At 33.8% G+C, this 57,671-nt stretch carries 40 protein-coding genes and 6 pseudogenes (2 of these 46 only partly in view); 10 read left to right on the plus strand and 36 right to left on the minus strand.

Going from position 1 to position 57,671, the window contains the following annotated elements:
- The 7 genes in view from pyrB to MKY00_RS28565 are tightly spaced (each overlapping or abutting the next) and all read right to left on the minus strand, a layout consistent with a single transcriptional unit that may run on beyond the window.
- Positions 1 to 140: the 5' end (the start) of an aspartate carbamoyltransferase gene (gene pyrB, locus MKY00_RS28535; RefSeq protein ID WP_000083389.1), read on the minus strand. The gene continues 757 nt to the left of window position 1, outside the view; only the first 140 of its 897 coding nucleotides appear in the window; it begins with the start codon at positions 138 to 140; its stop codon lies beyond the left edge, outside the window.
- Complete coding sequence (locus MKY00_RS28540; RefSeq protein WP_000625643.1) at positions 137 to 706, minus strand: thiamine pyrophosphate-dependent enzyme; 570 nt, start codon at positions 704 to 706, stop codon at positions 137 to 139. Before MKY00_RS28540 ends, pyrB begins: the two co-directional genes overlap by 4 nt.
- Entirely contained in the window at positions 707 to 1,216 is a 510-nt protein-coding gene (locus MKY00_RS28545; RefSeq protein WP_001233203.1) for a hypothetical protein, read from the minus strand.
- Complete coding sequence (locus MKY00_RS28550; RefSeq protein ID WP_000922288.1) at positions 1,209 to 2,006, minus strand: TauD/TfdA family dioxygenase; 798 nt, start codon at positions 2,004 to 2,006, stop codon at positions 1,209 to 1,211. Before MKY00_RS28550 ends, MKY00_RS28545 begins: the two co-directional genes overlap by 8 nt.
- Positions 2,000 to 3,232 (minus strand): MFS transporter, encoded by a 1,233-nt coding sequence (locus MKY00_RS28555; protein ID WP_001092096.1) that lies wholly within the window; start codon positions 3,230 to 3,232, stop codon positions 2,000 to 2,002. The genes MKY00_RS28550 and MKY00_RS28555 overlap by 7 nt, the downstream gene beginning before the upstream one ends.
- Positions 3,229 to 4,494 carry an ATP-grasp domain-containing protein gene (locus tag MKY00_RS28560; RefSeq protein WP_001060995.1) on the minus strand — a complete coding sequence of 422 codons (1,266 nt, stop codon included), beginning with the start codon at positions 4,492 to 4,494 and terminating at the stop codon, positions 3,229 to 3,231. Before MKY00_RS28560 ends, MKY00_RS28555 begins: the two co-directional genes overlap by 4 nt.
- Positions 4,487 to 5,371, minus strand: a complete 885-nt coding sequence (locus MKY00_RS28565; protein ID WP_000571606.1) for an isocitrate lyase/phosphoenolpyruvate mutase family protein — start codon at positions 5,369 to 5,371, stop codon at positions 4,487 to 4,489. The genes MKY00_RS28560 and MKY00_RS28565 overlap by 8 nt, the downstream gene beginning before the upstream one ends.
- 389 nt (positions 5,372 to 5,760) lie before the next feature.
- Here MKY00_RS28565 and MKY00_RS28570 point away from each other — a divergent pair.
- Positions 5,761 to 6,634 (plus strand): annotated as a pseudogene (locus tag MKY00_RS28570) (IS4 family transposase); the annotation flags it as partial.
- A 139-nt stretch (positions 6,635 to 6,773) separates the two neighbouring features.
- A pseudogene (locus tag MKY00_RS28575) lies at positions 6,774 to 7,460 on the plus strand (IS3 family transposase); the annotation flags it as partial.
- Between the two features lie 53 nt (positions 7,461 to 7,513).
- On the opposite strand, the gene MKY00_RS28580 reads toward MKY00_RS28575, so the two are convergent.
- The 6 genes from MKY00_RS28580 to MKY00_RS28605 form a co-directional block, all read right to left on the minus strand.
- The gene (locus tag MKY00_RS28580) at positions 7,514 to 7,837 is read right to left on the minus strand and encodes a JAB domain-containing protein (RefSeq protein ID WP_000518042.1); all 324 of its coding nucleotides are present in this window, start codon (positions 7,835 to 7,837) and stop codon (positions 7,514 to 7,516) included.
- Between the two features lie 58 nt (positions 7,838 to 7,895).
- Positions 7,896 to 8,279 (minus strand): hypothetical protein, encoded by a 384-nt coding sequence (locus MKY00_RS28585; protein ID WP_001103657.1) that lies wholly within the window; start codon positions 8,277 to 8,279, stop codon positions 7,896 to 7,898.
- 529 nt (positions 8,280 to 8,808) lie between these two features.
- Positions 8,809 to 9,309, minus strand: coding sequence for a S1 RNA-binding domain-containing protein (locus MKY00_RS28590; protein ID WP_000937006.1), 501 nt, complete (start codon positions 9,307 to 9,309; stop codon positions 8,809 to 8,811).
- A gap of 250 nt (positions 9,310 to 9,559) precedes the next feature.
- Positions 9,560 to 9,826: a hypothetical protein gene (locus tag MKY00_RS28595; protein WP_002170375.1), complete on the minus strand. Its 267-nt coding sequence runs from the start codon at positions 9,824 to 9,826 to the stop codon at positions 9,560 to 9,562.
- Positions 9,827 to 9,928: 102 nt separating this feature from the next.
- Entirely contained in the window at positions 9,929 to 10,912 is a 984-nt protein-coding gene (locus tag MKY00_RS28600) for a hypothetical protein (RefSeq protein ID WP_001275784.1), read from the minus strand.
- Positions 10,912 to 11,781: a hypothetical protein gene (locus MKY00_RS28605; RefSeq protein WP_000377604.1), complete on the minus strand. Its 870-nt coding sequence runs from the start codon at positions 11,779 to 11,781 to the stop codon at positions 10,912 to 10,914. Before MKY00_RS28605 ends, MKY00_RS28600 begins: the two co-directional genes overlap by 1 nt.
- Positions 11,782 to 12,376: 595 nt before the next feature.
- Here MKY00_RS28605 and MKY00_RS28610 point away from each other — a divergent pair.
- Positions 12,377 to 12,664 carry a hypothetical protein gene (locus MKY00_RS28610; protein WP_002170374.1) on the plus strand — a complete coding sequence of 96 codons (288 nt, stop codon included), beginning with the start codon at positions 12,377 to 12,379 and terminating at the stop codon, positions 12,662 to 12,664.
- 385 nt (positions 12,665 to 13,049) lie between these two features.
- On the opposite strand, the gene MKY00_RS28615 is transcribed toward MKY00_RS28610, so the two are convergent.
- The 5 genes from MKY00_RS28615 to MKY00_RS28635 all read right to left on the minus strand — a co-directional run bounded on the left by MKY00_RS28615 (position 13,050) and on the right by MKY00_RS28635 (position 19,642).
- Positions 13,050 to 13,640, minus strand: coding sequence for a TetR/AcrR family transcriptional regulator (locus MKY00_RS28615; protein WP_000074750.1), 591 nt, complete (start codon positions 13,638 to 13,640; stop codon positions 13,050 to 13,052).
- A gap of 76 nt (positions 13,641 to 13,716) precedes the next feature.
- Positions 13,717 to 14,760 (minus strand): alpha/beta fold hydrolase, encoded by a 1,044-nt coding sequence (locus MKY00_RS28620; protein ID WP_000084204.1) that lies wholly within the window; start codon positions 14,758 to 14,760, stop codon positions 13,717 to 13,719.
- A 630-nt stretch (positions 14,761 to 15,390) separates the two neighbouring features.
- Positions 15,391 to 15,987, minus strand: coding sequence for a hypothetical protein (locus MKY00_RS28625; RefSeq protein WP_000753850.1), 597 nt, complete (start codon positions 15,985 to 15,987; stop codon positions 15,391 to 15,393).
- Positions 15,988 to 15,997: 10 nt separating this feature from the next.
- Positions 15,998 to 17,209, minus strand: coding sequence for a bifunctional lytic transglycosylase/C40 family peptidase (locus tag MKY00_RS28630; protein ID WP_062821228.1), 1,212 nt, complete (start codon positions 17,207 to 17,209; stop codon positions 15,998 to 16,000).
- Between the two features lie 27 nt (positions 17,210 to 17,236).
- Positions 17,237 to 19,642: a CD3337/EF1877 family mobilome membrane protein gene (locus tag MKY00_RS28635; RefSeq protein ID WP_341035512.1), complete on the minus strand. Its 2,406-nt coding sequence runs from the start codon at positions 19,640 to 19,642 to the stop codon at positions 17,237 to 17,239.
- A 207-nt stretch (positions 19,643 to 19,849) separates the two neighbouring features.
- On the opposite strand from MKY00_RS28635, the gene tnpB reads away from it, so the two are divergent.
- A complete protein-coding gene (gene tnpB / locus MKY00_RS28640; protein ID WP_000973323.1) occupies positions 19,850 to 20,971 on the plus strand; it encodes an IS200/IS605 family element RNA-guided endonuclease TnpB in 1,122 nt (373 codons plus the stop codon).
- Positions 20,972 to 21,056: 85 nt separating this feature from the next.
- Here the strand turns inward: tnpB and MKY00_RS28645 are convergent, their stop codons facing one another.
- From MKY00_RS28645 to MKY00_RS28680, 8 genes and pseudogenes are all read right to left on the minus strand, one after another.
- Positions 21,057 to 21,539: a hypothetical protein gene (locus tag MKY00_RS28645; protein WP_000920905.1), complete on the minus strand. Its 483-nt coding sequence runs from the start codon at positions 21,537 to 21,539 to the stop codon at positions 21,057 to 21,059.
- Position 21,540: 1 nt separating this feature from the next.
- Positions 21,541 to 22,560 (minus strand): annotated as a pseudogene (locus tag MKY00_RS28650) (ATP-binding protein); the annotation flags it as partial.
- 116 nt (positions 22,561 to 22,676) lie between these two features.
- Positions 22,677 to 24,509, minus strand: a complete 1,833-nt coding sequence (gene ltrA / locus MKY00_RS28655; RefSeq protein WP_016117798.1) for a group II intron reverse transcriptase/maturase — start codon at positions 24,507 to 24,509, stop codon at positions 22,677 to 22,679.
- Positions 24,510 to 25,242: 733 nt separating this feature from the next.
- Positions 25,243 to 26,760, minus strand: a pseudogene (locus MKY00_RS28660) (ATP-binding protein); the annotation flags it as partial.
- A 59-nt stretch (positions 26,761 to 26,819) separates the two neighbouring features.
- On the minus strand, positions 26,820 to 27,224 hold the full coding sequence (locus MKY00_RS28665; RefSeq protein WP_000192353.1) for a TcpE family conjugal transfer membrane protein: 405 nt from the start codon (positions 27,222 to 27,224) through the stop codon (positions 26,820 to 26,822).
- Positions 27,225 to 27,263: 39 nt separating this feature from the next.
- Positions 27,264 to 27,554: a hypothetical protein gene (locus MKY00_RS28670; protein WP_000421394.1), complete on the minus strand. Its 291-nt coding sequence runs from the start codon at positions 27,552 to 27,554 to the stop codon at positions 27,264 to 27,266.
- A 2-nt stretch (positions 27,555 to 27,556) separates the two neighbouring features.
- On the minus strand, positions 27,557 to 28,663 hold the full coding sequence (locus MKY00_RS28675; RefSeq protein ID WP_000239389.1) for a conjugal transfer protein: 1,107 nt from the start codon (positions 28,661 to 28,663) through the stop codon (positions 27,557 to 27,559).
- A 992-nt stretch (positions 28,664 to 29,655) separates the two neighbouring features.
- Positions 29,656 to 31,365: a hypothetical protein gene (locus MKY00_RS28680; protein WP_001118186.1), complete on the minus strand. Its 1,710-nt coding sequence runs from the start codon at positions 31,363 to 31,365 to the stop codon at positions 29,656 to 29,658.
- 1,354 nt (positions 31,366 to 32,719) lie between these two features.
- Between MKY00_RS28680 and MKY00_RS28685 the strand changes: the two genes are divergently transcribed.
- The gene (locus MKY00_RS28685; protein ID WP_000442644.1) at positions 32,720 to 34,417 is read left to right on the plus strand and encodes a helix-turn-helix domain-containing protein; all 1,698 of its coding nucleotides are present in this window, start codon (positions 32,720 to 32,722) and stop codon (positions 34,415 to 34,417) included.
- Between the two features lie 199 nt (positions 34,418 to 34,616).
- Here the strand turns inward: MKY00_RS28685 and MKY00_RS28690 are convergent, their stop codons facing one another.
- The 3 genes from MKY00_RS28690 to MKY00_RS28700 all read right to left on the minus strand — a co-directional run bounded on the left by MKY00_RS28690 (position 34,617) and on the right by MKY00_RS28700 (position 38,660).
- Complete coding sequence (locus MKY00_RS28690; RefSeq protein WP_000829615.1) at positions 34,617 to 35,954, minus strand: hypothetical protein; 1,338 nt, start codon at positions 35,952 to 35,954, stop codon at positions 34,617 to 34,619.
- 43 nt (positions 35,955 to 35,997) lie between these two features.
- Positions 35,998 to 37,692: a hypothetical protein gene (locus MKY00_RS28695; protein WP_000413214.1), complete on the minus strand. Its 1,695-nt coding sequence runs from the start codon at positions 37,690 to 37,692 to the stop codon at positions 35,998 to 36,000.
- Positions 37,693 to 38,180: 488 nt separating this feature from the next.
- Positions 38,181 to 38,660: a CPBP family intramembrane glutamic endopeptidase gene (locus MKY00_RS28700; protein WP_000890575.1), complete on the minus strand. Its 480-nt coding sequence runs from the start codon at positions 38,658 to 38,660 to the stop codon at positions 38,181 to 38,183.
- 1,043 nt (positions 38,661 to 39,703) lie between these two features.
- On the opposite strand from MKY00_RS28700, the gene MKY00_RS28705 reads away from it, so the two are divergent.
- Positions 39,704 to 41,413 carry a hypothetical protein gene (locus MKY00_RS28705; protein WP_000520256.1) on the plus strand — a complete coding sequence of 570 codons (1,710 nt, stop codon included), beginning with the start codon at positions 39,704 to 39,706 and terminating at the stop codon, positions 41,411 to 41,413.
- 1,124 nt (positions 41,414 to 42,537) lie between these two features.
- On the plus strand, positions 42,538 to 43,512 hold the full coding sequence (locus MKY00_RS28710) for a tyrosine-type recombinase/integrase (RefSeq protein WP_002037656.1): 975 nt from the start codon (positions 42,538 to 42,540) through the stop codon (positions 43,510 to 43,512).
- Positions 43,513 to 44,078: 566 nt separating this feature from the next.
- On the opposite strand, the pseudogene MKY00_RS28715 reads toward MKY00_RS28710, so the two are convergent.
- The 4 genes and pseudogenes from MKY00_RS28715 to MKY00_RS28730 form a co-directional block, all read right to left on the minus strand.
- Positions 44,079 to 45,479 (minus strand): annotated as a pseudogene (locus MKY00_RS28715) (TraM recognition domain-containing protein); the annotation flags it as partial.
- A 100-nt stretch (positions 45,480 to 45,579) separates the two neighbouring features.
- Entirely contained in the window at positions 45,580 to 47,397 is a 1,818-nt protein-coding gene (locus MKY00_RS28720; protein ID WP_001245661.1) for a reverse transcriptase/maturase family protein, read from the minus strand.
- Between the two features lie 622 nt (positions 47,398 to 48,019).
- Positions 48,020 to 49,699, minus strand: a pseudogene (locus tag MKY00_RS28725) (type IV secretory system conjugative DNA transfer family protein); the annotation flags it as partial.
- A complete protein-coding gene (locus MKY00_RS28730) occupies positions 49,671 to 51,221 on the minus strand; it encodes a replication-relaxation family protein (RefSeq protein ID WP_016117800.1) in 1,551 nt (516 codons plus the stop codon). The gene MKY00_RS28730 and the pseudogene MKY00_RS28725, both read right to left, overlap by 29 nt.
- A gap of 538 nt (positions 51,222 to 51,759) precedes the next feature.
- Here MKY00_RS28730 and MKY00_RS28735 point away from each other — a divergent pair.
- From MKY00_RS28735 to MKY00_RS28745, 3 genes are all read left to right on the plus strand, one after another.
- Positions 51,760 to 52,446, plus strand: coding sequence for a hypothetical protein (locus tag MKY00_RS28735; RefSeq protein ID WP_002170371.1), 687 nt, complete (start codon positions 51,760 to 51,762; stop codon positions 52,444 to 52,446).
- A 563-nt stretch (positions 52,447 to 53,009) separates the two neighbouring features.
- Positions 53,010 to 53,420, plus strand: a complete 411-nt coding sequence (locus MKY00_RS28740) for a hypothetical protein (protein WP_001006724.1) — start codon at positions 53,010 to 53,012, stop codon at positions 53,418 to 53,420.
- A gap of 23 nt (positions 53,421 to 53,443) precedes the next feature.
- Positions 53,444 to 54,892: a cell division protein FtsZ gene (locus tag MKY00_RS28745; RefSeq protein WP_001097019.1), complete on the plus strand. Its 1,449-nt coding sequence runs from the start codon at positions 53,444 to 53,446 to the stop codon at positions 54,890 to 54,892.
- A 25-nt stretch (positions 54,893 to 54,917) separates the two neighbouring features.
- On the opposite strand, the gene MKY00_RS28750 is transcribed toward MKY00_RS28745, so the two are convergent.
- The 3 genes from MKY00_RS28750 to MKY00_RS28760 form a co-directional block, all read right to left on the minus strand.
- Positions 54,918 to 55,667, minus strand: a complete 750-nt coding sequence (locus tag MKY00_RS28750; protein WP_000572426.1) for a terminase gpP N-terminus-related DNA-binding protein — start codon at positions 55,665 to 55,667, stop codon at positions 54,918 to 54,920.
- A gap of 427 nt (positions 55,668 to 56,094) precedes the next feature.
- Positions 56,095 to 57,279 (minus strand): DNA polymerase III subunit beta, encoded by a 1,185-nt coding sequence (gene dnaN / locus MKY00_RS28755; RefSeq protein ID WP_000546761.1) that lies wholly within the window; start codon positions 57,277 to 57,279, stop codon positions 56,095 to 56,097.
- 184 nt (positions 57,280 to 57,463) lie between these two features.
- Positions 57,464 to 57,671, minus strand: the 3' portion of a protein-coding gene (locus MKY00_RS28760; RefSeq protein WP_000474017.1) for a hypothetical protein. It continues 632 nt past the right edge of the window; the window shows 208 of its 840 coding nt (coding positions 633-840); its start codon lies beyond the right edge, outside the window; it ends in the stop codon at positions 57,464 to 57,466.

Below are 57,671 nucleotides of genomic sequence, written 5' to 3' on the forward strand. Positions count from 1 at the left end.
AATAAACCCACAATCTGTCCTTTAAGGCTTAGGTTCGATCGGTTATTTTTTTTGTAATGTTCCGCTTTCTCAAATATCCATTGAATATCTGATTCTGAAAGATCATCCATCGACAATAGATGACGAATCGATTGACTCATAAATTTTCTCCTCCTGTTAATCGTTCTCTGTATGCGGTTGCATATACAGCACTATTAATCTCAATTCGTTCGGGAGTTGTTTGGTCTTCAATTTCACATATGTAAACAAGCGTAGGAACAACGACTTTCGTTGAATCAAGCCATTCTTTAAAGCTAGAAATAGATTTGAACTCAAAACTTTCCTCATACCCAAACGACTTCGCTACATAGTTCACATCAGGCTGAAGATTCAAAATTTTCTGACCTCCAGTGCTATTATAGACACCATTCCACGAAACAACATGTAGAATCGGTAGTCCAAGTCCCCCAATTACATGTGGTGAAGAGTAACCCATTAAGTGGTTCCCATCTCCCTCAAGTATTACTACATTCTTTTGGCCACCTGTAACAAGACCTGCCCCAACACTGCTAGCCAATCCCATACCACCCTGAAGAGGTAATATACTCCCCATCTGTCCTAACCTCATTGCCTCACGGCTCAAGAACCCATTTCCTACTACGAGCAAGCCTTCTACTCTTTCTATATATTCCAACAACGCTCTAACAGTATCACTTCTACTAATCATTTAAATATCACTCCCCGGGGGTACCAACAGGACTCGATGTCCTTGAGCTTTCTGAGTTAAAAATGTTTTCAAACTATGAATATCTGCCTTATCCCACACAGCCCATGATACGCCTAATGCATTTAGATAATCAATTGTGCGACTACCAGTTACAAGGTGATGGGATAGCTTGTCTGATCCAGTCCCAGCCCAACCAACTATTAATGTCAAATACTCGCCAATGTCTAAAGCCAAAGAGGTGAGTGCATCGGCACATGTAAATAAACCTGCATTTTTCATGAATACAATAGGTTTAGATTCTGCTAAACTAATACCCGTAGCAAAAGCAACTGCAACATCTTCTCTTGGTACATTTAAAACTGGAATTACCAATTCCAAAGGGCCTAAGAAGTTTTTTAAGATTGAATCAGGTACACCCACAGCATAATCATAGCCGGATGATATGATTAAATCAGCCAATGTTCCACTCTGTGTTTGACCGATTTTATCAGTTGTATCTACCTTACGCATCGATGTGCACCGAGTGGATGGTTCGCTCAGAAACATGTATCTCTTCTCCCTTCCTCGTCCAAAGTGGAAACGACCGTCGAGCATGAGCAACGGAGGTATTATCAAGAAAAATCAGCTCATTTTTCTCAAGCATAAACTCGATTGCCACATGATTCAGGGCCCAATCAAATCGCTTAAAAGCCTCTAGAAATGGTTTACCGACCTCGCTACGGTAAACGTCATCACGTATCCCCTCCCAATACCGAAGACAAATCTTGCCTTTGTTATCTCTATGAAGGATTGGTCGGGCATCACTATTAGAAGATCTAGAAATAGGTACGCTAGACAGTTCAGCAATGTCAGAATTCAGTTTATTCGGAAACACCTGATCATATAATTCATATACATCCGCAAGCCGGGCTATGCGTGACTCCCCTCTATTACCAATCGGTCCAAAACTAGGTTCGCTGACAAGTAACATCATAAACAAGGTACACGGATTATCACTTGCGGACCGAGCAGTATGAAGAGGAACCTCTGATGTCGTCTGAGTAGGGCGCGGTGCTTTCCCTATGAGATCTTCCAGAGGACGTACATCGCCAAGGACAGCAAAAGGACCCTCACGGTTTACCACACTGTTCCCATAGGAGGGCTTAATTGATATAGGTCCAAATTTTTTTCCAAACTCGATTAACTCTTCCGGACCAGTAGGAAGATCTACAATAATACAAACACCTATATCTTGAACCGTTTGAATAGCTCTTGAATAGTCTTCTGGACCAATTTTTGGAATATCTTCGTATTTTAACATTTATTTATATCCTCCTTTATATATTTTGAAGTACCGAGATTCGCTACAAAAGAAATAACTCCGGCTAATAACATTAAGACTCCTAGTCCTACCCATCCAGCTGTGCCACCATTTAGGCAAGCTCCAGTAACTACAATGGGTGACAATACTCTGCCTAGGCCTTTTGCCATGCTAAACATCCCTTGATATTCACCAGTTCCAGAATGAGGAGCCAAGAGGAAGCTTAATTCGTAACTAACTGCAGAAAACCAAAGCTCCCCAAAACTATAAAATATCAAACCTGTTATAATAAAGACCAGTGCAATATTTTGCTCGACATTCGGCATAAGCCCTATTAATACGAAAGAAATTAGTAAGAATGTGGCGCTGCTAAGAAAAGCGGCGTTAATTCTTCTGTAAGAACTACTCACCCATCGTGACACTAATACTTGAAGGCCGACTACCATTATCGTATTTAAAGGTATAACCAAACCAAGGGTCCACCGGGGAACCATTGTGTGGTTAATAAGCCATAGTGGCAGGGCGAGGGGCAAGACTGAGTACTGCTGCATAAAGACAACAACTAAAAAAGAAAAGGCAAGATAACGCCTGTCCCGAAGAACTCCTAGCGCCTTTTGGGCTTTTTTCTTATGAATAACCCCAGTCTTTGGAAGTTTATAAACCATACCAGCACAGACAATAAATGTTAATACATTAATTACTATGAGTAACAAATACCCTTGTTGGTTATGTATGGTTATCACAATTCCTGCTAGCGCCCCTCCAAAGGTTATGCCAAGATTGTTTACTGATCGAAGCCCTGCTCGGAAGTGGGTCGAGTTGTCTCCACCTAATTCTCGGACAAGTGCCCCTCTTGCTGAACTACTTGCAACAGAAGCGAGAGATGTAATAGAAATTAAGATTACAAACATATAATAGTTACTTATTATTAGTAACGCAGCCATTGAAAGGGCTTCAATCACCAAAGTAACCAGATATGTTTCTCTTGCACCCTTACGATCTGAAAGCATTCCCACTGGGATCCCGGACAATAACCCTACAGCGCCACCGATGGAGAGTCCAACCCCTGTTTGTATAGCACTAAATCCTTGATAATTTACAAAATATAAGACTGCACTTGAGACGTAGAGACCAGTGCCAAAGTTATTTATGAAAGTCAACCAAAACATTAATTTTTGAGCATAACCCTGAGGAGAAATCCAAAATTTTTCGATTATGGTATTCATGATCTCTCCGAGTTAGGCGATGCTGTCTGCACTTGATCCTGAAACCAGCTAGCCAATTTTCTAAGACGTATTTCAACTTCTTCTTCGTCTTTACCTTGTACTAGAGCTTTCCCAGCTTTAATATTAGATGCCTCTGCACTGTTCTTCATTATCTGACCAACTTTAATGTTTACAGAGGCTTTCACACAACCTTCCATATTCATAACCTCTTCTTCACTTGGTACGTAAATTATCCTCCCTTCAGGCGAAGGAAGATGGACAAATCCGACAGTCCCCACGGTTTCTTTCAGATTCACCCTCGTATTATAACCCAGGCAGGATTTAGCCCACTCAAATGCCAGATTTACGCCGAAAAGATGGTTGACCTCTTCAAAAATCATTCCACCACCTATTCTTCCGCCACATTCGCTAAAAACAAGGCCAGATGGGGTATCGAAAGCCTCTAGATGAAATATTCCGTTAGTATGGCCAAGTGCTGTAAGTGCATCAGTCACCAATGCTCTACCCCGTTCATACAGCAGATGATTCTGCTTAGGCGGGTGCACAATTGAACCTACTAGACCTCCATTTTGGATTTCTATTACGTTTGTTAAGTATCTTGAAATGCTTAACATCTTAACTTCTCCATCACGAATTACGCCATCAAGGTGCAACTCAGAACCACTAACTAAGTCCTCGACTAACCACGGACCAATGTGCTTGAGGTTACGCAACTCACCCAGTTTGTTTATGCTGTCGACTCGAAAAGTGTCACGAGCACCGCCACCGGATAACGGCTTAATGATTACTGGTTTGTTAATTTTTTTGATATCAGTGATCAAATCCACAGTATAAAAGTCCGTGACGGGAATACCAGCTGATTTAATTAAGCGTTTTTGCACATACTTATCTCGAAGTGCCACTGCAACATCGGTCGACATGCCTTGACATTGTGTGAGCTCCTTTAGAATACTTGCTGTGACTAATGCTAATTCTCTCATACTACAAATAACCGAGAATTGTTCTAAATGAATCGATGCCCTGGTTAAACTTTCAATAACTTCTTCTGCACTATGTACATCAGCACAACTTAGGATTGTAGCGTTTTGATTGTGCTGGCGCGAACGCTCAATATGTTTTGCATTGATAACATTAACTACATCACATCCTAATTTAACCAGAGATTCCAAAGCCTCCTTATACCAACCAATTAGGAGAACTTTTACACCAGGTGAAGTTTCTCCTTTAACAAAAACTGCTTCAAAGTCATCAAGATTATTCATGTTCTAACCATTCCGGTAAACGCTGTATTTGAAATATATCTTGTACTGTCGCAATCTCGCTTTGTACAGATTCTGAACTACCGCTTACACATATCTTGGACAAGACTTCCTTTGACCCTGAAATCATAGCTCTCATTCCGTGGTTGGCAAAGATCATTAACTTTACACCAGCAGCGTTAGCTTCTTCGACAGTCAAGGAATAGTAGGTCGTTGGGACAACAACTACAGGCAATCGGTCTTGCCAGCATGATATAAAGTCAAGCACTTCGTCAGGTGTTTTGGCCTTAGAATGAATAAGAATAGCATCTGCACCTGCGTCAGCGTAAGCATGAGCTCTTTTCAGTGCTTCAGATACATCGCATCCTACTACAAGAGCTTCTGTGCGTGCTATGATCATAAAATCCTTGGTTGTTTGCGCTTCTTTTGCAACTTTTATCTTTCGGGCAAACGTATCAATCTGTTCAAGATGTTGACCAGCGCCAACGAAACTATTCATCTTTGGAAACTGTTTATCCTCAAAGCAAACAGCTGCAATTCCGGCCGCTTCAAACTGTTGAACGGCGTAAACTGCATTCAAATTATTCCCAAATCCTGTATCACAATCTGCTATAACAGGAATTGAGACAGCATCGTTCATTTGCTTTGCTGCCGTTAAATATTCTGACATGCTAAGCAGACTTGCATCCGGTAATGCGGCCGACGCTGAAATCTCGAAGCTGGAAGACCAAACGGCTTCAAAGCCGGATTCCTCTACCAAACGGGCACTTAAGCCATTATGTGCCCCTGCGGCCAAAATTGTTTTCCCCTTTCTTGCTATAGCATCACGAAGATAAGCACGTTTTTCTGCACTACTTTTTTTTACATTTAGTTCAATCATTGTTTTTCTCCTTTCTTGTTAAGCTGTTACAGAGGTGAGCATGTTTTTCTGTATGAATCCAATTCGCATAAAATTTACGAAATATACAAATATTACATGATTTACACCCGAAATTTATTATACTAATTACTCTATTCTAAATCAACAAATTTTATAGAATTATTTAAAAATTTAAATAAGCAGGTCGAAAAACGACGTCAATAATATCCTGACCGCTGAAAAACGCAAAAAAAAATTAAAAATATTTATAATATAGAATTACGTCAAGTGGCGCAACATAAGAGAATTGAATATAAGTGTTCCACCACATCGCTATCAAGATAATAAAAAGATATGCCCCCCTAAAACGCTATTCTTTCTTTAGGGTCATAGGAAAGGACGGCGTTTTCATGTCTGTTTCTGCGCCTGGTGAATTAAAACTATTTGTTCAAGAGATTCAAAGTTTTTTATCTCCAAATATCTTACGGAATCTTGCTAGAGATGTTGGTTTTGTACAACGAACCAGTAAGTACCAAGCAAAAGATTTAATAGCTTTATTTGTATGGGGGAGCCAAAATGTCTCTAAAATCTCTTTAACTCAATTATCTAGCTGTTTAGAAGCATCAACAGCAGTACTTATCAGTCCGGAAGGACTGAATCAACGATTTAATAAAGTGGCCGTCCAACTTTTATAACACCTACTAGCCAAACTATTAAGCAAAAAAATTGGCCGCATCTATGTCGATTCCTTCTCCAAACACTCCTGTTTTCAAGCGTATTCGTATTTTAGATTCAACTGTATTTCAACTCCCGGATGTAGATTCACCGATTTATCCAGTTGCAGGAGGATGCAGCCATACAGCCAGGATAAAAATTCAACTTGAATATGATTTGTTAAGTGGACAGTTCCTACATATTCATACAGTTTCAGATAAAGAACATGATTGCACTTACGGCTCTCTGTGTGCCCCAACTGTGACGGAGAATGATTTATGTATCCGATATTTAGGGTATTTTCATTTAAAGACCCTTCAATATATACAAGATAAAGAGTCCTACTATATCTCTCATATCAAGTCGAATACACTTATTTATCAAAAAAATCCTAACTCTAATTATTTTCAAGATGGAAGAATTAAGAAGGGTCCAGAGTATATACAGATAGATATGGAGACGGTAATGAACTCTCTTCAACCAGGACAAGCATGTGAAATAGCTGATGCTTATGCAGATATGATTGATAAAGTGCAAGCTCGTGTAATTGTTCATCGATTAACAAAACAATAGCAACAAAAAAGATTACAAGATCAAGCAGTAAAAGAAAGGAATGAAGTATTTTAAAATGTCCCCTATAGAATAGACACTTAAAAAAAGTCTATTCTATAGGGTATTTCTTGTATAATGAGAGAAAAATGCGAATCGGAGAAATTTCAAAATGACATTGGCTGGTCAATTTCAAGTTGTTTATAATTTGAAGCGTATTCGTAGGATTATGAAGAAATACGGGATTATTTGTCCTATTCGTAAAGCAAATCCTTACAAAAGAATGATGAAAACGACGAAAGAACATTTTGTGGTACCAAATCACTTAAATCGAGCATTCAGACAAGGAGTACCAGGAAAAGCCTTTCTTACAGATACCACATATCTGTTTTATGGTAAGAATCAGAAAGGATATTTATCTAACATTTTAGACAAGCCTACTAATGAAATTTTGGCTCATCACGTTTCAGAACGACTTACACTAGATTTCGCAATGGCGACTCTTCACTAACTCAAGAAGAATAAGAGAGTTTGATTCACTAAAGATGCCTATATCTATTCTGATCAAGGCGCTCATTACAAAATTCCTACTTATTAAAAATCACTCAAAAAATTAAAGCTTGGACAATCTATGTCAAGACGAGGGAACTGTTGGGATAATACCCCTCAAAAATCCTTTTTTGGACACCTTAAAGATGAAGCACACATAAAAACTTGTACCTCTTTTGCCCAGCTAAAACAAAAAATTAAAGCTTATATGAAATACTATAATCAGCATAGGTATCAGTGGAATTTAAAGAAGATGACTCCTGTTGAATACAGAAATCATCTTCTTACGGCTGTCTAACTTTTTTAAATGTCCTCTAAAAAGGGTACTGATTATTCAACGAACGTCTTTTTTTACTTGTAGTAGAACATACACGTTCCCCATTGATTATGAAAGCATACTATATTATTGAGTATGGCTGTTCTGAAAGTTGCACGGGGCGAAACTATTGAACTATTTATTGATCCTTGCGATACAATACTACAACCAATAACTTCATTCTTTGTATTTAAGTTAAATAACCCAAAAACTTTAAGTGGAATTTCATCCGCACACAACACAACTCTAGCAAGAATATTTAAATCATCTGGACTAGTAATTCTTTTTCTTTCAATATCATAAATCTTGTTACTTTCCTTAACCAGTTTTACTGATTGTATCATTATTCGCTTACCCATTATATTTCTCCCCCAAAAGAGCAATTTTTTATTTGCTGCGCACGTTAATATTTACAATTTATATTTGGACCTTTACTCCAAACGCTCTCAAAACATTAATGATATCTTTCGCCTTAAGATGAATTTTGGTATTTGGCTCACAAACACCTAATTCAAAAAGTGTAAATAGTGTATTATCTGCTACATCCTTAACTATGACTTGTTTAGACTTAAGATAGTTTTGAAAATGTTGTAGCTGATTTAATGTAAGAATTATAGGTACTTTTGAGACATTTGATTTTTCATCAACGAAGTATATTTTTAAAATCGTGTCTCCAACACTCAACTCCTCAGTTATTCGAAAATCATCTTTAGCTTTACACTTTTTTTCTTTTTCAAGATTTTCAAATACCCGATCTAAATGACTTAAAAGTACACTTTTTTCCTTAGAAACAACGTTCATATTAATTCCCCTCTCACTTTTTATAATTTGTAATTCTTTAAATCACAATTGATTATCCAAACATTGGATAGTACTTGTTTCTTCCCCCTATTCATTTTTCCTAATTCCATTCCCGAAACACAAAAAGCCTTTCAGGATTACATCGTTATTAGACATGCGAACAAAATGTACGCAATGCGTTAATAATGAGTAAACCCGAAAGGCTTAGATTAGTTATGGATTAGAAAAATATAAAAAAGATATGTTACCATTATATAGTAAATTGAATTTTCAAACAATAATTTTCAATAGAATCATTTAATCATAAGGTATCATTTTCATATTTTCCTTAATTGTCGACTTAACAATCAGATCTTGACCTACAATTAAACATGGATACTTTAATGAATTGCTCTTCATATATAGTTGATTCTTGTTCTTGAGTATAATTTTCGCATTATATACGGAGGCTTCTATACATTCAGCTTCTTCATTACGATTATTAAATGCGTCACTTGCATGGTCCGTTATGATTATTTTTCTTTTTTTGTTAAAGATAATCACGCGCTTTTTTTTCAATTTCTTCAACCAATTTAATTGAAAGGTCATAATTAAAATCGTCTATGACTGTACCCATGGCCATTACAAATGGTACAATTCCCTTTTTCTTAATAACATTATCAATTTTCTTCTCTGCATCCTTTGAAATAATACCAACCCTTTGTGCAATCATATCTTTAATTTCTTGTATATCTGTTTGATCTTGTGTTTTCCCCGTATATTTTTGTTCAATTTTTAAATGTAAGGTTGAGAATGCCAGACTATCCTGAGTAACATCTATTATTTTAACATCTTCAATTATATCTCCAATTTGCAAGTAATCTTCAATACGTTTAACATACATATTTTGAAACTTTGTAATATGCAATAAACCTTTCCCTTTATTTTCATCTTGAATTTGCACAAAAACTCCATATTTCACTACATTTTCAACCTTAACTGTAACTGTTGTATTTTTCTTATACAAATCAGTGTAAGCTTTCGGCAACAAAGTTGTTTCTTCTATATATATCTAGCGATGTTCTTATCTAGCGTACCCTTATTTGACACATATCCTCACTCCTTTATATAGACAAATAATAAAGTGTGTTAAAGATTATAAAGGTGTTATAACTGATTAACTAATTAAAACCTTGGATAATACCTTTATTATGACAAATCACTTTATTAAACAAATATATATATCAAATATCATTTTCTTCTACACTTCTTATTAATCCTTTAAAAGAATACCTACTAAACTAATAATGGGTAACTGTTACGATTTCTGTAAACTCCTCTTCACCATATATCAGAACTTTATAGTAATGATACTTCTTTCTGTAATACCCTACAGTAAACAACGCTGCTACTGTTAAAACTAAAAAAGAACCGTTAAGAGTTGCTGTAAACATATCTATAAAGCCTTTTATAAGTAGTGCATCTAAAGCCATTAAAACCATTACAGACACAATTAACTTATATTTGTATCTTACAAATAATTTTTGACATCGATTTGTATCGAACATTTTTAACAGCTCCATCTCCTTTATTACTCTGTACAGACCCTTACCCGCTTTGCTTTTAACTACAAAAAGCTGCTTCAGCATATTTACCTGAAGCAGCTCTTGTTATCTCAAAAATGGTAATGGTGCTTGCTGAATTCCGTTTTGAGTTGAGATATAAAAAGATTTTGCGAATCCCTCACTGTGAATGCATTCGTCTATTAAAAGCATTATTGGAATCTTTCGTAAGTCTAACATTAGCTCCTTTCTAACATGTTCTGCTAAAGCAAGATTAGATATTGATAATATAAAAATTCCTGGTAAACTCTTCGTATTTTCGAAATTCAATAAATTATTTGGTCCATTTTGAATTTGCTCTTCCCAAATTTTCAATCGTGATTTTAAATGTTGTGCATACCGCTGACCTTGTTGTACCCTTTCAAATATGAAGTTTTGATTTCCAATCGGAGTTTTAACTTCTCCAACAGCAATTGGATTATAACCAGTACCAGTACCAGTACCAGTACCTTGTAACTTCGGATACCAGCACCAGTTTTTTAATAATTGTTGGCCTATTGCAAACTCATATTTTATTTGATTCATAGTGACAAATCTTTGTACCCCCGCTACTCCAAGTTTTAACCACTGTTCTGGCTTCAAAGAATAGTTTGTGTTGCGATTATGGTAAGCCCACATCATTAAATGACCAGCAGTATTTAATGTAATTGGAGCAGAAGTTTTGGGTTGATCCGGAAATAGCCCAGATTTTATCTCCCATCGACTAACAAATCCATACAGTACCAGTTTTTTCAACGATTCTGAAACCTGTGACCTACTAATTTTAGATTCCACAAAATTTTTGATTTGTGCTTCAGTAATAGCTAATGAATCCCAAATAAGCTTTAGTATTAAATTATCTTTTTCATTTATAAAACCTGAATTAATCCTGTCATAAATACTACGTAAATCTGTGAGTGGTTTGAATTTATCTGGAAGAATTGGTCCCCCTTGCAAAGAGGGGTCATCCCAAAGTGATAAAGATTGGTCCCTATTAAGCCAATATTGAACCGCCTTTCCATTCTCTTGTACGGAAACCTGCGGCGCACTCATTAGTTATATAAAAACGCCGTTGGGTCGTTAACTTTTTTGCGTCCAAAAGGAAACTTGAAGATAACCCCCGACCCTCTCTCTTTTTCTACATCCACATGCACAATTCTCATACTAACTACTTCATCCAATACTGGCTGTTCGATTGTTTTAGGGACAATTCCTTTAATTGTGCAGCCTTGGTCCAATTCAACAAAAACTCCAAAACGCGGGTCAACATTTACTACCCTTCCAACGATTGTATCTCCTTCAGCTAATTCAGCTAATAACTGATAAGGGTTTTCCACTGCTGCTTTTCTAGAAACGTGGATTAATCGTTGCTCTGGATTAAATTGCAGAACCTTAACTGGGATGCGTTCACCAATAGGGGCATAACGATCCACAGCATTTTTATACACTCTTCCATAGTTTAGTTCATGTAATTTCATGAAGCATTCGGCACCATTGATGCGTAAGAATATAGTTGGAACCTGAGCATTCATATTGTATCCAGTTACTTCTGCTTCGTAGGTTGGCTCTTGCAGTCTTTCATCTTGCTCCAATTCTATTAACTCACGAATTAAAGCATCTGCCGATCTTCTACTTGCTTCTTTTACTGATACTTGAACTTTATTTACATCCAGTTCATCAGACATTTGAGTAATTACTACGTTAAAAATATTACCTGTGAATTGTGTAATACTTCTAAAAGAATAATCAGAGAAGTCCTCTTTTTTACAAATACCTATAATCTTACCGTTTTCAAGGGCAAATTCAGCATATTCAGTATCTGGATCGTCTTTATCATGTCTTTTAACCGTTCTCAATACTGCCTGAATTGGCTCTTTATATCTACGTAGTGCCTGTAGCTTTTCATAAGTTTTTGAATCCATAAAAATATCTCCTCTCCCTCGTTCAATATTTATAAAATTCAAAAATAATACTTCTACTTGAATTATTGGTACTTTTAACTGAGAAACTAAGTTTTTTAGAAATATTTTCTAAAATTTTTATTTGTTCTTTATACTAAGCCTGCTACTAACCTTATTTATTAGAATTATTGTTAAAATAGTTATATATTTAATGAATTAAATTCTTGCAAAAAAATATGTATATACTGAAAATGATTAACTATTTTTGCTTTGAATTTTGGTGCGAGGGGGAAAAAAGATGCATAAACTGCTTACCGGAATAAGAATATTAGAAAAAGAAACAGAAGAAGGATCTCTTTAATTCGTATTACCTTCCGATGCATTTCACAAATACGTAGGACTTTGGGGTTATCTAATCAGGCCCGGGGAATTTCATCAACCTGTTAAATGGATAAATACTTATAAAATGCATTCATTGGATTCTTATGTATTACTAGATAAATTTAACCCTAACGAATATGAATACATAATTTTTGAAGAGTTTGGTTGAGCTAAGCAGTTAGATCAAATATTGGCTTCTCATGGAATACATATAAATAATAGCTTTGAAGAATTTTTGACTTTAGAAGAAATACCCACAGATGCTGTAAAAGAAGTGAAAGATTGTTTAATTAAAAATGAGTGTATGAACGTTTATCCAGAGGATTTCCCTATTGTAGATGGGTCTGAATATGGATTCGCAGGTGAAAAGAAAAAATTCATTATTGAAAAAGAAGAGCATTATGATGATATTACTTTGTATGATCAAACTCATTACTTTTTTGATCAGTACATTGTAGAATCATACAAAAAAACAGTTAATGGGCAACAAACATACTTATACAAAACAAATTACGATGAGTGATATCAATTTTATACCTTAGATACAAGTGATAAGTGCTGGTTATTGAAAGAAGTCTTTCAATAAGAATTAGAAAGTCTGCCACTCTCTTCATACAAAAAAATATTAACCGAAAAAAGAGAGATTCCAAAAGAAGAGCTTAATAATGAATTAGAAATAAAGAAATTATTTGATCCTGATACAGAATGTGATTTTTATTACCCTGATATGGTTTTAAAATAAAGTTTGATCCAAAACACCTCACAAATCGTATTTTACAGTAAATGAGAAGAAATCCATTTTTAAAAAAGTTTGATCAAAATGGATTCCTCTTTAACATATTTAAGTTTCGGTTTTATAAAAAAGTTTGATCACTTTTCACCTTAGATATTAAAAACTTCTTTAGAAATTATTTCGCTAAAATACGCATTAACACTTCCACATCCGGCAACCCATACTCTTCCTCCTCCTGTTCCTGAGTGAGAAGACTGATGACGATGGTAAAATACCAGGTAAGCAGCTTCCGTGGTTCTCCTGAGGAAAACTCACCAGATTTTTGTCCTTTAATAAAGACTGGAACAAGCAAATCAGTTAGACCATTAGTAGGAATATTTTCAAAAATCCGGGTGACCTTTTCTGGAACGTCATCATCCTTACGAGCCCGTTCTATGAGCATAAAGGCGTATTTATTATTTTCATCAAGCATGTTTTCAGTTAAACTTTTAATTTGTTCAAAGGGTGTTCCAGGCAAATGCTGAACATGCTCTAGTTCCCTTCTCGCTTCTTCTATCAATTCTTGTATGAGTGTAATAAACAATTCTTTTTTTGATTTGAAATAGCGGTAAATTAGTCCTTCGCTAATACTAGCTTCCTTAGCAATCAAGCTCATTTTTGTTCCTGTGTACCCTCGGCGGGCAAACACTTTAAGTGCTGCTTGCTTTATCCCCTCCCTGCGTTCATCACGGATTTGATCAAGTTTCTGTCTGTTTAATGGAGACAATCATTCCAACCTCCGAATCTTTGAAAAATGTTATATTTATTGTACCATCAAACTGGTAAATTTATCATTTCTACTATTAGGAGATAGACGTGGGTGCTAGTGAACGCACTCTTCCAATCAACTCCTCAAGAAACTGATCGGCACGGGCAAAACAAGCAAGATGACCGGCGTTCTTGATTAGAACAAATTCCTTGTAGGGAGCTTCAATCTCTTCGTAATATGCTTTAGCCAGCTCAGTAGGTGTTAAAATGTCTTTATCTCCTTGAAAGATAAAGACTGGCACCTCAAACTGCAGTCCGATTTCTTTTAAGTCAAAAGCCATTAATTCATCAAATAGCTGGTCAAGGGAAAATTTCATGCCTTTAAAGATATCTATCATATCTTTAATTTTGTGTTCCGGGGATGAGAGCATTGAAGGCAAAATTAGATCCGTAATCATATTGGGAACATCCGTTATAGCTTTAACTCTCAATCGATTCATCATGTCGTAGTCTTTACGACTCCACTGGGATATATCCGGCCCCATTTTTTCAAGTAATTGAACACCCTTGGTATTACCTGCTGTACGAAGAGCATTGACTGTTAACTTGTATAAAAGATCTTGTCTTTGTGGATCTGAGGCATTCTGATCTGTGCCGACATAGGCATAAAAAAGATCTGGTCGAAGTTTTGCCATCATGATACCAATCAGGCTACCCACAGAGCTTCCAATGAGAATTACTTTTCGGTGACCGAGTTTATCACGTAAGTATTCCGCTACCTCTACCCCATCCTGCGCGCGACGATTAAAAGTGACAGTTCCGCTGCCTTCTTTACCGTTCTTTCCAAAAGTCTTTCCTGCTCCTCGCTGATCCCACTGAACGATAACAAAATGCTTCTCCCATGATCGCAACAGCGGACTGAAGATGGAATAGGTTGAAGCCGGACCACCATGAATCAATAACAAAACGGGGTTGTTCCGATTTTCTCCACGAATCGTGATCCACTGATCGATACCGCCAATTTTAACGTAATAACCTTCTATTATGCTGTTTGGTGTGTTGATTTGAAGTTCTTTGGCATTCTTGCTCTGATTACGCTTCCGCAAAACGATTTCCCTTAGGATATTTGTTTGGCTCATTTGAACATGCCCTCTTCCCTCTTTTAATGAGTGAGCGACTCACTCATTATCATATTGAGGTATTTTATGGGAATAGTCAATAATTAATTCCCATAAAAATATCTGATTAGATTTCTTTATAGATTCTTCATCACAGAAAATTTAATTCAACATCATCCTTGTATGTTAGTACCCTTACTCCATTAAATAGCCTCATTATTGAGCAAGAAAAATCCTTATAGCTCAGTTGAGATTTTATATTTTTAAATAAACTTCCTGCTTTTTAACTAACTTGTTAATCTTATCCCACAATCTAACCCTTTAATGGAACAACTTTATGTCACTTAAGAGTTCCTTAATCCTTCTTTTATTCATGTGTTTTTTTTGTTATAAAAACACCACTTCATATAAAAATATCCAAAAGAGTAAAGAGTCGTAATTTTTTTATAAACTTCGTGACTTTATTTCAAATACACGTTCAGAACAATCTATCAGATGTTATTTACATGATCGAAGAGATAAAGCACCCATACATTAGTAAATCAGGTCACGACGCTATTTTAAGTGTACAAAAGCCCAAAAAGGCCCCTCTCATTAAAAATGAAAAGAGGCACTTTTTCTAGTACTCTACATGTTAAGTATGTACTAATCTTACGGCATTTGATCCCTTAAATCAGCTAGTGGAATAACCTTGTCAACAAGCCATAACTTCTTATTTCCATCATAAATTAAATTGATTTGCATCAATGACATATTTTCAGACGATACACCATTGATAATCATTTTACTTTTAACCTTAGCAAGTACGTTGGCTTTGGTAGTATCTATGAAAGCATAGTATAATTCGCCACCAATGTACTCTGATTTAAAAGCTAACTTTTTCTTATCTTTTTCCTCTGCAGTACTTGAAGCAGGTGGATTTGGTGCACCAGGAGGTGTCAATTCCTTCTTCGCATTTGGAGTTATATACGCTTCAACGTTTGTAATATATGATTCTCCTTTACCAGTATCATATGTTCGAAATGCTTTCAAAAATCTCTCAGCTGCTTCCTTTACCTGTTGTTGGTTATTACTCTTTAAAGCTTGCAATTCTTTCTCCGTATCCTTATATTGTGATTCTACTTTTTGTATTTTCTTAGACAGCTTTGCCTTTTCATCTTTAAGTTGGGCATTATCTGCATTTATTTTAAAATTTAATCCTATGCTACCTATAAGCAATACGATTAATAAAATTGTCGTTTTTTTCATTTCACCCCTCCTATCTTGCCACCTTACCATAACCCGCAAAATGCTGCTGCCAATACGGTGTATTTAAATCTGCATAACCAATTGGATCTCCTGCATGGAACATACGATTGTTACCAACATAAATTCCAATATGTGAAATACCTGGTTTATACGTACCTTGGAAAAATATTAAATCACCTGGTTGTGGATCATTGGTTCGCTGTGTCATTTTAAATTGTGTTTCTGCAGTACCGACTAAATTAATACCTGCTTGCCCATATACCCACTGAATGAGTCCACTACAATCAAATGATGATTGTGGTGTTCTTCCTCCCCAAACGTAAGGCCACCCCTGATATTTAATGGCTTCATCCATTACCTTTTTAAATAATTCATCTCCGCCGGCTACTGCTCCACCACCACTACCACCTTGATAATATCTTAGTACATGCGGAACATAGTCTGGATCACCATAACACCAATTATTGGCTACTGCTTCTGCACTTCGCCAAGAAGCACATTTATAACCAGTTTTTGCTGTCTGTTCTGCTGAAAATGCTCTTGCATTCGCATGTGTATATCCACCGTTAGAAAGTGCATAGTTTGCATAACCAGTACCATAGTTATAACACTGTAGTGTAATATTTGGATCGCCGTTGGATTTTTTATGACAATCAGCAAAATGCATTAAACCATATTTAATACTTTCTTCTGGATCTGTAAAATACCCTGGACCATATCCTTGTGATTCCGAACTTTGCATTACATCCAATTGAGTCCCAGAACTTTCTTGTTGAATAAGAGCTAGTATTAATGGAGTCATTGCTTCAATTCCATGTTGTGCTGCATACTTTCTCACCAATGGCTCCCATCTCATTACTTCAGGGCTAACACTTGCAGTACCTGGTGTAAAAGGACCACCAATTCCCCCGGGACTAACTTCATCTTCACTCATACTCGCAGTTAATAAAAAAATCACAATGCCTAAACCTGCAACAACAGCCAAAATAACACCGGCTACTATTAATAATGGCTTTGCAACGGCTACTGTAGCTGCCTTCTGTGCTACTTTAACTGCTACTTTCTTACCTACTTGTGCAACTGCTTTACCCGCTATTTTGGATCCTTTTCCAGCCGCCTTTCCTAAAGAATGGCCTGCCTTTTTCAAGGCAGGCTTAGCATTCCCTAGTTCAGCTTCAGGATGATGTTCATTTTCAAAGTCGCGATTTGGTTCCGCACTCAATGTATAAACCCTCCCTCACGAGCTGAATTATTTTGGTTTTATAGTTTCTTTCGCTTTTACATTTTTTAAAGCTTCTTGTTGTGTTTGTGCTTTCGTTTCAACCTTTTTAATTGCAGCCCCTTCTTTTACCTGTTGTTGATTATTCACTTTAGGAACACTTTTAGTTTGTTGTGGATTAACCGGTTTTACTTCTACTTGTTTTTGTGGGGTACCTACATGTGAAGTAGTGACTGGTTTATTCTCACTCGGGTTCGGTTGCGATGGTGTTGTTCCCGCCTGTGGTGTTGTGATCGGTTTGCTCTCCACCGGATTCGCTGGTGTTGGTGTTGTTCCTGACTGTGGTGTTGTGATCGGTTTGCTCTCTAACGGATTCGCTGGTGTTGGTGTTGTTCCTGACTGTGGTGTTGTGATCGGTTTGCTCTCCAACGGATTCGCTGGTGTTGGTGTTGTTCCTGACTGTGGTGTTGTGATTGGTTTGCTCTCTAACGGATTCGCTGGCGATGGTGTTGTTCCTGACTGTGGTGTTGTAACTGGCTTTGTTTGACCTGTTGGTGTTTTAATTGTTGCTACTGGTTTTGCTTCCGCCTTTACATCATCTTGCTTATTCTCAAGTCCACCATTATTTTGATTTGCTACCGGTCTAACATGAGCTTTCACATCTTCTTCTTTATTATTTAGTTCCTCACTTGATTGCGCTACTGGTTTAACATCCGCTTTTACATCTTCTTCTTTATCTTTTATTTCTGCTTGTTGTATTTCAGGATTATTATCTTGTTGTTGCCCTCGTACTGCTAATTCCGGATTTTCTTTTGTTGCGGCTACTTCTTCCTTAACCCTTTCTTGCTCCTGATTTCCTTTTCTATCGCGAACACCTAAATTTTCTTCTTTTTTCATTTGATTAATATTCTTTTCTTTTTCTGCTTGCATTTGCTCTTTTTCCTTACGTTTTCCTTCTCCTACCTTTTCTTTTCTGTCTGCATAGTTTGCTTTCATCTGTTTAAATTTACTATAGCCTGATTTCCCCGCATTACTAGCCACTGCAGCACCAGTTGCTACACCTCTTCCAACTGTCTTAGATCCACGTTTAACATCACGATATTTCTGCCTAATATTACTCATAGCATCTGAAGCTTTTGCTACCCCTGCACTTGCTGGTACTGTAGTAATAGCATCGAAAATAGTTTTACGATATAACCAAACACCTAAGAATGAAAGTACTTGTAATGCGGCAACTACTAAATAACCATACTTATCTGTTGCGCTAAATAAGATTGAAGAAACCCAAAACATTAAAGTTATAAGAAAGCCAATTGCAACTTTCATAAGCAGCGTTCGGAACAATTCAGATAAAAATTTCTTAGCTGTCCCAGTCCATGCAGGTACTAAAGCCATCAATAACATTACTGGTGACATTAGCGCTACAATGATAAACATTAGTTGGTAGAACAACATCGCCATACTACATAAACCTAAGACAACCCATAAAGGTCCGTTGATTAAGAAAAGTAGTAATACTAAAGCTCCACGCTCAAAAGTAGCGTCTAACACCAGAATTTTATTATTTTCATCTTTCACTTCATGTTCTAAAAGTTTTTGCCTTTCATCTGCATTAGTTGTTGTTAACATTTTCTTAATTCTCTCATCACCGATTTTTTTCATATCCGTTGTACCAAACTGCAGTAATGTATACGGTTGTTTTATTAACAAGGTGTGTGTTAAATCAGTAATGGAGTCGACACCACTTAAATATCCTTCACTCGCTCCACTGATACTTTGAGTGGAATCAAGAACAGTTTTATTTACTTGTTCGGAGAAAGTGTTCAGTCCTTTGATAATATAACTTGAGTTTGCGAAAAAACCTAAAGTAAAAACTAAGATCCCTAATGCTTTTAACAACCCTCCTAGCATCTCTGACTGGCGTCGTTGTACAAAACCTACCCAGATAACCCAGCAGGCTAATAAAGCTAACATAAGTCCAATTAATTCACTATATATTCCATTACCCCAAGAACCATTGAATCCTGCTGCTTTAGATATTACATCGCCTAATTTATCTCCTACATCAGCTACAATATTGAGACTCATAGATTGGCCGACCATACTTGTAACAAAAGTACTAACTGCAAGATTAATGGTCCATCCAATACTTACAAGACTAAATAAAACAGCAACCATTTGTTCTTTTACTTTGTCTCCCCATTTCCAAAACTTAAGGGATTCACCAAATCCACCTTCTGGTGTATATATGTCAATTCCATAGCTACTTGGAGGGTATTCTTCATATTTCAATTTTTCTTTATTCTTTGGAATGATATCGTCTATAAGAGAAGGTCTGGGCTCTTCCTCTGCATATACTGGAGCAGCTTTAAAAAGTAAATTAAATGCTAAAAGCAAAGTACAAATTAATAACAATAGGGTAATAAAATTTTTCATTACATGTTACTCCCCCTTTTATCATTTTAGCCAAGAAGACTCCTTCCTCAAGGAACGAGAAGTGAGTAGGTAGGAGATGACTTGGCTTCGGACAAGGGATGGCAGAAAGCCATCTTAATCGTTCGACATACATAAATTGTTACTTCGCTACCTATCGAATGTATGTTTGTCGTATAATAGAACCATATCGAAATGGAGGTGAAATGAATGATGATCAATAAAACATATAAATTCCGTATCTATCCAAATAAATCACAAGCGGCACTAATCAATAAAACGATTGGTTGTTCTCGTTTTGTATTCAATCACTTCCTATCTTTATGGGATCATGCATATAAAGAAACAGGAAAAGGTTTGACATATGGTACATGCTCTGCCAAACTTCCTGCCTTGAAGAAAGAGTTTGTTTGGCTAAAAGAAGTGGATAGTATTGCGATTCAGTCGTCTGTTCGCAACCTTGCGGATGCTTATATACGCTTTTTCAAAAAACAAAACAGTGCCCCGCGTTTCAAATCTAAGAAGAACAACGTACAATCTTACACCACAAAACAAACAAATGAAAACATTGCCATTGTAGGGAACAAAATAAAGTTACCGAAACTAGGCCTTGTTCGATTTGCCAAAAGTCGTGAAGTAGAGGGACGTATTGTAAATGTGACCGTTAGACGGAACCCTTCTGGTAGATACTTTGTGTCATTGTTAATTGAAACAGAAGTGCAAGAACTTCCGAAAACAAACTCTTACATTGGAATGGATGTGGGACTAAAAGAGTTCGCCATTTTATCAAATGGAAAAACCTATAAAAACCCAAAGTTTTTTCGATCATTAGAAGAGAAGTTGGCAAAAGCACAGCGTGTTCTTTCTAGGAGAATGAAAGGATCTTCTCGATGGAATAAACAACGATTAAAAGTAGCTAGAATTTATGAATACATGACGAATGCTAGAAAAGATTACTTGGACAAAATCTCGACTGAAATCATCAAAAACCACGATGTTATCGGTATAGAGGATTTGCAAGTATCGGATATGTTAAAGAATCATAAGTTAGCAAAAGCAATTAGTGAGGTATCATGGTCACAATTTCGAACTATGTTGGAATATAAAGCAAAATGGTATGGCAAACAAGTCATTGTCGTATCCAAAACATTTCCTTCCAGCCAATTATGTTCATGTTGTGGGTATCAAAATAAAGACGTTAAAAATCTAAACCTACGTAAATGGGATTGCCCTTCTTGTCATACACATCATGATAGGGATATTAACGCAAGTATCAATCTAAAGAATGAAGCGATAAGGCTTCTAACCGCAAGGACTGCGGGGTTAGCCTAATAAATTAGCGTTCGATAGAACTCTTTACTTAGGAATCCCCCACTTCTAAACGAAGTGAAAGTGGGGGTAGTTCAAGGGAAACCTATTAATCTTTCGAACTAAACTCATTTGTCGGTTTAGTATTTGCTACTTCATCGATTTCATTTCGATAAGGGGCAGCATAACTCCGTACTTTAAAACCTTTATCTGTTCGAACCACCCTTATCCACTTTATTTCTTTATCAATATTTTTAGGGGGTTTTTTTGATATAAAGTTATACATAATCGTATCCTTATCGACTACATACTCTTTTACTTTATAATCTTTGTAAGACAAATTATTTTTAGGACCTTGATTTTTATCTAATATAGTATCTTTTTCTCCATCCACCACAAGCTTAAGTATTGTTTTATGATCCCTTTGTAAATCAGCTTTTACAAAATCTAGCATTATTTCTCTAGGAGTGTGCCCCTGTTTATCTTTTTCTTCTCCTACATTTGTTTCGCTATTTCCACATGCTGCGCTCAAAATTAGAGCGCCAGCACATAGGCTAGATAGCATTAATTTTTTTAGTTTAGTTTTTAGCATATTAACTCACTCCTACATTTATTTTTTCTCCCCCTTCTTCGACAAAGGTTGCATTAACTTCCTGCTTTTCATCATCATTTGACTTTCTATAATTCTTCCTCGCATTTGGTCTAGTATCAAATGCATCATATAAATCCTTAAACACTACATCCATTGTGACAACACCTGTTCTTCCTTGGATATCTTGGAATAAACATTGTCCTGTTTCTAAATTAGTAATAATTGCATGATTTTCTTCATTATCAGGTAATCCAAAGAAATCTAAGATTGAAGAAATCTCTTTACTGTCGGTATTACGGAATGAGAACTTCATACCGATATTATTCTTAAATGTCTCATCTCCAAGGTCACTTGCACTTTGAGTAGCAAAGTATACTGCTGAGTTTAAGGCACGACCCTCACAAACTAGCTTACGAGCTAACTCTCGCCCTTGAGAAGTTCCCATGATTGCCCATGCTTCATCTAATAGAACAATTTTGAATTTAGTAGGGTCCTTTTGAAAGAATTTTCTTGCAAAAGAAGATAGAGACATCAACATACTAACTGATAAATTTTCCTGTAATGTATAATCTTTTGGATCTTTTTGAATATCTGGCATGTCAAGATGCTGAATTTGTATGATATTTACTGCTGTATCAAGTTCAATATCTCTATTTGTTCCATCACCAAAGATTAAGTGTGCAAATGATAAATTCTCAAATGCTTGAATATGAGCAGCTAATTGTTGATCCACTTTATCATCACTATCTTCAAGGTATTGAGACACAGCTGTTAAGCACGGCTCTTCCATTCCTGCTACGAATTCTACAGCTGAAGCCAAGCGCGGGAATTTCTCCGAGTTATCAGGTTTAATACCTGTAATGAAAGTAAGAATTGTCATAGCTAACTCAATTGCATCTTTTCGGCTATGTTTATGAATGATAAATGGGTCTAGTTTCCCTTCATCTCGTCTATCAGTCCCTAGTGTAATTACATTTACCTTACCTTCTAAGCCGTGTAAATCTTCTGTCCAGTTCCCCCTCTATGATGATAGGTAAGGCTTTGATGTAATCTCCACCTTTTCCCCCACCTCACACCGTACGTGCTAGTTTCCTAGCATACGGCGTTCCATCGTTTCCAACTGACTTTAAAATCAAATTATGTTACTATCGGTTCATTTCCAGCTTTAGTTCTTAGCACATTCAGTTTATCCATTTGTTTCTTGTTAAGTTTAAAAGACCGAAGGTAATGTGTAATCTTATTAAGATTCGTCATGTGAATCAGTTTGTGTATAAACCAATCTACAATTACCAAGTTGTTGTACTTGTCATCCCCACCTTGTTTAATGGGAACAATGTGATGACAATGAACACGTTCAATACCAATTTCCTCACCAGTTACATAACACTTACCATATTGAGCAACGTATTTTGATATCCTATTATCGTTGTACTCAATACTTTTATTCTTCGAATAAGTCCTCATAACTTGGTTGAGAACATCCTTAGGTATTGCCTTAAGATTACTATGTACTTTATTACGCCCCGTTTCCGTATAGTTACAGATAACCTGCGAAAAATTCCACGGGTTTTTATGATGTATTCCTGTAACTGGTAAGAGTGGAGTGTTCTGTACAACGTAAATCTTAGTGTTAGGTTGTATTCCTTTGGTCTTCCTTTTAAAATTCACAGATGTTTCACAGAACTTCATGTGCTTCATATTGTTTCTAAGTCTGGTTCTTATGACTCTTCGCAGAGAGTAATTTACCTCCGTTAAATCCATGTAAATTGTAACCGCATATTTAAAGTAATTTTGTATACCAAGAAGGGTTGAATTAAATTGAGTAACTTTCTCTGAAGTGGGCTCCTTTTGAATTCCTTTGATTCGTTCTTTTAGTTGTCTTTTAGCTTTTGTAATAGCTTTGTCGGACATACTGGTTTTTGCAATATATCCAAATTTAGCTTTACCTTGTTTAACCACTTTGATTTTGAATCCAAGGAAAACTGACGAGTTTTTCTTGAGATTAACCACTTTGGACTTTTTGGGGTTAATTTCTAATCCCAAGCGGGATTTGAGAAAATCAACTGTCGCATGATAAAAGCGTTGTGCTTCATCATAAGTCCGACACATTATTTTGAAGTCATCCGCGTATCTCACTACATAACCACATTTTAGATTCGTGTACTTCCTAGCATATTGTCGAAACCCTAAATGCCGAGTAGAGATTCTGTGAGGTTTGTAGGTTTCCCATTGGCTACTTATCCACCAATCAAGTTCATTTAGAACAATGTTGGAAAGTAAAGGAGAAATAATTCCTCCTTGCGGAGTACCCTTATTGGGAATACCCTCTCCTTCTATCTCAGATTTAAGGATTTTTGAAATAACACATAGAAGTGATTTGTCTTTTATTCCCAAAGTCCACATTTGCCTTAATAGCTTTTTGTGGCATACATTATCAAAGAACCCCTTAATGTCAATATCAACACAGTAGTGTTGGTGACCTATGTTAATAAGACTTACAACTCTACTTAGTGCATGGTGTGTACTTCTGTTCGGTCTAAATCCATAACTATGGTTATGAAACTTAGCTTCACAAATAGGTTCCAATACTTGGAGGATAGATTGTTGTACTAATCTGTCCCAAATTGTTGGAATCCCCAGGGGTCGCTTCTTATCACTGCCCTCTTTTGGGATAAGGACTCTTTTAACTGCTTGTGGTTGATAGTTATTTAATCGTTTTCTAACTTCATGAATAATCTTTGTATCGTTTAGGTGCCAAATATCTTTAATGGTTAAATTGTCAACTCCAGCCGTGTTACTCCCCTTATTAGTTTTGATGTTGCGGTATGCTAATCTAATATTTTCTTCCGAACCGATAATATCAATTAATTTATAGAAATTGTTACCATTAAGGTTATTAGAATATAACTCATCATACTTTCTTTGCATGTCGTAATATTCACTGTGCCTTAGTTTAGTTTTCTTTAACATGGGCTGTAACCTCCCCTTATTTACTGGAGGTTTACATCTCTTTAGTCTTACTCGAAACCATGTCAACCATAAGTAACAGTCAGTTTTCAATCGACTAGTGGCTATCCCTCCACGTTCGTTACACGTTTCATAGGTACTGTGCCACCACTTTCACTGTCATAAACCTAGGTTATACAATTTACAATTGTTTTCCCTAGAACCACTTCATCGGAAGCAAGCCCTCAGTGTTGACAGCTTACCACGTTCCGTCATTCCTATCTGTGCATATACCGTTAGGTTTCTCCTATGAGCCTGCTACCTTGATATTGCCTGTAACAATATATGGACTTTCATAAAGGCGAGTTTTACTCATCCACAGTAGCGACACTAATTGTGTCAGTAAGCCTTTCGACTTACTTCCGATATAGACCCGTACCATCAGAGATTCGTCCGCACATACCATACTCTATTGGTTCATAGTGCATACTAACCATAGGTAATTTATAGACTTCCGGTTTATAGGTTACACCACCCACCTCTGAGTGACTTTCGTATCCTATAGGATTACGGTAACTCTCAACCGACTTCACCGAGCTTCATACAGTTCAGTTCTTACTAACTTCACTGCATGTCGGAGTATTAAAGGAAGTCCTTCAAGGCGTTACCCTATCATTTGACTTCTTGGAATGACAGTTCACTGTTGAACTGTAAGTTCGACAATGCCTAAGCTTTTCACTTAGGAACGTGTCGCACCACCTTTTGGATCGACTATCAGTGTTTGAGCTCCTCCAAGTACGGCTAGGTAAACAATTAAGTTCGTTCCAAATGATTTACCGGAACCAGTACTTCCTGTTACTGCAACTGAAAGTGCGCTTGTTTTTTGATTTGCAACGGTATTAGTTGCTGCAAGTGAGGGTGTCATATAAACTGCTTTATTTAAAATACCAGTTGTTCCAATATAAAACCCGATATTATCTCCTAAATCTTGTGTTGCACCAAACATACCGGCTGCTAGAACTCCAGGTTCCATAAAGTGTATATAATCATTTACATACCTTCTAGAACCAGGGATAAATTCATTAAACAGCAGGAACTGATCTCCATATGGTCTTACTAGTTCAATCATCATCTCTCTATAAATAGAAATGAGTGAATTGGTATTTCGACGCATTGTATCCAAATCTTCAGCACATATACAGAAAGATACTGATGTCTTAACTAGTGGCATACGTGTCTTTTGTATAAGGGCTTGTAATTCAGTAGCTTCTTGAACACCCTCATACACGTTTAGTCCAACAGTTTGTGAATTTTCCCTTGCATGTGCCTCTTGATCTTCTAAATCTTTTTTCTTTTTATTTAGTTTAGATAGTGCTTTGCGATGATTAATATTTTCTGTGCGTACACTCAGTTCAATTGGAAAATCGATATTTTGAATCATATACATCCACTCTTGGTCTGGAAACTCCATTGTATATGGAATCTTGGATGCTGATAAGAAACTCATATATGCTGGATAATCTAATCCATCAGAACCAATTTGGTTCATTTCTATATGTCTTCCTTTAACCTCTACTTCTGATTCCGTTAAACGTAATAGACTCTCTTGATTCGGAAAGATTGCAGAATCGTCATCAACTACTGGTGGTGTCCATCCTGCTGTAACTGGTGCTTCTAATGTACGATAGAAGTTTCGTAATACAATCCATTGTGTTTCATTTGTTTCTAAACTTCTTACTGCTAAATGTTTTCTTATTTTGTTTCTAAAGGCACTAGCTTCCCGCTTATACATCTCCAAATCAGTTTTTAATATTTTGGTATCACCAAGCAATCCAAACTGCTCTGCAGTGTTTTTAAAGGTATGAAATGCAGTGTAAAGCATTTCCTTAAGTCCCTCTTGTACGTGACGTACTTTTAATTTCACACCAATAAAGTAACGATACTCTACAGCATTTTTACCAAATTTTCTTTCTAACTCATGGACAACGTCGTCAGTATGATCTATTGCCAGCTCTTTTAATTCTCCACTGATTGTTTGTTTAAACTCATCGGCTTTCTCTTTAAAATTCTGATAAACAGGTATCATTAAGAGGTGTTTTTCTTCTTCGTAATTCCAAAATAATCCGAGTTGGCGCATAAACAACGTATTTTTATCATCGTCTCCTTTAAATTCATAAGGAATACCGTATGCCTCATAATACGCCCAGCAAGAACCATCTTGGTTAAAAATCAAATTATCATGAAAATATTTGACTGGAAATTCAACCTGATTCATTTGTGCCTCCTTAGAGAAGAATATGAGACTAAACTAATTCTTCCGTATAGATTAATTAATTACTTTTTCTTAATTGAATCATCCTTAAATCGAACTACTGTCTTATATTGATAGCTTCCAATATTGCCAGTTGTATCTTTATAACGACTCAACTTCTTTTTTTCAAATGTAAATACAAAGAATCGATATATAAATTTGTGTGGACTTTTTCCATCCAATTCTACATTTCCAAAGAAGTACGCTATACCACCAGGTAATATTAGATATTTGAAAAAGACGTTATTTCCTAGTGGTAAAATCTGTTCTAAGAATATTATTATTAATAGTGTTCCAACAAAAATCCCCAGCTGTCTGTAAGGTACAGGGAAAGGGAGTGTTATATCCCTTATCCCATATAAACTCTTAGGAATATCCCAAATAGAGTTGTAAGTCCTTACTTCCTTGCGAGTCGGTTTCTGAGTCACTTATACCAACTCCTTAAAATTTCTATTTTTTACAAATGATCATTTAAATAATAAATTATATAATTTTGTTCCAAGGTCTTTGAATACGTCTGGAGTGAATACAAACACAGATACAATCGCACATAGTACTAACCAACCAATTAGACCAGCCATTTGTCTTTTTACAAGTAAAACTATTACACCGATGATTGCTACAACTAAAAAAATGGGACCTAACTGAGCTACTAACCAGTTTTTTGCATTCACTCCAAAGTTAATGTTGCCTAAGACTGCTGCATCCGTAATAGCAGGTAATTGCTGAGCAACCATATCTAATCCCAAAAGCTCCATAATTATTTACCCTCCACTTTCTCTAATGTGTTTTCAAATTTCTTCATAGAGCTAATTGAAAACTTGTTATCTTTATTTACAAGATTTAAATCATATGTGTATGTGTACTCTAAGCTGCTATCATTGTCTTTTAACTTGGCATCAACTAAGACTCTGTATCCTTTATCCTTATCTTCATAAATTCGTAGATTTTCTAATTTGCTAAATGTCATAATACCTTTTAGTCCATTTGTTATATTACTTTTTTCAAAGTAGTAAGCAATTTCTTCTGGTGTTCCTTCTGTATATACCTTAAATACAGATTGTAAAAATTGTTCTACTTTTTTTATTTCTGCATCTGTATTAATTTCTCGTCCTTCTGATTTGAAAGTTGCTACTTTATAAGCTGCCTTTTCTCTCTCTCCATGAACGATTGTAGGATTGTTAGGGACTACCATTTTCCCTTTCTCCATTAAAATTGGAATTGAGAAGTATCTTGTTACTTCTTTTGGTTCTTTTGGTGTGTCTGGAGCTTGTGTCGTTCCAGGAGCAGGATTATTTACAGGTTCTAGTTTTTGAATGATTTTTAATGTAACTTCTGCTTCATTTCCCTTTTGTCGGACCTCTACTGCTTCCGATTTAACTAAAGTACTAGAAGCGTTTTTTAAAGTGTCTCTATTTAATCCACCTTGCTCATCAGATCCTTCAACTAGAAATTTCTCTAATCGTTTTCTTCGTTCTTCAGCTACATTCATATCAACTTTCCAATTAAAATAATTAGCAGCAAAATTATTCGCATATGCAATTAATTCTGCTTCAGACATTTTAATTTTTACAGGTTCCTCTTTCTTTTCCTGAACAGCTACTGCTCTAGGAGGACCGGCAAGTTGGATAAATGAAAGGGAGCTTCCTACAACCACAAATCCCATTACAAACCAAAATGTAACCTTCCCTACTTTTCTTCCTGTTATCGCTGGAACTTTCTCCCTTGTTTTACGTTTCTTCTTTTCTTTAAGAGCTTCTGAATTCTCTTGTTGCATATCTAATATTTCTGTTGTTTTATTTTTTGCTTTTTTAAAGAATGTAAATTTCTTTTTTTCGGGGTTTTTCTGGGATTTCTTTTTTACCATGTCTTCACCTCTCTTTTTAAATGGTTAGGAGATTACAAATTTCATTGTAATTTCCACTAATCAACTATCTAATTTAAGTATGATTTACTTTTTTCGGAAATCTAAGAGAAAATGAAAAAAATTATGTTTTATATTAAATTTTTTTAGAATCAGTTATAATGTTTATTAGAATACATAAAAAACCAATTCCATTTAGAAATGAAATTGGTTTTACACAGAATCGCTTCCCTATAGTAAGTATTACTCTAATATAAAACCTAATATAATATATATCTTTAATATATTTAAAGAATAAAGATAAAACTTTTATACAAAGAAAAAGTAGTGTTGGACTCTTGCTGTAGCAAGGGTCCATTATTATTTTAGTCATAAAAAATCATAAACAACAAATACTGGAAACGTAATTATTACTTATGGTTACGTTTTTAAACTACATAAAATCAAAAAGTGGAAATATAAAACCTACATATAATCATCATTATATTGATGCGGAAAACTGAATAAATAATAAAGCTAAATCTTAAGGACTTACAAACAAATTTTCCACATTTAGATGAAAACTATACACAAACTACTAACAAAGTGATCAAAGTTAGAAACAGTATCCACTTTTTAAACATAACTAACATAGATTTTTCTGATTTTAAGTAGATTTAAAGATAAAAGCCTATAAGAACTGTATTTCGAGCAATATATTATACACACATGGTCTAATTTATTAAGATATCAACACAATATTAAAAAAAGTTTATGTTTTTTTGTAGATAATAAACGAATTTCAAGACAGAAAATTCAGATTTATAAACTTGGAAACTTGTGAATAATAAAATTTACGCAGTCTGCAATATATGAAATTGCATAAAAATAGAGAGGAAGTTTTCAAGTTTAATGAAAACGCCTCTCTTTTTTATTTGAAGCAATCCACTTTAAATGTTATCTCCAACACGAATAGCCCTCTACTTTTGGTTTTTTCAAAAATAGAGAGCTTATCATTACATTGCTGGAAGCAGCTGATCAACAGTATGTGGCACTTTTTTTGTTGAACGGTAGTATGCTTCTAAAGAATGAAGAAACTGGATTAAATCAAAGTCTTCAGGGACCTCAATCACACGAATCTTTTCTTTCGGCAATTTATCAATTTTTTCAATGAACAGTTCACGAATATCGCTAGGGATTTGATTTCCTTTATGTCCACTGGACTTTAAGAGTTCGCGAATTTCAATTTCTAATGCTGTATATGCGTTAATATTTACGCCTTGTTCATAAGCATATTTTCTAAATAGTGATTCCTCTTGATACTGCATGTAATTACGATGGTAAGCATCTATAGTTACAGGTACAGCATATTTTGCATGAAGCAGGTCATGCGCTTTTCGGAATAGCTTTTGAACATTGCGTAAAGAGTATATAGCAAAATGAGTACCGAATTTAAAAATGGCCTCTTCTTGATCATGTTTAGGTACATTGTGTGTAATTAAAGGATAAATACCAGTTTTAGCAGCTGTGTCTAATACACGATATTGAGAAGATTGCTTTAATAATTTACTTAGTGTATAAACAAGCTTTTTAGGATATCCTTCTTGTCGATCAATCATTTCTCGTAAGCCACGAACTACTTGGCGAATTTGACGGTGACAAGAGTGTTTTAAAACGTTAATGAATTGGTTCATATCCTTTGCAAATTCAGCAATGTTCATTTCAACTAACAAGTTTTCAATGAATTTAACTTTACGCTTATATGTATCTCGTGGTGTAAAAGGATCACGGTATTCTGCTCCTTCTTCTTTCGCGCATAAGAAATCAGGATGTACAGATAAATGCAATGTTGTGTATTGCTTTTTATTCCTCTTCCCTTTTTCTAACTTACAAATTTTAAATAAAGGAGATCCAGTTGCAGAAAGTTTTGTTTCTAATTCATCTAGTACAGCACGAATCTGATGTGGGTATTTCTTATGTAAGTAATGATACATACCACCAAAATGAGTTGAGTTTCCTTGCTCATCAACTTTGAATAAAGAACGTTTCAGGGTAGTTTCGCGTTTCTGCTGCATTGCTACATCCATGAATAGTTTCTTAGCTGCAATTGATAACTCAAAGAATTCTTTGGTAAATACTATCGGGCTAATAAATGTATAGGCATTTGCTTTATTCGTTTCTTTATTCATGAAATCAGTTAAGGTAATTTTATATTTACCACTGTATTCATTTTCGATTGTAATGATGTTATGGAAACTTAACTTCTTCAAAGCTACATAAAATTGTGAGTGGTGAATATGTGCAAATGCTTCTTTATAATTTTTATAATCTTCCCAAAGCATGTGGATCGATACATGTGAAAGCTCACCATATGTATTACATTTTTTATGAAGAAATAGAAATACTTCTAGATCAGCATTTGTAATACCATATAGTTTATGTTTTCTGCCTTCGTTTTTATCAAATTCACTTACTTTATCTACAATCTTTTTCATTTTCAGTGAAAAAGATGGCTTTGCTTTAGCAACAAATCCTTCTTCATCTGCAATTCGTTCTTCATAGGACATTGACTTCACAATGTCTTCTAGATAAGTATCTTTAAAACTGTAATACTTACCTTCTAAAGCTTCTACTAACCTTTGCCATGATTTAATTGTTACAATTACTGGTGTTGTTGTTTCACCATTCAAACTACGTTTGTTCTTTATAACGAAAGGTTTTGCCATCTTTTTCACCTCCTTTTATTTTAAGTTGCAGTTTTCCCCACAATTAGATATAGATTTTCATTTTTGATTATATCAAATCGAATACTGGTGAAATCTGTCCCTTTAAGAGGAAAAATAAAAAAATGAAACGTGCCTCAATCCCTTGTGCGACAAGGGGTTTGACGTTTCATTAAAAAAAGTTTGTTGCCACCATAGGGCTATGAAGTTTTTTGAATATGAAACGTATTATGTAGTGAGATAAATCCCTCGAAACCATTGATTTTATAGGGTTTTCATCTAATCTCGTTTGAAAGTTGTAGCCATCATATAGCTATAACGTTTCATGTTTTTACAACGAGTTGTATTTTATTGAAAACTGCTGTAACCCTTGGTGCATATAGGTTTTTGGGATTTTCACAGTGAAAGTTGTAACCATCATATAGCTATAAACGTTTCAGTTCGTTTCATGTTTACTGCCATCATATAGCTATAACGTTTCATATTTTTACAACAAGTTATATTTTATTGAAAACTGCTGTAACCCTTGGTGTGTATAGCTTTGTTGGGATTTTCACAGTGAAAGTTGTAGCCATCATATAGCTATAATGATTTTACCTTGTTTTTTTACGTTTTTTATGAAATGGCTTTGTATCAACGTTTATTACTAATTTTAATAGAATAAAAAATTTTTTTAATCAAATGATTTTCAAGATATACTCGTTTCATTTTTTCAAAGTTGTAGCCATCATATAGCTATAACGTTTCATAAATTACGAAATTGTAGCCATTATATAGCTATTCATTATTAAAAGTAAGAAGTAATAGCCATGAGAAGGCTATACAGTTTCAAGTAAGAAGTAGTAGCCGCGATATGGCTATAAAATTTGAAATAAGAGCTTATAGCCATGATAAGGCTATAGTTTCAAATAAGAAGTAATAGCCGTGATAAAGCTATAAAATTTGAAATAAAAGCTTATAGCCATAATAAGGCTACATAGTTTCAAATAAGAAGTAGTAGCCATGATAAAGCTATTCAGTTTCAATTAAGAAGCAGCTGGCGTATTTTAGTTGTGACCTAAAGTAACAAGTTTCTAGTCGTTAAGCAAAAAATCAGTGTATTTAACTAATTTACTTTTAAAAATTGAAATTGTATTGTAAAGTAGTGATTTTACAAATAGAAGCAGTTTTATATAATTAAAGACAAGTAAATAGAATTAAAATGATTCACAATAAAACGAGTAAAAACCAATAATTGTGTGAATTATTCAGATAACATTTCAACTTAAAGGTTATGTAGCCATCATATAGCTATGACGTTTCATATTGTTAGGATTTAATTATATTGGTTAATAACATTATTAGGAGGTACTTAAATATGGAGAGAGTAATAGCATTGTTCAGTGACGCCCTCCTACTTGCTGCTCCAATCTATGAAGAAAATAAGCAGTTATGGGCTAAATGGCAAAAATATTATAACGAAGTCCAAGAGAATCACGATAAATTAGTAACTTCAGCTAATATATCCCCTTCTTTCTCAACACTTGTTTCTTGGCTGGGGCAGAAACAAGAACAAGGAATATCGTTATTGCACATTTACGCGAATCTAGATAAATATAAAATTGAGATTCAAAATGTATTAGATAAAATCATTGAACAAGAGTTTGGAGAAAAGTTTGAAGCAGCTGAACCAACTCAAATTTCAAATCCTGAACATGGTCATATAGAAGAGCGTATAGCAGATATGCCTGACGAATATTATCCTGTATCAAATGACGCAATGTACTATCAATTACGTGATGGAATAGCAAAAAATCAGTTTGAAGAAGATGAAGCAGCGGCAAAACCGGTACTGCCATTAGAAACAAAAAATTCAAGCGGAGTAGCACAACTATCTTCACATAAGGATGAGGATTTGAGATTAGTGAATACAAATGAAGCGGAAAGATGGTCTATATTGGTTGATGGAGTAATTAGTAATATGGATGATCTTACAGCAGACTGTTTAGATACCATTACAATACAATGGTTAAATCAAGCTAAATCACCAGATGAATTCATAGATTTTAGTTATGAGAATGTATTGGAATTATGTAATATGCCAAAAGCATCAGCAAATGGTGTAGAGTATTATCGTGCAGAAGATAAGATAAAGGTAGCACAACGTATTGCAGCGTTAGCAAGCATCTTTATTTATTTGAATGATGATAATGAAGTTGTAGTACTGAACGATCAAGCTGAAACTGGAGAAAAATTTGAAGTAAAACGTGAAGTAATCAAAAGGCTATTCGTACTGGACTCTGTAGTGTTATGGAGAGATAAGAATACAAATGAATATATGGGGATAGAATCCTGTAAGATTAAACCGGGTAGTTTCTTATCGGGCTATTTGTATGGATCTAATAGCACAACGGCTTTATTATCGAAAAAAGCATTAGAGTATAATAGCTATAGACACAAGTTTCATAAACGTTTAATACGTTATTTATCCTGGCAGTGGAGAATCCGTCAACAATACAGTACTTTAAAAAGACCATACTCCATTGGTGGAGAAAAAGGTCTACTATCTGTAATGGGTATTACACCCACAAAGGGTCGCCCAACTCGAACTCGTGAACAATTAGAGAATATTTTAAATGATTTAGAAAAAGAAAATGTAATTTCACATTGGGCGTATGCAGAGGAATTGGATGAAACAAAGATAGGCGAACGTAATTGGTTTAAGAATTACTATTCCAAATTAGGAATCATTATCTTACCACCAAAAGAATTAATGAATAATATATATAGTATGGTAAAGAAAAAAGCAATAGATATGCAAGAGAAGCAGGAGGACCATTATATTGCAGAGACAGTAAAACAAACTCCTGAAGGATCAGAAGATGTGATACGAGAAAAAATTATGTATCAGCATATGCATCAAAATAAAACAATGCGTGAGATAGCAGATGAAATAGGTTTATCCCCTGCTACACTATCAAGATTCTGTAATAACAAAATGAAGCGTATTTCAAAAAGTGTTAATGAAAAACTAAAAAAGTGGTATGAAAGACAAATGATTATAGAGTCAATGTAAAGAGAAGCAGATCCTTTAAAGGGAGAGGTACCTGCTTCTTTTTAGTTTCTTCACAAACTCATTTGAATATTTAGCATAAAGAACTAATTTTCTTTAATGAAATTGCTTCGGAGTTTAGCCCAATTGCTGAACAAAAAAACTACACAACACAGGATTTTTAATCAAACTATGTTTTAAATTCACATTTGGATGTGAATTTCTAATCTTTATCCTTTCCATCTGATATTCCTCTTGGATGCGCTCTTACTTTAACTTGCCCATCATTCCTCGTATGCTCCGAAACCCAATGAGGGCCTGGCGATTCTCTCTTTTCTGGATAGTTTATTTCCTTCATAACTGCATTCTGCTTCGAATGGGAATCTGAAGTTTCCATTTCCTTTGCTACCAGACTCCCTTTATTTCTATTATCCATGCTATTAATATTAGATCCCTTTGACTCATTGATTCTAGAATCTCCCCTAAAAATCTTTGAGAGACCATTTGAAAGCCCTCGACCTATACTATCAAGATTTCGAATAATTTCTTGCTTTGCGCCTTCCACAAAAAATTTTCCAGCATATTTAATTGCTCCCTTCCCTAACTTATATGCAACAGTGTCTTTAAGATTTTGTAACTTATTCGTAGATTTAGAATCTATGCTATCAACTTTATCATTTTTGCTATCAAAATTCTTAATAGAAGCAGTTTCATTATTAGCTTTAGCTTTAACTTCAGCTTTAGTTGTATTTTGTCGTTCCTGTTCTAATTCTAACTTGCAGTCTATAAAAGAAGTCGGGATTTTCTCTTTGTTCTTTAATACTTCTGCTCCCTTAATTGCCTTTATGAAGATATCTTTTCTTTCTTCTTTAGTTATTGGGGTATTCTGTGTTGTTCGTTGACTAGGCAATTCATTGAACGCTGCATAATGTAAAAAATCATACGTAATATGGATCATATCTTGATTCGAAAAAATCGGATGTATGATTTTTTTTCTTGGATATTGCTTTTGGAGATTATCAAAACGTTCCCTTTGCCTTTTTGTAAGACGTTGTATATTTTCTTCACTAAAATTTCTGTCAGCATCAAAAAAAGGAATATCATATTTACTCTTACATATACGCTCATATTGGTCTAATGCATAGTTTATTTGTCCAGTTTTTATATCTGGACCTGCTACACACTTAATAAAGTCCCCAGCCTTAATAACATGTAATAAATCACATTTTGAAGTTGGATCCGGATTAACAATTGTCATCAGTACTGGTTCCTTATTCACAAACGAATTATATTGAACATTAATAATCCATTCAGTAAAAAAACCACGCCAAATAGCGTAGCCTTGCTTTTCTTTATAATTTTTTGATTTAAGTAAATCTATTGGAGAAAAGGATTTGCTAACAAGTTCTGTAGCTCGCTCTAGTGTAATATTATTAGCATTATTAATAACCCCTTGGATAACAGCCTCCCTATATGGCTCTGGGATATAAAATGACTTAGTAAATAATTTACATAAATTATCCCTATCTATTATTTGTAACATGCTGATGTTTTCGGCCATATTTATTCCCTTCCCCTCCCCTCTTATCATTTTTATAGGCTTTCTATAATAAGTTCATTACTTCTTGTCTCTCTATCCACTTATCCAGTTTATTTTTTGTATCATCATTTAATCGTTTTCTTTGACCGGATAACATCCTTGAAAGCGTTGAATACGAAATATCAATTTCTTTCGCTAACCCACGAATACTTTTATTATTCTTCTCTTTATACGTGTTCATTTTTTCGATATAGAACTCAATACTATTAGGAATTTCTTGGTTTAGTATACTTACAGGCTTCTCTTCAATTACTGATGGCTTTTCTTCCATCTCGATAACTAATGGTACCTGTTGTTTATTTTTCTTAGTTATTAACTCTTGTTGTAATTTAACAAGTTCATTTGTAGGAGAAATAATGACTTTCAATTTTAACCAATAGTTTTCAAACCAGTTTTTTCCCTTACATTTTTCTTCATCGATTTCAGGAGAGTATTTCCACTCTTGAATTACTTGGTCTCTCATAAGATCATCTAACGTCTTTTCGAAAACTTGTCGTATTAGGCTTGGTTTTCTATTCATACTTATCTCCATTACTTGTAATAGCCCTTTAGGACCACCAATACTATATGAATGAGTTAGATGTTGATATGATTGTTGAATACGCCAGCGCCAACTTAGATATCTAGTTAACCTTTTGTGATATCTCTGCTGCTTGCTGTTATACTCCAATGCTTTCTTAGATAATAAACCTGTTAACTTTTCAGAACCATATAGATATTTCGATAAAAAACTACCTGGAGTAACGTTCATACTCTCTATTCCTAATGTTTTATCCGTATCAATATCTTTTGCAATGATAATTTCATCCATTACAAACAATCTTCTAATTCTTTGTTTTTTATATGCTAGTGTTTCATTCGGATCCTCTTCATTCAATATCACGATCTCATTATCTTCATTAACATAGATAAAAATACTAGCAAGAGCAGCTAAACGCTCCATAATCTTTAATCTGTCCTCTTTTCGATAATAAGCCTTACCATTTTTGATTTGCTTCATATTACACATATCTAATATTTGTTCATAATGTACAGGCACAATAGTCTTATCATTTTCTGCACTCTTTACCCATAGTTCTGTAACAATATCGAGGCAGTCCGCCGTCAAATCATCCATTACTCGTGTTAAAAAAGTAGAGTCAATCAAAGTATTCCATCTTTTTAACTCTTCCCTTTGTAACTTCATATCACCATCGTCGTGTGACGATACTACGACTAGACTATTTTGTTTATCCTGCAATTGCGCAATACGAACATTTTTATCTTGATCATCTGTAAACTTATTCTTAGCAATGGTGTCCGATAAATGATACATAAATCCTGCATTACTTCGTTCTATATACTCGCTCTTAGCCTCTGAATCTAAAGGCAATTCTTTTTTGATAACAGGCAGTTTAATTCCAAATTCCATATATAAGTCGTCTTTTAAACATTCGAAAATTTCTTCCTTATGATTATCTAATTTTGGAAGAATGTCTATCGCAGATAAACCTAAGGCTTCCTTTTTAGAAACCCATTTCACTAACCTTTCAAAAGTCTGTGATGAATAAGTTGAGTTGTAAATTGCCTGTAAGTCTCTTTCTACATCTTGATAGAACTGTTGCCATTTATTTAAAACTCTTTCACTACCCTCAACTCCAGTTAGTAGAGGGTATGCTATATATAAGGTGTTTTGAAATAGTACTTTTAACTTTTCCACTAATAATCCTCCTAAATGCTCCTAATACAATTATATCAATTGCTACTTATCATTCATACCATTCTAATTAGAGTTTCGATAGGATATATTATTATTGAGCATTCCAATGAGTATTCCTATTGTTTAGCTCACAAAAAAATCATGAACAATTAATATCTTTTTGTAAACTGAAGTGCCCATGAGAAAGGTATCTATCCAGAAGCAGGTAACTTTTATGAACACTTATTAAAGAAAATTAAAATGCAATTGATTATGAGTAGTGGGAATAATATTTAACAAACCTTTTTATAAAGGTTTGCTTTGAGGGTTCAGTAGATTTGACATAAATCCATTATTTAAGGTGGAATGAAAGTAAACAAATAAATATAAGTTCACATAAAAAAGAGGCATAGAAAAACACTCTATGCCTTTTTTTATAAACAACTCAATTCCCTTTAATTATTAACTTAAAATCCACTACTAATAGTATAAAGTATTCTTTAAAACATTTATAACTGTGATGCTATAACAGCAATAGAGTTATGTAGTGAGTGAATCAAAACAACAATCCAAAAAGCAGATATTGTAACTTCTACATTTTCATTCTTTTTTTGATATACCCAATAAGCATAGTTATATAATACTCCAATTATTGCTGTAGCGACTATATAAGTGATACCATCTGAATGAATTAATCCGAATATAATCGATGCTATTAAAATGATAAGATAATCACGATCTTTAATAAGAGGAATACAACTTAATACCCAAAATAAAAATACCTGGAAAATTACTGTTTCATATACAGGTGCCGCAAATACTCCTACTAAAATCTGTATAATAGCGGGTTCTTCCTTTATTGGATGTTGTTTTATTGCGGGTAAAAATAAATCTAATGGCATCACAAGTAAAAATGATCCAAATACTATAAGTAATACAAACCAAATTATAGGTAAATCAAACATAAATCTATTCAATTTTTCCAGCATATATATTTCTCCTATCACCTTATTATATTCATAAAATTATATATTATATTTTATTTAATACAATAAGATAATAGAATTAAATTAGTATAAATAGTAAAAAATAATAAATTCTCTATCTTCTTCCCTATCCCACGAATATAAATTTTTATTCAAGAATTACCTTTCGTATTTGTAATAGCAACAATACATTTAATTTTATTAAGTTTACAAAATTCGTTTTACACTAATTATAAGTTAAACATGCAACATCTTTCCCACCCTGTGTACCTTTCCTATAAAACATGCAACGCTTTTCCCATCTTGCGTACCTTTCCTGCAAAACATGCAACACCTTTCCCATCTTGCATAACCTTTCTACAAAACGTGCAACATCTTTCCCACCCTGTGTACCTTTCCTATAAAACATGCAACATCTTTCCCATGTTGCGTACTTTTAATATAAAATGAGCAACGCTTTTCCCATGTTACGTACTCTTTTACTAAAACAAGCAACATTCTTCCCATGTTGCGTACTTATTTTTCGCAACAAGCAACACCTAATATTTAAATTATTTAATTTTCCATTGAAAATAAGCAACATCTTTCCCAAGTCGCGTACCTATCCTGCTATCAAAATTTACTACAAACGCTGCTATATCAGACGATTAAAGATATTCAATCAAAAATAATCTATATATTTCACAAAAATCCTTTCCCAAGTCGCGTACCTATTTTCCTAAAAAATAAGCAACATCTTTCCCAAGTTGCGTACCGAAAATTAATTAAAGTATCTATGAAGTATTGATATTAAAGGATTTTTCCTATTCTTAATAAATAGCATCATACAAGAAAAGAGCAACACCTCTTCCCAAGTCGCGTACCAAAAAAAATCTCAAACTTTTTTTAAATCCCTTGTGGCTCTAAGACTCATAAGGTGTTGCTTTTTTTAAAATTCTCTCTTAAAGGGCACATTTTTACAAAATTCATTTTGCTATAATCAAAATTGGTATATTTTATAGTCTTTTGGCATATATTTCCGAATTTGTAGAATGGAGGTGAAAAAGATGGGGAAATCATTTGTAATAAGAAATCAACGTAGTTTAAATGGGGAAACAACCAATGCTGTGCTAGTAACATTAAAATCATGGCAAAAATTTGTGGAAACATTTGAAGAGAAATACTACAGCTATAAAGATACATATTTAGAAGATATTCTACAGCACATGACATATGAAGACCGTATTGCTGATGTTGACGGTTTTGTCGAAAAAGCCAAACCATCTTTTTCACGTCGCGCAATATCTGCACTTGCAGAGAAAACAGGAAGAAAACATAAATTATATGGTATTACAAATGCAGATCTTGAAGTATTCTTATACCTTCATAAAAAATGTTTTACTAATGGTATTATTCCAAATGTAACAGTACATATGATGTGGGAAGATTACAAGCAATATAAAGAAGAATTAGCATACATTCAGCATTCTCAATTCTATATCGCTTTGAAAAAGTTAAGCTTACATAATATTATCTCTATTAAAAATGGGGTAGATGGCCGATATACAATTAAATTGACTCATTTTACGAATGAGGAAACAAAAAAGGCAAATCCATATGTATATATTAGTCCTGTTGTATTTACAAAGGCTTTCTTTAAACTATCTGTAGCAGCTAAGAAGCTATTCTTAGACATTGCTATGCAACAACATAGGGAAACAACATTAAAACGCTCTTTAGACAAGCTGGACGAAAGAGGAAACAAAACTCATTTTGGTGGGATGTATCGTTACTTACATAAAAAATATCCACATCAAATCCATGCAGTTATAGATGAATTAACTACAGTAGTCCCAAGTACGGGTACTCCCCTATTCAAAATTTGCAAAATGCAAAAAGGGGTAAAAAATACAAAACGATATACAACATTATATCTATCTATCCATCCGGACTTCTTATGTACAAAAGAATCTGGGAATGTTCATCATAGGGATCCGTTTACACCAAAAGCTACATATGCTCGTAAAGCAAGATTCATTGAAGACCTCCTACAAGAAATGAATATCGGTGAACTGTCTGCAGACATGGATAAATTTATTCATGTATTAAAGCATACTTCACATCGCCAAATTCGGAGTGTAATTCGTGGACTTCGCGACATGATTGACAGTAAAGAAGGATTTCCAAAGAAAATTGTATATACATTAAAAAAACTATTATATCAAACATCTCAATATAAAATTCTTGATACTGCAGCGAAAGAAGGTATCTATCCTCTTATCGCTCAGCATATACCAAAAGAGAGAAATAGTGACCGTGAACAAGCTGTCTTTAATTTCGGTCTACATTATGCCATGTACTCTCTTCGTAACATTAAGAAAATATTTAAAAGTGTATATGCACTACTGAAACAGAAATTTGCAGTACCCGCGAATGAAGAATCTTATAACCGTAATTACCTAAAATACCAGGAAGAAACATTATTTAGAAAATATGCATATGACCAGGGCGTTAATGTCCATGCATATGTCGCATTGGAAATTAAAATGCGTGAGAAATTAAAAAATCGTGGTCATAAAGATCGTACTATTCCAAGCGATATACGTGAATGGTTTATTGAAGAGATTGATAGATTACCGCAAGAACATCTGCGCGTAATTGAACTATCACAATCGTTTAATTTACTAGAATTTATGCGTACTTTTGAACGTTTAGTACGAGCTGGTGTAACAATAAAATCTGCAGATCAGGTACTAAACGCAATAGCAATAAAATAAGTGTAACGAGCCCCCTATTTTCAAAAATTTCGAAAGTAGAGGGCTATTAGTGTTTGTTTCATTAGTATTCCTTTTTAACTACTCCATTAATAAAGACCAAATTAGAAGGACTTCATTTAAAATGAAGTCTATTTTTATACATATCTATTCAAATTCTCGTTCTTCTACATCGAACTCTCCACATCAATATAGAAAGTAATTCTATTATCGATAAAATATCATCTTGCTATACCTACATAAAATCACAAGAAAATATTAAAAAACTGTTGATATGAGGACAAAAATCATTAAATGTGAATAAAAATTACCTATAATCCTTATAATTACTAAGGTAAATGTATTTACCTAATAAAAATCATCAAAAATAATGTGTATTATGTGGAAACACTTAATTATGTTTATATATCTTAAGCAGATTGTGAACAATTTGTTTATAAGTCGAGGTTGAATAACCTGATTTTCAAAAAAAAGGAATGTTTAGCTTTTTAAAAAGTAATGTATAAATATAAGATGCCTCGTATTAATTCTTTTGTGATTTCATGTATGTAAATATATTTTACTTTCTGCTTTTTTGTAGAATTGAAGCCGAATAATTAAAGAATCGATTGATTCTATTTATTACCAATTATGATTTTTTATGTTCGTATATCTAATAATCTCTTGTGAGAGTATATTTACACCTTATTTTTCATTACCTATAAAAGTTCCATCTTTTTATTTTTTTATTTTTTAAGATATATATTTATATTAGATTTTTAAAACCGGGGAGTTATCAACAATATTAAAATTAAAACTTAAATATATTGGTAATTTGAAATATAATGAGTTTAATTAAACAGATCATTACCCTCATACAAAAGGATAAACCTACGTATCCCTACCAGGACTAGGTTTGTCTTTTTTCATTTTAATAAACAATTTATATTGGAGGATTACACATGGCTGCACTAAAAGAAACAACTTACATAGAAAGGAATACCTATAACGAGATTGGATTTTTTAAAGGGATTGTTTGGGGATTAGTTTTTGTAGTGCCTTTTTGGATATGCCAGCAACCGTGCGTAGCAAAGGGCGGTAGCAGGTCTTTTACTTGTTTTCTGTTATAATATATCCAAAGAAATTAGGTGATTATATTGAACGAGACAATTAGCTTAGAGGAGAATTTAAAAGCTTTCTCTACATATTTAAGTGAAAAAGGGCGAAAACATTCTACAATCCAACGCTATGCATACGATATTAAAGATTTTTATAGATGGTTAAATGAAAATGAGTTGCTTTTACATATCAAATCATGGAATGAAATATCCGTTCATGATTATCAAGCTTATTTCTCAATGTTAGAAAACAAACGAGAATATTCTCTTAAAACAAGGCACAGGATATGGGTGGTTTTAAAAAAGTTACACACGTTTTTAGGAATAGTTAGTCCATTAGATGATATTCATCTCTCTTTAATTCCGGATCAATCATTAAATGACAATGATTTTATTACCGAATTAGAAGAGAAGCTTTTAAAACAAACTGTTCTATCAACTAAGGGGTTAACAGAGAGACAAGCTAAATATCGGCCTCTAATCATGGATAGAAACGCTTGTATAATTAATTTAATAGTAAACTACGGTTTGTCATTGCAAGAGCTTGTATCGCTTAATATGAGCCATATACAGTTTGCTAGGAACACTTTAACTGTTTCAGGAGAAAACGGAGTTACTAGATCCGTCTTCTTAACAGCCGAAGATACAAAACAGCTTTACAAATATTATTCGACTATCCCTGAATCTGTAAGACCTCGACAGCACACAGATAATCCCCTATTTGTGGCATTTGATTTTAATCGAGGTACTTATCGATGGGTTTACGAAAATGATGCACCAAAGGCTTTATCTGAGGTTGCTATACAGAAGATGATTCGACTGGAAGTAAAACGAGCAGAATTAGGTAGACGTATTTCTGCACAACAGATGAGAAATACGTTTATTTTTCGTCTTATTAAACAAGGAATAAATGAGGATGAATTAGTAAATAAAATAGGTTTTAAAACAAAAGTATCTTTAAAAAGATACTATCAATACTTGATGTTATCTAAAAAAACTCGATGAAAAATACGTAACTACTATTTCACAGAAAAAGACTTTTGAACTGTACAAAGTTCATCTTTTGTTAATTGTTTCTTATTTACATTAGATGAATAAATTTGATAATGTACGTCATTTTCATTCCAGTATACATAATGTGATTCATTTTTTTGCTGATTGAATGCTTGACGAGTTTTATCAAATGCATTGATCTCTTGTAAAGATTTTTGTGGGAAAACATCTTTTCCTCTTGTTATTTCAACAATTAAGTTTTGATTGTCTTTACTTGAATAAACGATGGTAACATGTGTGGCTTTAAAATACAGTTCGATTAAAAATATTGTGTTAAACCGTATTCTATGGTTTCTTATCCGACAGGTTTATGTTTTATAAAAAAAGTTTGATCTTAGCTTATTTATAATTCTTTGATTAAAGAGATAAAGTAGCGTAACTTTATTTCAATGCTACATTAAATTTTAGCATAAAGAAATGATCCTCTTAGTGAAAGTTACATTTGAAATAATAAAAAGGTATGGGGTTACGCCCCACACCTTTTTACCAGTAGAAATATTCGTTATATGCTTCGTATATCAATCACGATCAATGTCACCTTCGATATATTGACTGAGTTTATCCTTAATTGCCGCACTTTCTGGAGTTACTTCTGCTACTTTACGATTATGAAGACGAGAGCCACCTTCGAATTCATCTAAAGGTAACGTATTTTCAACATCTTGAGGAACGGTAGCAGCCATTTGTTGTAACCATTGCATTGTTAAGTTAGATGTTGTATTTTTACCATTGATTTCTGCAGTTCGTTGAATTTCCTGTTCCTGCTGATTATGGGTCACAGTCGATGTGTAAGCAGGCTCTCTATATTGTGGTGTATGCTTCGCCCTTGGCACTTCTATTGGAGTTTCAGTAATAACTGGTGCTTTGTTGTTAAGTTCAATAGGTTCTCTATGTTTACTTGTATCTGGTACATTTTCTTTTTGAATATCGATTACTTCATTAATTTTTGCAGATTCTGTTTTATTAGAAGTAGCCATTGATGCTGTAGCGTCCTCCTTTTCGAGCTTAGGAGCAGAATTCCTTGAGTAACCTTGAACAGACTGATTATTTGTTAACTCCCCTTCATTGTCAGTATCATCTTCATCACTATAAAAATCGTAAGTATCAGGATTTAACGTTTGTAACCAACCTTCTATTGCAGTAGGTGCTGTTTTAGGTGTACTTAATTCTTCAATTACAGTTTCTTCACTATCAACATCTGTATCTGTGACATAATCATCATATTTAATTTCCGTATTTAATGACTCTTCACGAATTTTTAACCAATAAGCAGCTGCTTCTGCATCAACTTGAATCTTAGCTGTTTTAAACTCAGAGGCAGGAACAAAGTTAGCATTTACTTGTATCCCTCCTTGAGGAGCATTATCTTTTACAATTTTAGCAGCACACTGGAATGCTTTTTGAATTAAAATGTCATTTTCAGAAAGAATTGGTACCTCTGTTTTCGAATAAGAGTAGGATGTTCTACGAGTACTTTGTGTTTTTGTTTCTGCTGTTACCATATCAATTTCTTGATCACCTTCACGTGCCTCATAAATTGTTTTCGTACCCATTAGCTTACTAAATAATTTAGCGTCTTCATTTGTAACATCACCATAAACAAGTTTATTACGAAATGTACCTAACAGTATATCCATGAATCTTGGGCCATGTTCAATTGCTAATTGACTAATGGTTTGTGCAATAACAATTAAAGGTGCTTTATATTTACGTGATTGAGCAGGAAAACTTTTAAATGCTTTGTAAATGTAATCCGCAAACTCATCGACTAAAACCGGATGGTAAGGAGATACGTTAGGCTTACGACGGAAAACAGCATTCTGCACGGCATATAAACATAATTTACCGAATACATCGGATAGATCAGAAAGTTCCCCTTTCGCTGTGTTGACTAACAGAATACCTCCAAATTCCAAGTAGGGTAAGCACCCAGCGCCTTGTCATATTTCTATGATAGGTTTCCAAATACTCCCCCCCGAACCGTACGTACTTGTCTCCAAGTATACGGCTCTCCATTTATCAATCTAATTTACCTAAATGTAAATCTATGTGACATTGTTGGCATAATGCCATGGTTTTTCTTTTTCTGGATATCATCATCTGCTCCCACATTTTTTTCCCTTTTAGGTCTTTTAACTTTCTAATGTGGTGCATTTCAATTGCTTGATTCTTTTTGCCACACATCTCACATTCTTCAGCTAATAATCGTTTAATGAGACTCGTTCTTCCAGACATCTTTAATGTATTTGGGAGAATATCAACTTCTGGTTTGTTATCTGTATGTTTTTGTCTCTGAAATCCTTTGTCATAGAGATATCTTATTTTTTCGCCATTTTTTGTTTTGTATTGGATACCAAACTTTCCGTTGATTTTATATTTGTTGAGTATTTTTTTAACACTTGTGTTGTACTTGTTTGCGAACGTCTTATACATACTGTATTCCATTATATATTTGTATTTATTTAGGACACTTACATTGTTCGCTAACTTATAGTACTCATATAGACCGCGTATTTCTGCATTATAGATACTTAGAATCTCTAAATCATCATTATCTTTTAAATAAGTTCTGTGTTTAGCTTTCCAAGTACCTGTTTTATTTTCAATTACTAATGCATCTTTTTGTAGTAAATTCTTTATCCATTTGCTTTTTGGTACATATAGTTTAGGCGTATAGGAGTATAATCTTTTTGTGCGTCCGTGTGTAGTTTTTGCAGTTGACTGTTCTCTAGAGATTGTAATATCGTATCCAAGAAATTGTGCCAATTTTTGGCTATGAGTTATGAGTGTTTTTTCTTGTGATAATTCAAGGTCTAACTTTTCTTTAAGAAAAATCGTGAGATTTTCTTTGAGCTGAGTAGCATCTTCTTTACTGCCAATTATTCCAATTAAGAAGTCATCTGCATACCTGGTATATACTATTCTTTTGTAGTCTGCATCCATTTGGTCTTTTGAATGGATAGAGAGTTGTTTTTTGTGTAGTTCGTTCCATTGTGTTTTAACTTCTCTCTTTTCTTCTTCTGACATTTGTCCCCATGAATTCACATGTTTTTTCCGCAATCTATATTTCTTTTCAGATAGGTAGCCATAATCACGAGTTTCTTTTCTTCGTATTCCCTTATCAAATTGTTGTTTGTAATTGTTCATAAACTGATCTAATTCATTTAGGTAGATATTAGATAATATGGGACTGATTATGCCTCCTTGTGGGGTGCCAGAGAATGTGTTGTTATATGTCCATTCTTCTAGATAGCCTGCTCTTAGAAATTTCCAGATTAGCCTTATGAATTTTTCGTCATCGATTCTTTTTCTAAGGATATTTATAAGTGTAAGATGATTTATGTTATCGAAAAAGCCTTTTATATCTCCTTCAACAAACCAACGCACACCTCTATATGTCCTTTGAATTTGAATCAATGCCGTATGACAACTCTTTTTAGGTCTAAACCCATGTGAATTATCAGAGAATGTTTGCTCATATATACTCTCAAGGATACTTCTTATTATTTCCTGTACAATTTTATCATCTGTTGATGGTATACCTAGTGGTCTTTTTCCGCCATTGGCTTTATCTATATATACTCGTTTAGCTGGATAAGGTTGATATGTCTCATTTTTGATTCTGTCTATAAGAGTGTTAATTCTTTCAATACTCATTCCGTCAATATTATTTCCGTCTGTACCCTTAGTCATATTACCTTCTTTGGCATATATCTTAGAATATGCCATGTAATAAAACTCTGGATTATAAAGATTTCTATAGAGTCTCTTGTATTTATAATTTGCATTATTAGCTTTGGTATTTAGACTGTTTAATACCTCATTTGGATTTCTCATAGAGCCTCTCGCTCCTTCCTAATTCGTATTAAACTGATAAACTGTTTCCCTTCGCCATGTAATAGGCTTTCCCTATTTCGGACTACTACGGAAACTCCGTTACCTTATTGGATATTCATAAGCCACATACCTTGTTTTACACTTGGTATCATCCTTAATAGCCAATTTAGGTTGGCATTCCAACTTAGGTAATCCCCATTTAGTACAATTAGAGACAAGCATGTTATAGTGTCGGATGCGACTTTCGTTCTTTTCCACTTACAGTGGCTGGTTAGTAATGGGTCACAAGGAATAGAGTCCAATGTTATCCCTATTCCTCTTGAGCTATTTAACAAGCACCTAGTTAAATGGCTATTACTACAACGTTACTAGTTACCTTTCGTTGCGGGTCTCGATATCCCCCCTTGAACTATCGTTTAAGCAGTTTAGCTTTCATCCTCATCTATAACGGTTCATCTTGCCATTCAGTCGTGATTTGGTAACTAATCAACTTATGGCTTTACCAACATGCTACACTCCCCGTTTGGTTTCCCTCTCGGATAAGTTGGTTGATGATAGGTTTTCGTGTGACCTATAACCTACAACTTTGCTAAAGTTGAATCCCTAAAAGCCCTTATGGGCGCACATGCTTCTCAAAATCAAAATCCGATGGACCACATAAAACACGTCGGAGCAGAGGTTGAGCAGAAATATCATTTAATGTGTTTCGTAAACCGCGAACAAAGGTTTCTTGTTTATCAATTATCTTTGGTTGACCATAGTATTTCCCTTCAGTATGATAAACAACTTCCCCTCCCCCACGACCACCAGAAATTTCAGGAACATAATTTAAGTCAAACCATTCATCAACTTGTTTCATTATGCGGAAATGGTTTCGTTCATCCCTATCTGGAATAGATTCAATATCATTTGGAAGTCGTTCTTTTAATTTGAGATGCATCTCAAACACGAGATTAGCATCATTATACATATCAATTAAATGCTCAAATCTAGCTTCAAAATTAGAATCATGAAGTTTTAACAAATAAATATGTTGTTTAAGATGGGAACGCTCAGATTGAACGAAGAACGGATTTCCTGCTCCATTATCAGAGAGACCCGTTAATACTGAACATAACATCTCAGCAACTTTATCAACTGGACCACGTACAAAATTTATTGAAGGGGTATCAGGATTTGTTGGGTCTAAATAGAAAATAACACTTTCGGGAATTTTGTGTGCTAATACCAATTTATATACTTTTTCGCAGAAGTCATTAGATGGCTCGATAACTGTAAGACCATTAACCTGCGTCCCTTTTACATCCTCTGAATGATAATCTTTTCTTGCATATAAGGTTTTAAAGTTATTAATCATGGAAGCCATATAGTCAAGAATTTGATTGGCAATTGGCAAACCTAGTGCAGCAGATTTACCTGTACCAATGTTACCGATAATCATTATATTAAGTGTCAATGACTTACCTTGTATAACTGCCATTTCGCGTGTAGCACTGTTAGGACCAAGATAGATATCTGGGTCTGGCAATTTTGATGGATTTTTTTCTGTGAAAAATTTGTGTAATGAAGTAGCGAGTTTTCGTTGACGATCATCATTTAAAAAGGAAAGCATCCAACCAGGTATTTTAAACACGTATTCCCATTTTCCGAATTCATCTATTAGCTCTTTTTTATGTTCGTAAAAAATCTTAAAGAGCCATAAGAGTACGAGAATAATAATAATTACAGGTATTGCAAATACAAGGTGCATGATATTACTAAAATTTGAAAGTATAGTATCCTCTAATCCTTTGTCATTTAGTGAAACTTCTCCAGCTTTCGAATTTAAGAATGGAATAAATATTTTAGCTAATGGAACACTAAACGCCCATAAGTACTGGGCAACTATACCAATTAACATCATCGAGAATATAAACCATCTACGCTTTATCTCCTGGTAGGTCTTAACCTTGGTTGATAGTTGCCAAGTATAAATTAAAATCCAAAAGCTAAAAAAGGTTTCAAGGTAATAATTAGTTTCAAACGGATTACCGAAGATACTTAAAGTAGGCAATGGAGCGCCCATTTGTATTGACCAGAAAGAAGCGTATTTATATATTCCTCTAAAAGCAAAATACCAAGCTAGCAGAAGTAGTAATGTTATAACATAGTAAGATGAGCGGGCTGCTAAACGATATTTCCAGCTTTTTGTAATATCGATTGTAACTGTATAGGAATTTTTTTTACTCTTTCCGGCTTTTGGATCCTCCCCATTACCTGGTGCATTATTGAGTTCAGCATTCTTTTGAACTGCATTCTCCAAATTCTTGTTTCACCCTCTCTTTTAACGAATAAAAAGCAGCGGTGAAATTAAGCAATTCAGCAGAAGTAACCAATAATATATTCTCTGGTGCTATGGAATTGTGATACAAATCAGTAAAAATGGCTTGCTGCCCATGCTCTAATTCATCCGCTTCATATATCCCCAAAATCTTAATTGGGTTTAGTGTTCGGTGTTGATTTTGCATGGCCAACAATCCTGATAATTGTTGTAATTTAAAATGTGTGTTAACCTCCCCTACCTTAAGTATTGTTAATATACATAATATTTCTAAGTAATCTAAAGATTTTTTTTCTTCATCAGGTGCTTTTTTTCTTAATACCAAAATGTCATCTGTTAACTCAAGTAGTTTAGAATGTTGAATCCCCTTCGCTTGAATTTCATTTTTATTAGAAATCCACTCTACCGAATAAGGGAAAGAAGAGTTTATGTTTAAACGTTCAGCGATTTTTTTGAACAAATGACTTTTGTTTAAACTATTAATTTCGCGAATTTCATGAAGAATATTATTTATTACAAGTGCAGATCCACCCATATTGCTTACGTAAACATTTAGGTTATTCACTACACTTAAACGTGGTATATTGCTGAAAGCCTTTTTTAAATTTGTTACACGAGTAGTTCTTTTTTTGTAAGTAGAAATTGTGTGATAAGAATCATCGATTACTGAAAATAATACGTAAAACTGTTTAGAAGGATTAGAAGCAGCGATATCAAGATATTTTTTTAGTTTGTTTTCTAGAAATGGAATGTTTTCTGTTCCTGTATCAACTTCAATATTGATAATAGAATCGTTACATGTAAGAACCCAATCAGGAATGATTAATGGATTTCCCTTTGAATCTAGATAAAACTCTTTAGATGGACGAAATGAATAAACGAGTTGAGGTAGATCTGGTTGGAAGGAAACGGGTTGAAGTTCTGGCTGAAACATTTCGCGATACTCTTCATCTTCGTATAAGAAGTAAACATCATTTGAATCGGAATACATTAGGTTAGGTAAATGTAAGTTTTGCTTCACAATTGAGTTTAATGGAAAAAGATAATCGCCATTACCACCAACAATTGCACCGGTATGTTCATTTTGGGATTCTGCTTCAAGTAGGTTTAGCACAAATTGTGTAATAGCTATATTGTGTTCATATTGCCTTTTGGTAACAAACGAGGTGTTGTAGTCAGTAATTAATTTTAAACGATATAATACTTCTGTTCCCTTTGAAGCTATAGAAACGAAATCCAATGTAAAACCACGCTTTTTTCTCACACTTATATTTTCTTTTTTTATTAATTTCATTTTTGCCCACTTAGTTAACTTAGATGAAAATGTAGTTCGACTTATTGGCTCCCCACTTATCAATTCATAAAATTTTCTTAATTGAATTTGAGATACTGTTCGTTGTTCATATAAAAATAAGACTGTAAAAATATCAGAACGATTAAAATAAACTCCACGATCATTCTCTCCGACGATATATTTAACGGCATGATCAAATGATTTTTTCAATTTTAAACACTCCTTTGATATGGAAATAATATACGGAAATCTGCATGAAATCAGTTACAATTGTCATGAAATGAAGGTAATTAATGTTGGAGAAATTAAGCAGTTCAGTACATAAAAATGATTAGTGTATATTTTAACTGAAATTTACAAAAAAGTAACCCATTATCCCCTATGAACTCTCGGTTTAAAAACACATATTATTTCGTCAGGTGTGGGTAATTAAATTGAATGATATCAAGTGGAAAATTACTATTAGGGTTCGTCATTTGTACTTCGACATAGATAAAAGAACATATGACGAACTCTAATGATGAAAACAGGGTTCGTCATATGTATTTCGTCATATATGTGTAGAGTAACAAAAATAGATAAAATGTACAGTGAATATACTTTTGCATAGATGATATTAAGTATTAATCAGAATTGCATTTAATTCTATAGAGCTATTTGTTTATCAGAAGGAAAAATCACATCATAAAAGAAATAAGTAAATAAAAATAATAAAGTAAATGAAAATTGTGTATATTTCATATTTTGCATGTTACAATTTGATTTAAGGGGTGAAAAAATGCGGAATTGGAACACAGAATATGGGTTAATAACAAAGATAATACAAAGTGAATTTGAAACGGACTTTCTTTATACCCAAGTAATTAATACATTAAGTAACGAACATGAGATAATCCCAATAAAGTTTGCAGCTCTAGATCCTTATAAAACGTATAATATGGCACAAGTCAGTAGAATTTTGAGGATAAAATCTAACCAATTAAGATATTTAATAAACAAATACGGTGAATACATCCAATTAATAAAAAAAAGAGCTAAATATGCTATTTCATTTAAAGCTTTATACAGGATATACTTAGTAAACCTATGTTTAACAAAGAAATTAATTAGTTTAGGTGAGTTTAATAAAATCATGACTACACATGTTAGTTATAGCGATTATATTGATATGAAATTGACAAGTTATACTGACAAGTTTGTAGAACTTAACTATAAAACTAGCCAATTGAATGAAAATGAATCAGAATTTTATGTGTTATTCCTACAAATATCAGAAATAACTACGGAATTAATAAAAGAAATAGCTGAATATAATATGACATTAACATCCCCTTTCCTTTCTGTTGACAACAGAGAGAGAAATAAGTTGGTAAATAAGAAACGGGATCATGAAGTTCTTTTCAATAAACTAAGTATTTTATATAAAAATTTATAATTAAAAGAGTAATACTTTATTAAGTATTACTCTTTTTTATTGACTTATTTATAACGTGTATATATAAGACTTACAAGTAAGGCGTATAAAGAATTTTGGTGATATTATATTGACATGAAATTAATATAAAAGTGAATAAAACCTTTATTTATAGGTGTTTTTATATAAGTCTTATATATAGTGTGTTTATGTAGGTTGTATATGTACGATAGAGGATTTATTAGTACTATATTTTAGATGTATCAAATGGTAATAATATAAATCTGGATAAAAATCTACATAAATACTGTCTTTTTTTTAGTATCTGATAGTTATTGTTAGTTATATGAAATCTAATATTAACATGTTTTGTTTACTACGCATATAAAGGACTTACATATACGTCTTATATATAAAGTATTGATACGTAAGAGTTTATTATGTTTTTATGAAATGAAAGTCTTATATAAGTCTTGTATATAATAACCTTATATAAGACTTATATATAATGACTTGATATACGTCTTATAATAAGGTAATATGTTTTTAGGAATAATTAACCAACGTTTTAAGGGGGGGACAACTTGAACGAGGTATTAAGTGAAAAATATAAACAGAACAAATTTACTCCTGAAGTTGTAGAAATGTTCGCAGACATTATTGAAGAAGACGAAATACTGTACAATGTATTTCATTACATAGGATCTCAAGTAAACAAACAATACCAAGAGACAAAGTATATGAGAGGTATTTCAATAAATGAGATAGTAGAAAATGTTGTTATTGATAGAAGAGTAAAGAAACCTAAGGGGAAATCCTATTCGTTAGAAATTGAAAGAACAAATATTTCAAGAAGATCAGCAGAGGGAAGTGTGGGTACTTTAGCTGCCATGTCATTAATAACAGAAAAAATTATGCATCCGTATAAGTTTTTAATTTCAACAATAAGAGGACAACAGATTTTAATTGAATTAGAGAAACGTAAAAACAAGTAAAAAGAACGAAGGAGAGATGGAAAATGGCAAAAAACTTTCTGAAAAACGAAGTTGCTGTAAAGATGACTATGGTTGGTTTTGGGCAAGCCGGAACTAGAATGGTAGATAAGTTTGCTGAGTATAAACATACAGATGGTACAGCAGTATATAATTGTCTTGCATTAAATAGTAATGACGGAGATTTAGCTGAACTTAAGAATGTTCCAAAAAGTAACCAGGTTTCACTAAAATTAGGTGGTTTAGGTAAAAATCCTGAACGTGCTGTAAAGGTTTTAGAATCTAATGATGATGCTAAAGATAAATTAAAAGAGTTTATTACAGAACGTGTAAGACCATCTGATGAATTAGTGCTATTTTTTGCTGGTTTAGGCGGTGGAACAGGTACATCTACAATTATTAAGGCAATTGAAGAATTCTCTGCTTTTCATAATAAACCTGTAATTGCTGAAGAACTTAAAAGTATGGCAATGAAAATTCCTAGAGAAGAATTAATAAAAAATCAACAAAAGTATGCAAGAATTGCTTTCAATAATGCAATTGAACGTAAGGATTTCATTAAAATGGGTATTGTGGTTACACTTCCAGTAAGAGCAGACGGACCAGACGTACTAAGACAAGTAAATAAGTTTTCACAAGAAATTTGGAAGCTAGCAAATGATCCGGCTAAAGGCGTAGCATTTGTTGTGTTTGCAGATAATCAACATTTTTATGATGAGTTTAAAGGATTAAATGAAAATGAGAAAAAAGGAATTGCAAACTCACGTGACTATGCAAACCAACGCATTGGAGAGATTATTCATGAGTTAAACACAGCTGCAAACGGCTCTGGAACGTCTGTAATTTTAGATTCTCAAGACTTTAAACGAATTCTGCTAGAAAGAACTGGCTGCTTGGTAATTAATAAGGTTTCACGTAACATGAACCAAATTGAAAATAGTAAAGAAATTGTAGATATGTTCTCAGAATCATTAAAAGGAAGCTCATTCCACCATCCAATTGATCTAATGAAAACAAATGAAAATGGAGATTTAGAGGCATCTAAAGTGCATCATTTTGGTATGTTGGCAATTTTAGATGAACAAAAGAATATTGATGATTCATTTATGGATGATGCTAAGGTAGAAGTAACAAATAAACTACCAATCAATGGAACTGTTTTTAATGGATATCTAGTTAGTAAGAATGACTTTATGGGTAGCGTGTATACTTTCTATAAAACAGATGCACTACCATCTCGTTTATCTAAAGGATTAGTCGAGGAATACAATGAATTTAAAGAAAAGCAAAGTCAAATTCAATATACAAAGTCTCAAATTACAACTATTGAGGAACAAGATTCAGATGATGATTTCCACATTAATTTTGGTGATTATTTAGAAATAGAACCAGCTAAAGATGACGAAAAGAATGTACAAAATGATGAAGAATTAGCGGCATTTATGGATCCCGATAAAATGTTTGGAGCAAAATAAAAAATAAGCCTGGAATTTTCCAGGCTTATTTTTCTATATTCATTGTATTTTGTATATACTCAATCATGTTTTCATCAATATAGGTTTCAATGAAAAGTTGTTTCCGCGCAAGATCTTCTTCTTTTTTAAACCAACCAACCTTTTTAATTCGGGTGTCTTCAGGAAGGCTATTCCACTCTTTTTCAGCCTGTTTTCTTAACTCTGTACGCGCTCTGTGCTGAATAATCATATTATCTAGTCTTTCTTGTCTTTGGCGCTCTTTTAAGGTTTCAGGGTCTTCTGGTTCAGGTAACGCAGAACGCACAGCTTCCTCCAATTTTTCTCTATACTCCATTTCAATGCTCTGTAAATGCAATTCAAGCTTTTGCTCTACTATTTTTTCGATTGTTGCAGCTGCTTCATGTATGTTTAATTGAGCTGAAAGTTCACTGGTTTGATTTTCTGGTGAAACGGGCCTTAGTTCAAATTGATGTGGTAAAAGTTCTATAATTGCATCTAGTGACCATTTTTCGTCTCTCTTCTGCTTGATAAATAAAGCAATATCTAAATCGAGACTATTATATAATTTTTCATTTGTATTATTGGTTCTAAGAGTCCCATGTAACCCTTTTTCTTCTAAGGTGTTGAACCAATTATATACCGTATTGTGATGGCGACCTACTAACTTTGAAAACTCAGTTATTCGCCATGCCTTTTCAAAAGCGTCTTCATGAATAAAGTTTTTATTAGTTTCTTCACCATTTTCAGTGGTAGTTTGCTGTTCTTGTTCAATCATTGTTATACCTCCTTGGAATTTAATCGTAGAAAGTGAAATTAACATAGAAAGTGGAATTGACATGTTAAGTACTTTTCGGCAATACTAATTAAAATACCTTTATAAAATGAAATTAACATCAAATATAACATTAACATGTAATGGATTGATGGTTAACATGACATTAATGTTTGTATGATTTTGGTATAAAAATGTTAATGTCATGTTAATGTTTTGTTGTTTGTAATGCGTTATTTGGAGTGTTAATCCGCTTTATTGTTGCTATGAAATTAACAAATTAGTCTACAATATATTAATGATAAGTAAATAAAAGTGATTTGTAAATAAATTATAAAGATATAATATTAAACTTATAATATAAAAAACTAAAAGTTTATGTATAAAACAAATAAAAAAAGCCCATACTTGATAGTATAGGCCTTGTTATTTAATTAATAATGCTAGGTAGTATGAATCTAAAATCTGAATAATGAATCGGCTGTAACGGCTCAGTAGAATTAACACCAAGGTTATTGTAATAATCTTCATGTACTATACTAATTGGCTTTTTCTCACCATTAAAGCCAATCGCTATTAAATCGCAGTTTATAACTTTTATAGAAGTATAAAGTAATTGTACATTAAAACCGAATTTTATAATTGAGTCTTCAGGTTTAACTGATGGATCCGGTGTTGTAATATCCTCAGTTTGTATTAAGATTTGTGCGTTGCCTTCGGATTTTTCTTCATTTTCTATAGAGATCGCGTTATTATTCAATGTAAAGATACCTGTAGGTTTATTTGATGTAAATAGCATTATTTGTTCTAGAGCCTCTAATATCTCACGTTTGTTAACTAAAATTACATTTTCATAGAGTGGAGAAAGTAATCTAACTAAGACATCTGGATAATCGCCCTCAAGTGTTTGGGTTCTAAATGTTTCAGTATCACTTGATAAAATAAATGTATTATCAAGTTTGCTCAGTTTAATTGATTTTTTTATATCGAAACTATTGATAGCTTCTTTTAAAGCGATGGCTGGAATTGTCATTTTAATTTCTTCTTTGAAGGCTGTCTGTAATTTAATAGCTTTATACGCTAGTTGATGGCTATCCGTAGATTGAAAGGTCATGAGATTCTCTGATACAGTTAGGTGAATACCTTTTAAAATAGGTCTTTGATTTGAAGTAGATGCTGCATAGCAGACGCTGTTTATAGCTTCTTCTAATATAGAACACTCTATATCGGCGAAATATTCCGCTTGACTCGGTTTAATTACAGGATAATCGCTTACTTTAAAGGTATTAAGAGTGAACTTGCTTTTACCAGAGATTACTTGAAGAATATTTTTGGATAGTTTTAGTTTAATAGGTTCTTTTGTTAATTTTTTTGCGACATCTACTATTTTCTTTTCAACTAATACTGTTCCTTCTGCTATCACCGATACATCTTCATCGCAAAAAACAATACGCTCAATTGTTTCTTTTGAATTTGTGGCAATAAATCGCAATTTATCCGTTTCAGCTACAATCAAAATACTCTCAAGAATAGGTTCTTTTTTATCTTTACCTGCAAATTTCACCACGCTAGATAAGTTTTCGACTAATTTAGATTTTGAAATTTCGATGTGCATAATTAATTCCTCCTCAAAAGTTTAAAATGTTAATGTCATGTCAATCTCTGAGAGATTCCGTTGATATAACATTGATATTTCGGTGTTTTATAGTTTTTAACATGTCAATCTCAGTTGATATGTTAATGACAAAGATTCGTTCTAATTTATTGAATTCCGTCCGATGTTAACATGAAATTGATAGTCAGATTGCACTTTTACTTTGTTTTAAATAGCTACCTGTATATTCAACAGCTGCTTCGTTCATAAATCCAATAGTAGTTTTAAAATTATTAAATTGTTGATTACAGCATCTTGATAACTCATTTAATATAAGTTTTTCAGTATTTGAATTAGTGGCCATTACTGCAATTTCTGCAGAATGTTTTATTATAGAAATGTAAAATTCTAAT

The organism is Bacillus sp. FSL R9-9834 (assembly GCF_038006905.1).
GTDB classification, from domain to species: domain Bacteria; phylum Bacillota; class Bacilli; order Bacillales; family Bacillaceae_G; genus Bacillus_A; species Bacillus_A pacificus.

Bases quoted from the DNA above. Each gene is read 5' to 3' on its own strand.
- MKY00_RS28600 (WP_001275784.1), bottom strand. From the start codon at position 10,912: ATGAGTGCGCCGCAGGTTTCCGTACAAGAGAATGGAAAGGCGGTTCAA.
- MKY00_RS28670 (WP_000421394.1), bottom strand. From the start codon at position 27,554: ATGGAGCTTTTGGGATTAGATATGGTTGCTCAGCAATTACCTGCTATT.
- MKY00_RS28580 (WP_000518042.1), bottom strand. From the start codon at position 7,837: ATGGGTAAGCGAATAATGATACAATCAGTAAAACTGGTTAAGGAAAGT.
- MKY00_RS28545 (WP_001233203.1), bottom strand. From the start codon at position 1,216: ATGCGTAAGGTAGATACAACTGATAAAATCGGTCAAACACAGAGTGGA.
- MKY00_RS28585 (WP_001103657.1), bottom strand. From the start codon at position 8,279: ATGAACGTTGTTTCTAAGGAAAAAAGTGTACTTTTAAGTCATTTAGAT.
- MKY00_RS28685 (WP_000442644.1), top strand. From the start codon at position 32,720: ATGGAGAGAGTAATAGCATTGTTCAGTGACGCCCTCCTACTTGCTGCT.
- MKY00_RS28745 (WP_001097019.1), top strand. From the start codon at position 53,444: ATGGCAAAAAACTTTCTGAAAAACGAAGTTGCTGTAAAGATGACTATG.
- MKY00_RS28565 (WP_000571606.1), bottom strand. From the start codon at position 5,371: ATGATTGAACTAAATGTAAAAAAAAGTAGTGCAGAAAAACGTGCTTAT.
- MKY00_RS28605 (WP_000377604.1), bottom strand. From the start codon at position 11,781: ATGGATTCAAAAACTTATGAAAAGCTACAGGCACTACGTAGATATAAA.
- MKY00_RS28705 (WP_000520256.1), top strand. From the start codon at position 39,704: ATGGGGAAATCATTTGTAATAAGAAATCAACGTAGTTTAAATGGGGAA.
- MKY00_RS28675 (WP_000239389.1), bottom strand. From the start codon at position 28,663: ATGGTAAAAAAGAAATCCCAGAAAAACCCCGAAAAAAAGAAATTTACA.
- MKY00_RS28540 (WP_000625643.1), bottom strand. From the start codon at position 706: ATGATTAGTAGAAGTGATACTGTTAGAGCGTTGTTGGAATATATAGAA.
- tnpB (WP_000973323.1), top strand. From the start codon at position 19,850: ATGATGATCAATAAAACATATAAATTCCGTATCTATCCAAATAAATCA.
- MKY00_RS28625 (WP_000753850.1), bottom strand. From the start codon at position 15,987: ATGAAAAAAACGACAATTTTATTAATCGTATTGCTTATAGGTAGCATA.
- MKY00_RS28560 (WP_001060995.1), bottom strand. From the start codon at position 4,494: ATGAATAATCTTGATGACTTTGAAGCAGTTTTTGTTAAAGGAGAAACT.
- MKY00_RS28720 (WP_001245661.1), bottom strand. From the start codon at position 47,397: ATGAGAAATCCAAATGAGGTATTAAACAGTCTAAATACCAAAGCTAAT.
- MKY00_RS28680 (WP_001118186.1), bottom strand. From the start codon at position 31,365: ATGGCAAAACCTTTCGTTATAAAGAACAAACGTAGTTTGAATGGTGAA.
- MKY00_RS28750 (WP_000572426.1), bottom strand. From the start codon at position 55,667: ATGATTGAACAAGAACAGCAAACTACCACTGAAAATGGTGAAGAAACT.
- ltrA (WP_016117798.1), bottom strand. From the start codon at position 24,509: ATGTTAAAGAAAACTAAACTAAGGCACAGTGAATATTACGACATGCAA.
- MKY00_RS28635 (WP_341035512.1), bottom strand. From the start codon at position 19,642: ATGAAAAATTTTATTACCCTATTGTTATTAATTTGTACTTTGCTTTTA.
- MKY00_RS28555 (WP_001092096.1), bottom strand. From the start codon at position 3,232: ATGAATACCATAATCGAAAAATTTTGGATTTCTCCTCAGGGTTATGCT.
- dnaN (WP_000546761.1), bottom strand. From the start codon at position 57,279: ATGCACATCGAAATTTCAAAATCTAAATTAGTCGAAAACTTATCTAGC.
- MKY00_RS28700 (WP_000890575.1), bottom strand. From the start codon at position 38,660: ATGCTGGAAAAATTGAATAGATTTATGTTTGATTTACCTATAATTTGG.
- MKY00_RS28550 (WP_000922288.1), bottom strand. From the start codon at position 2,006: ATGTTAAAATACGAAGATATTCCAAAAATTGGTCCAGAAGACTATTCA.
- MKY00_RS28645 (WP_000920905.1), bottom strand. From the start codon at position 21,539: ATGCTAAAAACTAAACTAAAAAAATTAATGCTATCTAGCCTATGTGCT.
- MKY00_RS28620 (WP_000084204.1), bottom strand. From the start codon at position 14,760: ATGAGCCAAACAAATATCCTAAGGGAAATCGTTTTGCGGAAGCGTAAT.
- MKY00_RS28735 (WP_002170371.1), top strand. From the start codon at position 51,760: ATGTTACAATTTGATTTAAGGGGTGAAAAAATGCGGAATTGGAACACA.
- MKY00_RS28690 (WP_000829615.1), bottom strand. From the start codon at position 35,954: ATGGCCGAAAACATCAGCATGTTACAAATAATAGATAGGGATAATTTA.
- MKY00_RS28595 (WP_002170375.1), bottom strand. From the start codon at position 9,826: ATGTTCGATACAAATCGATGTCAAAAATTATTTGTAAGATACAAATAT.